This is a genomic window from Streptomyces gilvus (assembly GCF_022513565.1).
Taxonomy (GTDB): Bacteria; Actinomycetota; Actinomycetes; order Streptomycetales; family Streptomycetaceae; genus Streptomyces; species Streptomyces gilvus.
Genome location: NZ_JAKWBE010000033.1, coordinates 1 through 55,832, shown reverse-complemented (window position 1 = coordinate 55,832; position 55,832 = coordinate 1). Strand labels below are relative to the sequence as shown.

The 55,832-nt window shown below is 70.0% G+C and carries 52 protein-coding genes and 4 pseudogenes (1 of these 56 running past the window's edge); 26 read left to right on the top strand and 30 right to left on the bottom strand.

The annotated features are described in order from the left end of the window. Positions 1–250 carry the 3' portion of an ArsR/SmtB family transcription factor gene (locus MKW14_RS34630; protein WP_240869847.1) on the top strand. Its footprint begins 146 nt before the window's first position, so only the last 250 of its 396 coding nucleotides appear in the window; the start codon falls outside the window, past its left edge; its stop codon occupies positions 248–250. 593 nt (positions 251–843) lie between these two features. Continuing rightward, positions 844–1,581, top strand: coding sequence for a phosphotransferase (locus MKW14_RS34625; RefSeq protein WP_240869846.1), 738 nt, complete (start codon positions 844–846; stop codon positions 1,579–1,581). A gap of 317 nt (positions 1,582–1,898) precedes the next feature. Here the strand turns inward: MKW14_RS34625 and MKW14_RS34620 are convergent, their stop codons facing one another. Genes MKW14_RS34620 through MKW14_RS34605 form a run of 4 tightly spaced genes read right to left on the bottom strand, consistent with a single transcriptional unit; the run spans position 1,899 to position 4,418 of the window. Beyond that, positions 1,899–2,372, bottom strand: a complete 474-nt coding sequence (locus MKW14_RS34620; RefSeq protein WP_240869845.1) for a hypothetical protein — start codon at positions 2,370–2,372, stop codon at positions 1,899–1,901. A gap of 30 nt (positions 2,373–2,402) precedes the next feature. Next, positions 2,403–3,281: an alpha/beta fold hydrolase gene (locus MKW14_RS34615; RefSeq protein ID WP_240869844.1), complete on the bottom strand. Its 879-nt coding sequence runs from the start codon at positions 3,279–3,281 to the stop codon at positions 2,403–2,405. 31 nt (positions 3,282–3,312) lie between these two features. Further along, complete coding sequence (locus MKW14_RS34610) at positions 3,313–4,014, bottom strand: SDR family oxidoreductase (RefSeq protein WP_240869838.1); 702 nt, start codon at positions 4,012–4,014, stop codon at positions 3,313–3,315. Next, positions 4,011–4,418 (bottom strand): hypothetical protein, encoded by a 408-nt coding sequence (locus tag MKW14_RS34605; protein ID WP_240869836.1) that lies wholly within the window; start codon positions 4,416–4,418, stop codon positions 4,011–4,013. Before MKW14_RS34605 ends, MKW14_RS34610 begins: the two co-directional genes overlap by 4 nt. A gap of 328 nt (positions 4,419–4,746) precedes the next feature. On the opposite strand from MKW14_RS34605, the gene MKW14_RS34600 reads away from it, so the two are divergent. From MKW14_RS34600 to MKW14_RS34590, 3 genes are all read left to right on the top strand, one after another. Beyond that, positions 4,747–5,316 carry a TetR/AcrR family transcriptional regulator gene (locus MKW14_RS34600; protein WP_240869834.1) on the top strand — a complete coding sequence of 190 codons (570 nt, stop codon included), beginning with the start codon at positions 4,747–4,749 and terminating at the stop codon, positions 5,314–5,316. A gap of 161 nt (positions 5,317–5,477) precedes the next feature. Further along, positions 5,478–5,810 (top strand): TDT family transporter, encoded by a 333-nt coding sequence (locus MKW14_RS34595; protein ID WP_240869832.1) that lies wholly within the window; start codon positions 5,478–5,480, stop codon positions 5,808–5,810. A gap of 85 nt (positions 5,811–5,895) precedes the next feature. Further along, positions 5,896–6,093 carry a hypothetical protein gene (locus MKW14_RS34590; protein WP_240869829.1) on the top strand — a complete coding sequence of 66 codons (198 nt, stop codon included), beginning with the start codon at positions 5,896–5,898 and terminating at the stop codon, positions 6,091–6,093. A gap of 178 nt (positions 6,094–6,271) precedes the next feature. On the opposite strand, the gene MKW14_RS34585 is transcribed toward MKW14_RS34590, so the two are convergent. Together MKW14_RS34585 and MKW14_RS34580 are read right to left on the bottom strand one after the other, a co-directional pair. After that, on the bottom strand, positions 6,272–7,093 hold the full coding sequence (locus tag MKW14_RS34585) for an ABC-2 transporter permease (RefSeq protein ID WP_240869827.1): 822 nt from the start codon (positions 7,091–7,093) through the stop codon (positions 6,272–6,274). Positions 7,094–7,096: 3 nt separating this feature from the next. Then, complete coding sequence (locus MKW14_RS34580; RefSeq protein WP_240869825.1) at positions 7,097–8,026, bottom strand: ABC transporter ATP-binding protein; 930 nt, start codon at positions 8,024–8,026, stop codon at positions 7,097–7,099. A 214-nt stretch (positions 8,027–8,240) separates the two neighbouring features. On the opposite strand from MKW14_RS34580, the gene MKW14_RS34575 reads away from it, so the two are divergent. Further along, complete coding sequence (locus tag MKW14_RS34575; protein WP_240869823.1) at positions 8,241–9,482, top strand: sensor histidine kinase; 1,242 nt, start codon at positions 8,241–8,243, stop codon at positions 9,480–9,482. Beyond that, on the top strand, positions 9,479–10,156 hold the full coding sequence (locus MKW14_RS34570) for a response regulator (RefSeq protein WP_240869822.1): 678 nt from the start codon (positions 9,479–9,481) through the stop codon (positions 10,154–10,156). The genes MKW14_RS34575 and MKW14_RS34570 overlap by 4 nt, the downstream gene beginning before the upstream one ends. Here the strand turns inward: MKW14_RS34570 and MKW14_RS41820 are convergent. Further along, positions 10,139–10,756 (bottom strand): Rv1733c family protein, encoded by a 618-nt coding sequence (locus MKW14_RS41820; protein WP_441349316.1) that lies wholly within the window; start codon positions 10,754–10,756, stop codon positions 10,139–10,141. The genes MKW14_RS34570 and MKW14_RS41820 overlap by 18 nt on opposite strands. Before the next feature lie 245 nt (positions 10,757–11,001). On the opposite strand from MKW14_RS41820, the gene MKW14_RS34555 reads away from it, so the two are divergent. From MKW14_RS34555 to MKW14_RS34540, 4 genes are all read left to right on the top strand, one after another. Continuing rightward, positions 11,002–11,442 carry a pyridoxamine 5'-phosphate oxidase family protein gene (locus MKW14_RS34555; protein WP_240869819.1) on the top strand — a complete coding sequence of 147 codons (441 nt, stop codon included), beginning with the start codon at positions 11,002–11,004 and terminating at the stop codon, positions 11,440–11,442. Between the two features lie 177 nt (positions 11,443–11,619). After that, positions 11,620–13,881: a formate C-acetyltransferase gene (pflB, locus tag MKW14_RS34550; RefSeq protein WP_240869818.1), complete on the top strand. Its 2,262-nt coding sequence runs from the start codon at positions 11,620–11,622 to the stop codon at positions 13,879–13,881. Between the two features lie 11 nt (positions 13,882–13,892). Beyond that, positions 13,893–14,627: a pyruvate formate-lyase-activating protein gene (gene pflA, locus MKW14_RS34545; RefSeq protein WP_240869817.1), complete on the top strand. Its 735-nt coding sequence runs from the start codon at positions 13,893–13,895 to the stop codon at positions 14,625–14,627. A gap of 503 nt (positions 14,628–15,130) precedes the next feature. Next, entirely contained in the window at positions 15,131–15,820 is a 690-nt protein-coding gene (locus MKW14_RS34540; protein WP_240869816.1) for a response regulator, read from the top strand. 108 nt (positions 15,821–15,928) lie between these two features. Here the strand turns inward: MKW14_RS34540 and MKW14_RS34535 are convergent, their stop codons facing one another. From MKW14_RS34535 to MKW14_RS34510, 6 genes and pseudogenes are all read right to left on the bottom strand, one after another. After that, positions 15,929–16,609, bottom strand: coding sequence for a CBS domain-containing protein (locus MKW14_RS34535; protein ID WP_240869815.1), 681 nt, complete (start codon positions 16,607–16,609; stop codon positions 15,929–15,931). 27 nt (positions 16,610–16,636) lie between these two features. After that, positions 16,637–17,093 (bottom strand): annotated as a pseudogene (locus tag MKW14_RS34530) (cyclic nucleotide-binding domain-containing protein). A 216-nt stretch (positions 17,094–17,309) separates the two neighbouring features. Then, complete coding sequence (locus MKW14_RS34525; protein WP_240869813.1) at positions 17,310–18,227, bottom strand: serine/threonine dehydratase; 918 nt, start codon at positions 18,225–18,227, stop codon at positions 17,310–17,312. Between the two features lie 82 nt (positions 18,228–18,309). Next, a complete protein-coding gene (locus tag MKW14_RS34520; RefSeq protein ID WP_240869811.1) occupies positions 18,310–19,362 on the bottom strand; it encodes a carbon-nitrogen hydrolase family protein in 1,053 nt (350 codons plus the stop codon). A 392-nt stretch (positions 19,363–19,754) separates the two neighbouring features. Beyond that, positions 19,755–20,759 carry an alpha/beta hydrolase gene (locus MKW14_RS34515; protein WP_240869809.1) on the bottom strand — a complete coding sequence of 335 codons (1,005 nt, stop codon included), beginning with the start codon at positions 20,757–20,759 and terminating at the stop codon, positions 19,755–19,757. Positions 20,760–20,936: 177 nt separating this feature from the next. Further along, the gene (locus MKW14_RS34510; protein WP_240869808.1) at positions 20,937–21,857 is read right to left on the bottom strand and encodes an SDR family oxidoreductase; all 921 of its coding nucleotides are present in this window, start codon (positions 21,855–21,857) and stop codon (positions 20,937–20,939) included. A gap of 132 nt (positions 21,858–21,989) precedes the next feature. Between MKW14_RS34510 and MKW14_RS34505 the strand changes: the two genes are divergently transcribed. Beyond that, positions 21,990–22,610 carry a TetR family transcriptional regulator gene (locus MKW14_RS34505; protein ID WP_240869806.1) on the top strand — a complete coding sequence of 207 codons (621 nt, stop codon included), beginning with the start codon at positions 21,990–21,992 and terminating at the stop codon, positions 22,608–22,610. A gap of 203 nt (positions 22,611–22,813) precedes the next feature. Here the strand turns inward: MKW14_RS34505 and MKW14_RS34500 are convergent, their stop codons facing one another. From MKW14_RS34500 to MKW14_RS34490, 3 genes are all read right to left on the bottom strand, one after another. Beyond that, positions 22,814–23,335, bottom strand: coding sequence for an SsgA family sporulation/cell division regulator (locus MKW14_RS34500; RefSeq protein ID WP_240869804.1), 522 nt, complete (start codon positions 23,333–23,335; stop codon positions 22,814–22,816). A gap of 506 nt (positions 23,336–23,841) precedes the next feature. Then, on the bottom strand, positions 23,842–24,801 hold the full coding sequence (locus MKW14_RS34495; RefSeq protein ID WP_240869802.1) for a LysR family transcriptional regulator: 960 nt from the start codon (positions 24,799–24,801) through the stop codon (positions 23,842–23,844). A gap of 729 nt (positions 24,802–25,530) precedes the next feature. Then, a complete protein-coding gene (locus MKW14_RS34490) occupies positions 25,531–26,493 on the bottom strand; it encodes a zinc-dependent alcohol dehydrogenase family protein (RefSeq protein ID WP_240869800.1) in 963 nt (320 codons plus the stop codon). A 190-nt stretch (positions 26,494–26,683) separates the two neighbouring features. Between MKW14_RS34490 and MKW14_RS34485 the strand changes: the two genes are divergently transcribed. Continuing rightward, positions 26,684–27,310: a TetR/AcrR family transcriptional regulator gene (locus MKW14_RS34485; RefSeq protein WP_240869900.1), complete on the top strand. Its 627-nt coding sequence runs from the start codon at positions 26,684–26,686 to the stop codon at positions 27,308–27,310. Here MKW14_RS34485 and MKW14_RS34480 read toward each other — a convergent pair. The 7 genes and pseudogenes from MKW14_RS34480 to MKW14_RS34450 form a co-directional block, all read right to left on the bottom strand. Then, a pseudogene (locus tag MKW14_RS34480) lies at positions 27,269–27,712 on the bottom strand (WYL domain-containing protein); the annotation flags it as partial. The gene MKW14_RS34485 and the pseudogene MKW14_RS34480 overlap by 42 nt on opposite strands. 405 nt (positions 27,713–28,117) lie before the next feature. Beyond that, positions 28,118–28,237, bottom strand: a pseudogene (locus MKW14_RS34475) (IS5-like element IS4811 family transposase); the annotation flags it as partial. Positions 28,238–28,329: 92 nt separating this feature from the next. Further along, on the bottom strand, positions 28,330–28,965 hold the full coding sequence (locus tag MKW14_RS34470; protein WP_240869798.1) for a vitamin K epoxide reductase family protein: 636 nt from the start codon (positions 28,963–28,965) through the stop codon (positions 28,330–28,332). Then, a complete protein-coding gene (gene narI / locus MKW14_RS34465; RefSeq protein WP_240869797.1) occupies positions 28,962–29,738 on the bottom strand; it encodes a respiratory nitrate reductase subunit gamma in 777 nt (258 codons plus the stop codon). The genes MKW14_RS34470 and narI overlap by 4 nt, the downstream gene beginning before the upstream one ends. Next, positions 29,738–30,541 carry a nitrate reductase molybdenum cofactor assembly chaperone gene (narJ, locus tag MKW14_RS34460; RefSeq protein ID WP_240869791.1) on the bottom strand — a complete coding sequence of 268 codons (804 nt, stop codon included), beginning with the start codon at positions 30,539–30,541 and terminating at the stop codon, positions 29,738–29,740. The genes narI and narJ overlap by 1 nt, the downstream gene beginning before the upstream one ends. Then, complete coding sequence (gene narH / locus MKW14_RS34455; protein WP_240869789.1) at positions 30,538–32,073, bottom strand: nitrate reductase subunit beta; 1,536 nt, start codon at positions 32,071–32,073, stop codon at positions 30,538–30,540. Before narH ends, narJ begins: the two co-directional genes overlap by 4 nt. A gap of 1 nt (position 32,074) precedes the next feature. Beyond that, positions 32,075–35,773, bottom strand: a complete 3,699-nt coding sequence (locus MKW14_RS34450) for a nitrate reductase subunit alpha (RefSeq protein WP_240869787.1) — start codon at positions 35,771–35,773, stop codon at positions 32,075–32,077. A 136-nt stretch (positions 35,774–35,909) separates the two neighbouring features. On the opposite strand from MKW14_RS34450, the gene MKW14_RS41685 reads away from it, so the two are divergent. The 3 genes from MKW14_RS41685 to MKW14_RS34435 all read left to right on the top strand — a co-directional run bounded on the left by MKW14_RS41685 (position 35,910) and on the right by MKW14_RS34435 (position 38,550). Further along, complete coding sequence (locus MKW14_RS41685) at positions 35,910–36,491, top strand: NifU family protein (RefSeq protein WP_374116635.1); 582 nt, start codon at positions 35,910–35,912, stop codon at positions 36,489–36,491. Between the two features lie 206 nt (positions 36,492–36,697). Next, positions 36,698–37,984, top strand: coding sequence for an MFS transporter (locus MKW14_RS34440; protein WP_374116633.1), 1,287 nt, complete (start codon positions 36,698–36,700; stop codon positions 37,982–37,984). An 89-nt stretch (positions 37,985–38,073) separates the two neighbouring features. Then, on the top strand, positions 38,074–38,550 hold the full coding sequence (locus tag MKW14_RS34435; protein WP_240869783.1) for a hemerythrin domain-containing protein: 477 nt from the start codon (positions 38,074–38,076) through the stop codon (positions 38,548–38,550). Between the two features lie 127 nt (positions 38,551–38,677). Here MKW14_RS34435 and MKW14_RS34430 read toward each other — a convergent pair. From MKW14_RS34430 to MKW14_RS34415, 4 genes and pseudogenes are all read right to left on the bottom strand, one after another. Next, positions 38,678–38,953 (bottom strand): annotated as a pseudogene (locus tag MKW14_RS34430) (transposase); the annotation flags it as partial. A 426-nt stretch (positions 38,954–39,379) separates the two neighbouring features. Further along, the gene (locus MKW14_RS34425) at positions 39,380–40,180 is read right to left on the bottom strand and encodes a maleylpyruvate isomerase family mycothiol-dependent enzyme (protein ID WP_240869779.1); all 801 of its coding nucleotides are present in this window, start codon (positions 40,178–40,180) and stop codon (positions 39,380–39,382) included. Positions 40,181–40,496: 316 nt separating this feature from the next. Next, on the bottom strand, positions 40,497–42,233 hold the full coding sequence (locus tag MKW14_RS34420) for a sensor histidine kinase (protein ID WP_374116634.1): 1,737 nt from the start codon (positions 42,231–42,233) through the stop codon (positions 40,497–40,499). Beyond that, positions 42,163–42,570 (bottom strand): hypothetical protein, encoded by a 408-nt coding sequence (locus MKW14_RS34415; protein WP_240869773.1) that lies wholly within the window; start codon positions 42,568–42,570, stop codon positions 42,163–42,165. The genes MKW14_RS34420 and MKW14_RS34415 overlap by 71 nt, the downstream gene beginning before the upstream one ends. Before the next feature lie 384 nt (positions 42,571–42,954). On the opposite strand from MKW14_RS34415, the gene MKW14_RS34410 reads away from it, so the two are divergent. The 3 genes from MKW14_RS34410 to MKW14_RS34400 all read left to right on the top strand — a co-directional run bounded on the left by MKW14_RS34410 (position 42,955) and on the right by MKW14_RS34400 (position 45,750). Further along, entirely contained in the window at positions 42,955–43,863 is a 909-nt protein-coding gene (locus MKW14_RS34410) for a squalene/phytoene synthase family protein (protein ID WP_240869772.1), read from the top strand. Positions 43,864–44,324: 461 nt separating this feature from the next. Then, positions 44,325–44,720, top strand: a complete 396-nt coding sequence (locus MKW14_RS34405) for a MerR family transcriptional regulator (RefSeq protein WP_240869771.1) — start codon at positions 44,325–44,327, stop codon at positions 44,718–44,720. 106 nt (positions 44,721–44,826) lie between these two features. Next, complete coding sequence (locus MKW14_RS34400; protein ID WP_240869769.1) at positions 44,827–45,750, top strand: NADP-dependent oxidoreductase; 924 nt, start codon at positions 44,827–44,829, stop codon at positions 45,748–45,750. An 83-nt stretch (positions 45,751–45,833) separates the two neighbouring features. Here the strand turns inward: MKW14_RS34400 and MKW14_RS34395 are convergent, their stop codons facing one another. Together MKW14_RS34395 and MKW14_RS34390 are read right to left on the bottom strand one after the other, a co-directional pair. Next, a complete protein-coding gene (locus tag MKW14_RS34395; RefSeq protein ID WP_240869767.1) occupies positions 45,834–46,364 on the bottom strand; it encodes a transposase in 531 nt (176 codons plus the stop codon). Positions 46,365–46,806: 442 nt separating this feature from the next. Continuing rightward, positions 46,807–48,009: a lipase family protein gene (locus tag MKW14_RS34390; RefSeq protein WP_240869766.1), complete on the bottom strand. Its 1,203-nt coding sequence runs from the start codon at positions 48,007–48,009 to the stop codon at positions 46,807–46,809. A 141-nt stretch (positions 48,010–48,150) separates the two neighbouring features. Here MKW14_RS34390 and MKW14_RS34385 point away from each other — a divergent pair, with 141 nt between their 5' ends. Genes MKW14_RS34385 through MKW14_RS34365 form a run of 5 tightly spaced genes read left to right on the top strand, consistent with a single transcriptional unit; the run spans position 48,151 to position 51,892 of the window. Further along, positions 48,151–49,095 carry an ABC transporter ATP-binding protein gene (locus MKW14_RS34385; protein ID WP_240869765.1) on the top strand — a complete coding sequence of 315 codons (945 nt, stop codon included), beginning with the start codon at positions 48,151–48,153 and terminating at the stop codon, positions 49,093–49,095. Continuing rightward, entirely contained in the window at positions 49,076–50,026 is a 951-nt protein-coding gene (locus MKW14_RS34380; RefSeq protein WP_240869764.1) for an ABC transporter permease subunit, read from the top strand. The genes MKW14_RS34385 and MKW14_RS34380 overlap by 20 nt, the downstream gene beginning before the upstream one ends. After that, positions 50,026–50,712, top strand: a complete 687-nt coding sequence (locus MKW14_RS34375; protein WP_240869763.1) for a histidine kinase — start codon at positions 50,026–50,028, stop codon at positions 50,710–50,712. Before MKW14_RS34380 ends, MKW14_RS34375 begins: the two co-directional genes overlap by 1 nt. Before the next feature lie 14 nt (positions 50,713–50,726). After that, positions 50,727–51,185, top strand: coding sequence for a sensor histidine kinase (locus MKW14_RS34370; protein WP_240869762.1), 459 nt, complete (start codon positions 50,727–50,729; stop codon positions 51,183–51,185). Further along, the gene (locus tag MKW14_RS34365; protein ID WP_240869761.1) at positions 51,185–51,892 is read left to right on the top strand and encodes a response regulator; all 708 of its coding nucleotides are present in this window, start codon (positions 51,185–51,187) and stop codon (positions 51,890–51,892) included. The genes MKW14_RS34370 and MKW14_RS34365 overlap by 1 nt, the downstream gene beginning before the upstream one ends. A 244-nt stretch (positions 51,893–52,136) precedes the next feature. Here MKW14_RS34365 and MKW14_RS34360 read toward each other — a convergent pair whose 3' ends face one another. Next, on the bottom strand, positions 52,137–52,946 hold the full coding sequence (locus MKW14_RS34360) for a class I SAM-dependent methyltransferase (RefSeq protein ID WP_240869760.1): 810 nt from the start codon (positions 52,944–52,946) through the stop codon (positions 52,137–52,139). Positions 52,947–53,099: 153 nt separating this feature from the next. Here MKW14_RS34360 and MKW14_RS34355 point away from each other — a divergent pair, with 153 nt between their 5' ends. Then, on the top strand, positions 53,100–53,453 hold the full coding sequence (locus MKW14_RS34355) for a Ku family protein (RefSeq protein ID WP_240869759.1): 354 nt from the start codon (positions 53,100–53,102) through the stop codon (positions 53,451–53,453). A 587-nt stretch (positions 53,454–54,040) separates the two neighbouring features. Further along, positions 54,041–55,069 (top strand): LacI family DNA-binding transcriptional regulator, encoded by a 1,029-nt coding sequence (locus MKW14_RS34350; RefSeq protein WP_240869758.1) that lies wholly within the window; start codon positions 54,041–54,043, stop codon positions 55,067–55,069. The last annotated feature ends 763 nt before the right edge of the window (positions 55,070–55,832 follow it).

Here is a 55,832-nt window from a genome sequence, read left to right as displayed (position 1 = left end):
TCCGGCGACCGAGCTGGCGGAGGAGGTCGGCATGGAACAGTCCGCCTGCTCCCACCAACTACGCCTGCTGCGCAACCTCGGCCTGGTCGTCGGCACCCGCAACGGCCGCTCCGTGGTGTACTCGCTGTACGACAACCACGTCGCCGAACTCCTCGACCAGGCCCTCTACCACGTCGAACACCTTCGCCTCGGCCTGAGCGACACCGCCGCCGCCACAGAGCCGGAGCCCGCTGCCCTACCTGGCGCCTGATCACTTCTGCCGCGGGTCAGTCCCGTTGGTTCAACACTCCGGTCAGTTCGCGGTCGGCAGCACGGGCCGCATCCAGCTCCTCGTGCCCCTTGGCAACGATCACGAGTTGGACGGTGCCAGGGTGCGCGATGAGCTGGGCGGGGTCGAACGAGTTGGGCGTGCCGAGGACGGACAGCGCGAGGGTCGCGTCGGCCTGTGGAACCCGCCTCCGACGAACTGGCCGCCTCGGCACGGGCGTTGCGCGCGGAGCTGGACGAGACGAATCTCGATGGCAGCTCGATGCTGTACGCGCCTTCGCCGGCTGCCTCAACACGGCTGCCCCGGATCGGGCCAGAGTGGGGATCCGGCTCCGCGATCGCCGCCAGTCAGGTCCGCCTCGAACGGTGTGTAGCCGCCGCTGTGTTCGGCCATGAGCCGCTCGTCGACGTAGACCTGCGCGGCATGGGTGACGGAGCCGAACGCAGGATCACGCGTTCACCGCTCCAGCCGCGCGGTACGCGCACGTCGCCTGCACGTCCGCTCTGGCTTCGGCCAGCTGCTCGGAACTGACAAGTCATTGACAATTCGAGGTAACGATCGGGCAGGGTGGAGGCATGCCTGAGTCGTCCTTGCCTGGAGGTTTCGTCAATACCGTCGTTCGTGTCGGGGACACGGTGCGTCGTCCAGCCTCTGCTCGCACGAAGTTCGTGGGTGATCTGCTGGGGTTGCTCGAAGCCGGTGGCTGGAGTGGAGCTCCGCGGTACCTCGGCGTGGACGGGGAGGGCCGTGAGGTGCTCAGTTACCTTGCTGGTCATGTGGCGTGGGAGCCGCGGCAGCCTGTTGCCGTGTCGTCGGACGAGAGTCTGGTGGCGGTCGCCCGGCTGGTGCGCGAGTTCCACGACCTGACGGCCGGCACTGCACTGGCTGGAGAGCACGAGGTCGTGTGTCACAACGACCTGTCGCCCAAAAACACGGTCTATCGGCTGGTCAGTGGCGAGCTTCGGCCGGTGGCGTTCATCGACTGGGACTTGGCGGCGCCGGGTGGCCGGATCCATGACGTTGCTCATGTCTGCTGGCAGTACCTCGGTCTCGGAACTGCCGTGGTCGACGTCGGGGAGGCGGCCCGGCGCATGAGGCTGATTGTTGACAGTTACGAACTGTCGGACCGGCAACGTCTTGTGTCATCGGTCTTGTGGTGGCAGGACCGGTGCTGGCGTGGCATCGAGGCCCAGGCCGACGCGGGCGACGTCGCCATGGTCCGACTCCGTGATGCCGGGGTGGTGGGGGAGGTTCAGAGGGCGTATCAGTGGGTTTCCGATCAACGGGGTGCTTTGGAAGGCGCACTGCGGTGAGTGCGTGGCGGTAGTCAGTCCTGGCTGTGGAGCGGCTTCCTGCCAAGGTCGGTCAGGGCGATGAAGGCACGTTCGTTGCCCAGATGCTTCGGTGTCGGACGGGCAGGAGCGGGGATGCCTGCCAGGCGCTCTGTGAGCGCCATGAGCGCTTCGCGGTCGCCTTCGAGGGTTTCACGTTCGTCGTCGGTGAGGTTGAGTTGTTCGAGATCTGGTCGATGCCGTCTCTCACGGCCAGGAGCTGTCCGCGGCTGGACTGCTTGGGGACGTAGAACGGACAGCGCCCGGCGCCGAAGCCGTCCTCACCCTCCGCACCGTCATCAGCAACGGCGAGTTCCCCGACTGCTGGATCTTCCACGCGCGGAAAGAGCACGAACGACTCCATCCCTTACCCGACCAGCACATATACGCACCTCAAGCCTGACGAGGGAACTGCCGCACTCCACCGCGTGGCGCTCCTTGTCGGCGCGGACCTTGTCCGCGGGTCGCGGGGCCGGAGCGTCCGCGAGCGCCATCGGTTCCTGAACCGGAGCCAGGTCGACCGGCCCCCGCCCGTGAACGACGGCCGCCTCAAGCGGCATCGTGTCCACCGAGATGTCACGGCCGTGAACCGCATAGCCGCGCGCCCCGTTCAAGAGCACCACCGTGCCCGCAGTCCGCACACACAAAGTAGTGCCCCCGGTCACGCAACCCGGCGGGACGAAGCGGCCGGACTGCCTGCCGTATGACAGGCAGTCCACCATGACATCACGCATCCAGGCAGGAACGTCCACCTCGATCTGGATCTCCGTCATGCCCCGCCCCTTGGGGCGTCAAGAAGGCGCTCACGCCGCCGCGTTGAGGAGGCCGGCCAGCACGTCGGGTCGTTCCAGGGCGATGAAGTGGCCTGCCTTCGGGACCTGTGTGAAGTCGGCGGCCGGCAGCAGGTGTCGGTTGGCGTCCCGGTCCGAGGGGCGGGACCAGTCCTTCTCCCCGTAGACGAAGTGGACGGGCGCCTTGACGTCGCGGTAGCGCGAGCGGGCCGCGATGAGGCTGGGCAAGGCCTGGTAGACGGCGCGGGCGACGGTCGGATAGCCGGGGCGGGTGCCCACCTGGAGGAGTTCGGCCACGTAGTCCTCCCGCAGCGCGCTCTTGTCGCCGAGACCGCCCTGAAGGATCTTGGTGAGGGCGGGCCTGGGTTCCACCCCGGCGATCACCGGGCCCACGCCGGGGGCGAGGACACCGCTGACCACCACGCGGGCGAGGAGGCTGGAGCGGGCGATCCCGCCCCGGAAGTCGTACGTGTTCACCGGGACGACGCGCCGTACCCGTGCCGGGAGGTCAGCAGCGGCGGTCAGGGCGAGCACCGCTCCCATGGACTCGCCGACCAACGTCACGTCGTGCAGGTCGAGTTCGGTCAGCAGCCGCTTGACGCCCGCGCGCATGGCCGGCTCGTCGTACGAAGCGCCGGGGACGATCTCGGAGTAGCCCATCCCCGGCAGATCAAGGGCGTACACGGTGTAGTGGTCCGCGATCAGGGGGATGAGGAGGCGGAAGTGCTCGGCCTGGGTGCGCACGGTGTGCAGCAGGACCAGGGGGGCGCCGGTACCGGCCTCCAGGTAGCGCAGGGTGCCCTCATGGCCGTCGCGTCCCGCCTGCGGGGCGAGGGTGTGGATGGTGGTTCCGGGGATGCGGATGGTGGGACGGGGGTCCTGGGTGGGCATGTCGCCGGCTCCTTGAGCGGAAAAGGGGGTGCTACTTGGCCAGTTGGGGATACAGCGCCGCGAGGTCGGCGGCGAGGCCTGCCTTGACCTGGCGGGAGATGTCGTCGGCGAGGACCTCGTGGGCGCCGGTCTCGACGCCGTCGAGGGCGAGCCGGGCGACGTCTCGGGGGTCGGACTTGGGGGCGTCGACGCCGGCGGTGAGGTCGGTGTCGACGTAGCCGACGTGCAGGCCGGTCACGGCGATGCCTCGCGGCTGCAGTTCCAGGCGCAGGGAGTTGGTCTGTGACCACAGGGCGGCCTTGGATGCGCTGTAGGAGCCGCCGAGGGCGATCCAGGAGAGCACGGAGTGCACGTTGAGGAGGTGGCCGCCGCCGTTGCGTTCGATGACCGGTGCGAAGGCGCGGGTGAGGAGGAGGGGGCCGTAGAAGTTGGTCTCGAACTCCCGGCGTACGTCGTCGAGCGGGGAGTCGAGGAAGGATGCGCCGACCGAGGCGCCGGCGTTGTTGATCAGCACGGTCACGTCCTGCGCCTGCGCGGCGGCCGCCGCCACGGAGCTCGGGTCGGTGACTTCCAGAGCCACCGGGACGGCGTCGGGGTGGGTCACCGAGCGCGGGTCGCGGGCGGTGGCGTAGACCTTGCCGGCACCGCGTGCGTACAGCTCCTCCACCAGGGCCTTGCCGATGCCTCGGCTGCCGCCGGTGACGAAGACGTTCGCGTTCTTCAAAGTGGTCATGACTGCCTCCACGGAATGAGAAACCGATCGGTTTCCAGTACGGTAAACCGATCGGTTTCCCAGCGCAAGCCCGGCAGGCTGCCGGCTTCAGCGCCGCGTTCCGTATCCGTGGATCCCTGGGACGACGAGTTCTCCACCTGTCTGTCCGGCCTGGTCGATGTCGGCGTAGTCCAGGCTGAGTTGGAGCTTGAGGTCCACCTTCCGACCGTGTCGTAGAGCCACTCCGGAACGGTGTCGGGCGTCAGGTGGAGGCGGATGGCCGGAGGCAGGGGGATGCCCTCGGCGCCGGAGAGGGTGCCCGTCAGGCTCTCGACGTACATCGTGATGCGGTCGCCTCGCAGCGTGGACGTCGAGCCGGGCGCTCCGTCAATGTGCTGGATCTGCGGGCCGACGGGTACGGCCATCTTCAGGTCGTGGATGGTGACGGCAGCCGCGGAGGCTCACGACAACAGCCGTGCCGCGACGTCGAGCAACCAGGCGCGCCATCGGCCCGCGCGGGCTTGGACTTCTCCGGGTCGCTCCGGGGGGGGGGTGGCTGTGGTGGACTGGTCCTGGAAGCGCGATGGGGCGCCGATGTCCGGTCGCCCCCGTCAAGGCGCTTGCCCGGCCTCCGACACTTCCTGGCGGCCGGGTTTCGAAGTCGCTGCGGTTCATCACCGTCGAGGATCACCACGGCACAGGCTTGCAAACCGATCGGTTTTCAATGGTGCGGAATCGAGTTAACCTCGCAATATGACCACCGAGGCGAAGTCAAGCTCCCGAGAGCGGTTGCTGGAGGCAGCGGCCACGCTCACTTACCGAGACGGTGTCCACATCGGCGTCGACGCGCTGTGCAAGGCGGCGGGAGTGTCGAAGCGCTCCATGTACCAGCTGTTCGAGAGCAAGGACGAGCTGCTGGCGGCGAGCCTGGAGGAGCAGGCTGCCTCCTATGTGGCGGCCCTCCTCCCCCCGGCGGACGACGACCGTCCACCCCGCGAACGGATTCTGCACGTCTTCGAACGGGCGGAATCCGTGGCGGGTGCACCCGACTTCCACGGCTGCCGCTACCTCGCCGTACAGATCGAGCTCAAGGACCAGAGTCACCCCGCGAGCCGGGTGGCCCACCGGGTCAAGGGGGAACTGACGGCGTTCTTCCGCGCCGAGGCCGAGCGGGGCGGGGCGAGCGCCCCGGACCTGCTGGCCCGGCAGCTCAGTCTGGTCTTCGACGGCGCCAGCGCCCGTGCGGGAATCAAGGCCGACACGGCGGGAGGGCTTGTCGTCCCCACGGTGACCACGCTGCTCGCTGCGGCGGGTATGCGCTGACGTATCGCTCCTTCGGAGGCCCTCGGTGGCCATACCGACGAACAGGCCAACCAGGCCGCCCGCACGGTCACCCGGGCCCTCCAGGAGGCCGGATACCGTGCGCTCAACCCGTCCGTCGGCTTCCCGCAGGAGCCGACGGCAGCTTCGACACCGTCACCGCCGTGCTGGCCGGCTACGGCACCCTCATGGTCCTGGCCCAGTTGCGCATGCCGCCCGTCTTCGTGCGCCTGCCCTTCATGCCCAGCACCTGGGCCTTCACCTTCTCGTGGGCCGCCGTCGCCAGCGTCACCCTGCGCTGGAACGAGCACGGCCACCCCTCCGGCCACCTGACCTACACGTACCTGCTGCTCGCAGCAATCACCCTGCTCATCGGCGGGATCGCCATGCGCACCCTGGTCGCCCTGGTCCGGGGGCAGCTTCTACCCAAGTCGGGTCCGCCTGTCCCGGTTCAAAGTGAGGCCGTGGGCGGCCGGGCTGGCGGTAGCCGGGTCTGAGCGTACGACCCAGATACCCGAGGATCGCTGTCGCTGTGACGACTGCGGCCGGCGTGAGCTGGACGACGGTGCTTGACCGGTCACCATGGAGCAGCGGCATGGCGGCGACTGCGCCGAGGGTCACCGCGGCGGCGATCGCGGTGGCCCGTCGGTTGCGCGTGAGCATCACCGTGGCCAGGGCGATCGCGAGGGGCAGCAGCAGGATCGCTGCGAGATCGACCAGGAGGTAGACGACGAGGATCCCGGTCAGGGCGCCGAGGGGTTTGCGGCGGCGCAGCAGTAGGGCGATCGTCGTTTCCGTCAGTGCCAGGATCTGGAAGATCGTGTGGGTCTGTCCGCGGCCCGTCGCGGCGTGGCCGGCGATCCACACCGCTCCGATCACCGCGGCGACAGCGGCTGGGGCGACGTCCCACAGGCGTTGCCGCGGCGGGGAACTGCTGTGTGTGTCCTCGGCGCGCATGTCAGGCGTCCTGACGGTGCAGGCGGATGGCGGCGAGGCCGAGGAACACGATCGGATACAGCAGCAGCACGATCAGGGATGCCGGTCGGGACAGGGCACCGGCTTGCAGGTGCAGTCCGGTCAGCTGGCCGGCCAGGTCGCCGGGGAGCCATGTGCCGATCCGCACGTTCCACGGTGCCGGCAACGCGGAGACGGCGCCGGGCACCAGGAACACCAGGCCGAACAGGCCTGCCACGCCGCCGGCGGTGCTGCGGGTCAGCGTCCCCAGCCCCAGCCCGGTCAGCGCGATCGCGGTGAGGTACACGCCCATCGCCAACAGGGCCCGGACGACACCGGGATGCCCAAGGGCCAGGCTGGTTCCCGTGGGGTCCAGCAGCGCCTGAGTGGGGAAGAACGTCGCGAACGACAAGGCGGTGCCGATCAGCAGCGCGATCGCGCCGATCACGAGGGCCTTGGCGGCCAGGACGGCCCGGCGTTGCGGGGCGGCGGCGAAGGTGGTGCGGATCAGTCCGGTGGAGTATTCCGAGCTGACCGCGAGGACGCCGAGGGTTGCGATGATCAGCTGGGCGATTTCGAAGCCGCGGAAGGTGGTGGCCATCGGGTCGAAGCCGGCGCGTTCGGCCGCGGTCAGATGCGGCCAGCGGCTCGCGGTGGATTTGGCGACCAGCGGTCCGATGCCTACGGCCAGGGCTGTCGCGCCGGTCAGCATGGCGTAGGTGGAGCGGGTGGCGCGCAGCTTGACGGTCTCGGCACTGATCAGGCCTTTGAACCAGGCGGCGGGGCCGACGGTGGCCAGGCGGGCGGTGGCGGTGAGCATGGACATGGTTCATCGCTCCCCAGTGAGTTCGGCGGCCAGGGCCCGGTGTTCGACGGCGTCGGCGGTGAGCTGCATGAACGCCTCCTCCAAGCTGGCCTGATCGGGGCGCAGTTCGTGCAGTTCCAGCCCAGCCTCGTGGGCCAGGTGGCCGATGCGGGCCGCGGTCAGGTCGGTGACCGCGAGCGTCCCGTCCCCTCTGGCTTCGACGGCTGCGCCGTCGGCGATCAGTACCCGGGCCAGGTCACCGCCGTACGGTGCGCGGACGATGACCCGGGCGGCGGAGCCGTCGGCGATGAAGTCCTGCGTGCTGGTGTCGGCGATGAGCCGGCCTCGGCCGATGACGATCAGGTGGTCGGCGGTCTGGCTCATCTCCGACAGGAGGTGGCTGGAGACCAGCACGGTGCGGCCTTCGGCGGCCAGATCACGCAGAAGGTCGCGCAACCAGCGCACGCCCTCGGGGTCCAGACCGTTGACCGGCTCGTCGAACATGAGCACTGACGGGTCGCCGAGCAACGCGCCGGCGATGCCGAGGCGTTGCTTCATCCCCAGGGAGTAACCGCCGACCCGGCGGCGCGCAACCGAGCCGAGGCCGACCTGTTCCAGCAGGGCATCGACCCGCGAGGGCGCGATGCCATTGGCGCATGCCAGGGCGCGCAGATGCGCGGTGCCGGTGCGCGCGGGGTGCACCGCGGTGGCGTCCAGCAACGCACCGACCTGGTGCATCGGCCGGACCAGGCCGCGGTAGCGGTGGCCGCCGATGGCGATGTCGCCGCGATCCGGGGTGTCCAGGCCGAGAATCATGCGCATGGTGGTGGACTTGCCCGAGCCGTTGGGGCCCAGGAAACCGGTGACACGTCCCGGCTCGACCGTGAAAGTCAGGCCTGATACCGCAACGGCCTCGCCGTAGCGTTTGGTGACGTCCGCGACTTCGATTTTCACGGGTCAGCTCCTCGTTGGTGAGCGGTTCGGATGGCCCGTCCAGGTTCACCCGAGGTGCCCGTCCAGATCGTCGGCCCAGGGCATCGGCCTTCGGCTACAGCCCTGGTCGGTGCCTCTTGTCGAGCTGTTGGCGGTTTGTCAGACCGGGGTATGACGGTGCGGGTGGGACCCTGGGCTGATGTGGCGCTGAGCTGGAAGGACTAGCGTGGCCCGGATGAGTGTGAGTGTGATGCCGGCCGCGGAGCTGCCGATGCTGCGCTCCCGCCGTGCTCGTGTCGGGGACGTACTGCTGGCGGTCGCGCTGGGGGCGTTGCTGGTCCGCTCGGCGCTGCTGCCGATGCCGCATCGGGCGATCACGGCACCGCCGTGGCTGGCGGTGATCACCGCCGTCGCCGCGGCAGCGGCGGTGGCATCGCGCCGGGTGGCTGCGTTGACCGCGCTGGTGGTCGCGGTGGTCGCGACGGTGGCCTGCCAGCTGATGGGCGTCGAGCGGGACTCGTTCCTGGCCGTCGCGCTGGTCGGTTACATCGTCGCCGCCACTCGGCCGCCGAAGGTGTCCGCGCCGGCGATGGCGTGCGCCGGAACGCTCGCGTTGATCGGCTTCGCGCTGACGCCGCTGCGGTTCGGTGACGCCCCGCCCGACTGGTGGCGCACCGCTGCCACTGCGGCGGCGGCGCTGGCGGTGCAGGCGGCAGGCTGGGCGCTCGGACTGGCCGTCTACCGGCAACGCCGCTACCTGGCGGCCGTGCGTCGCCAGGCGCAGGAGCAACTCCGCGCCGAGAAGGAGTCCTCCGGGCGGGCGCTGGCCGAGGAGCGGTTGCGCATCGCCCGGGAACTGCATGACATCGTCGCGCACGCCATCAGCGTGATCACGGTGCAGGCCGGCGTCGCCCGGCATGTCGCCGCCACCCGGCCGGACCAGGCGGGCCAGGCGCTGGCGGCGATCGAGACGACCGGCCGGCAAGGGCTGCACGACATGCGGCAGTTGCTGGGCGTGCTCCGGGACGCCTCCGCCGAGACCACCAGCGCCCCGGCCCCCGGGCTCTGCGACGTGGCGGCGCTGTGCGCCGGCACCCAGGCCGCAGGGATCGCGGTGGAGTTGTCGGTACGCGGGACGGTGCGACCGCTGCCGGCGGCCATCGAGCTGTCGGCCTACCGCATCGTGCAGGAAGCCCTCACCAACACCGTCAAACACGCGGCCACCGACCACGCCCGCGTCGCGCTTCAGTACGGCGCCGACGAGCTCACGGTCGAGGTCACCGACGACGGCGCCGGTACCGCAGCGAGCGAAACGACCCCCGGCGGCCACGGCATCGTCGGGATGCGGGAACGCGCCGCGCTGCACGGCGGCACCTGCACCGCCGGCCCCCTTCCCCTGAGGGGATTCCGGGTCGCGGCCCGTATCCCCGTTCCGGCCGGGGATCCCGCCGTCGGCGGCCCAGGACTGGCCGCATGAACAGCCCCGCGACGCGAACCCCCATCAGTGTGCTGATCGCTGACGACCAGGCCCTGGTCCGCGGTGCCTTCGGCGTCCTGGTCGACGCCGATCCCCGCATGCGAGTAGTCGCCGCCGCCGCTGACGGGGCCCAGGCCGTCACGCTGTGCGCCGAGCACTGCCCGCAGGTTGTGCTGATGGACGTGAGGATGCCCGAGCTTGACGGCGTCGAGGCGACTCGGCGGATCACCACCCGGGACCCAGCCGTCAAGATCCTCATGCTCACAACCTTCGACCTCGACGAATACGTGTTCGGTGCACTGCGCGCCGGAGCTTGCGGGTTCCTGCTCAAGGACACTCCGCCAGAGGAGCTTCTCAACGCGATCGCGGTGGTGGCGGACGGCGAGGCGCTGCTGTCACCCACCGTCACCCGCCGGCTGATCGAGGAGTTCACCCGCCGCCCCGAACCGGCCCGAGGACCGCTGCGGAGCCTGGACGGCCTCACCGACCGCGAACGCGACGTGCTGCTGCTGATCGGACGAGGCCTGTCCAACGCCGAGATCGCCGACCGACTGCATCTGGCCGCGCCCACCGTCAAGACGCATATCAGTCGGCTGCTGGCCAAACTCCAGGCCCGTGACCGGGCTCAGCTGGTCATCGCCGCCTACGAGAGCGGACTACTCGACAGCGCGTGAATCGACGCCGCTCGACGCGGTGCCACAGGCTGCCGGAACGCGGCCGCTCCCCGCCATTCTGAGCGGCCGAGAACTCAGTCGTAGGCCCGGGTAACGGGCCGGGTTTGGGCCCTCGTGGGTCAGCTGGTCTTGTGCCCCCACTGTGGGCCGACCAGGTTCCACTCCCTGTCCCACTGCGCGATGCGCCGTCGGTCGAGGTAGCACCGCCCGCTGCTTCCGGCGCCGAACCACCACGGCGCTCAGAGCAAGGGCAGCCACGGTCCCCAGGAGCCCCGCCTCAACGGCAGCCCTGGTAGGCGTCGGCGGCTGGGTACTCAACTTTCCCTGAGCGTCGAGCCAGATCCTGACCGTGGAGCCGGCCTTCCGTCCGGTGGACACGAGCGTCATGCCCTGGTGCGCGGAGCCGTCCGATGATGTCCGGCGAACGTGCGCCGACGCCGGATCTCTGCCCCTTCCCGCGGCCGGCGTACGTGGGACCTCGTTGAGCAGTACGGTGCGGACGGGGATCCGCTCGGCGCGCTGCTGGGTGAAGACCTGGTCGGCTGCGTGGGCGGTCACCAGGCCGACGATCGTGCCGCCCACCGCTACGAGGGCCCACACGGTCAGCAGGAGCCATGCCTCAAGGACGTCGTCGTGCCGCCGGATCTCCGCGTCGCGGCGGCCCACTTCGGCTGGGTACCCGTCGTACGCCTGCTGCCGGATCCGGAGGATCCAGGCCTGCTGGTCACTGTCCGGCTGTCGGGGGCGGGCCGGCGGCACACTGCGGGGCACCGTCCCGACCTGTACCCGGCGATCTGGCACAGGCACAGCAGCAGGTGTCCACCGGGTGAAGGACGGGCTGAGTCATGTACTCGAACGATGGTTTCCGCGAACTCGACCGTCAGGAGTGCTTGGGCTTGCCGGCCACGGCGCCTGTCGGCCGAATCGTCTACACGCGCCAGGCCCTGCCCGCGGTCGCGCCGGTCAACTTCGCACTGGACAGTGACGGGGTGGTGCTGCTGCGCGCCTCGGCGGCCTCGGGGCTGGCCCGTGCTGTCGATGGCGCGGTCGTCGCCTTCGAGGCGGACGCGGTTGATGCAGTCGCGTGCTCGGGCTGGAGCGTCGTCGTCACCGGTCGGGCCGTGGTCGTGACCGACGCGGCCGAGCAGGAACGTCTGGACCGGATCGGCCCGGACTCCTGGGTCCCCTCACCCCAAGAGGTCTTCGTGCGTATTGAGCCGGAACTGGTCACCGGGCGTGAACTCGTCCGCGGCCGCACGATGTACGGCTTGCACCTCTCCGTCTGAGCGCCGGTGACGGCTGCCAAGGCCGGGGACCGATCGGCCCCATGGCGTTGGGGCCGGACGGCGCGGCAACGGGTTCTCGCGGGCCCTGCTGCGGGTGGTGACGAGAGACGAGCATCGACAGCGGAGCCGCCCGTGGGACCGTCCGTGAGCGGTGTCGTGAACGATGCGGAGGCAGTGATGACCGTGGCAACCCGTCCAGACGTGGACGCGCCCGCTGAGGCTTGGCGTGGATTCGCCGGCCGACGCTGGCGCGACCGGATCGACGTACGCGACTTCATCCAGGCCAACTTCACGCCGTACGTGGGCGGTTCCGAGTTCCTGGCCGGCGCGACCGAGCGCACGCTCGCCGTCTGGCGCAGGGTCAGCGCTTTGTTCCCCGAGGAGCGCCGAAGGGGCATCCTCGACGTGGATGCCGCCACTCCTTCCACGATCACCTCGCACGCCCCCGGGTACATCGACCGGGAGCGTGAGCTGATCGTCGGGCTGCAGACCGACAGCCCCTTGAAGCGGGCGATCATGCCCAACGGCGGGCTGCGCATGGTCGAGAACGGGCTGCAGGCGTACGGCTACGAACCCGACCCGTTCGTGAGGAAGGTCTTCGGCGCCTACCGCAAGACCCACAACGACGGCGTCTTCGACGCCTACACCCCCGCGATGCGGGCCGCCCGCAAGGCTGGGATCATCACCGGGCTGCCGGACGCCTACGGCCGCGGCCGGATCATCGGCGACTACCGGCGCGTCGCGCTGTACGGCACCACCAGGCTGGTCGAGGCCAAGCGGGCCGAGCGGGCCCTGCTGGACGCGCGACCCTCCTCCCCGGACGTCATCCGCGACCGGGAGGAACTGGCCGAGCAGATCCGGGCGCTCGGGGAACTGGCCGAGATGGCCGCCTCTTACGGCTGCGACGTCACCCGCCCCGCCGCCACCGCGCACGAGGCGGTGCAGTGGCTCTACTTCGGCTTCCTGGCGGCGGTGAAGGAGCAGAACGGCGCCGCGATGTCACTGGGGCGCACCTCGACCTTCCTGGACGTCTACCTCCAGCGCGACCTGGACGAGGGCCGCATCGACGAGGCCCGAGCCCAGGAGCTGATCGACGACTTCGTCATCAAACTGCGGATCGTCCGGTTCCTGCGCACACCCGAGTACGACGCGCTCTTCTCCGGCGACCCGACCTGGGTGACGGAGTCCATCGGCGGCATCGGCGCCGACGGCCGCCCACTGGTCACCCGCACCTCCTTCCGTTTCCTGCAGACGTTGTACAACCTCGGTCCGGCCCCGGAGCCGAACCTCACGGTGCTGTGGTCGCCACGGCTGCCGGAGGGCTTCAAGCGGTTCTGCGCGCAGGTGTCCATCGACACCAGCTCCATCCAGTACGAGTCCGACGAGCTGATGCGCCCGCGCACCGGCGACGACACCGCGATCGCCTGCTGTGTGTCCGCCATGGCCGTCGGCAAGCAGATGCAGTTCTTCGGCGCCCGCGTCAACCTCGCCAAGGCCCTGCTGTACGCGATCAACGGCGGCCGGGACGAGCTGACCGGCGAGCAGGTCGCCCCGGAGATGCCCCCGCTGACCGGCGAGTACCTGGACTACGAGGAGCTGTCGGCCGCGTACGACCGGACGCTCGACTGGCTGGCCGAGACATACGTCGACGCGCTCAACGTCATCCACTACATGCACGACAAGTACGCCTACGAGCGCCTCGAGATGGCCCTGCACGACTACCCCGTGCACCGGTTCATGGCCTGCGGTATCGCGGGCCTTTCGGTGGCCACCGACAGCCTGTCCGCCGTCAAGTACGCCCGGGTGAAGGTGATCCGGGACCAGAGCGGACTCGCGGTGGACTACGAGACCGAGGGCGAGTTCCCGCCGTACGGCAACAACGACGACCGCGCCGACGGCCTCGCCGTCGACCTGGTGGAATCCTTCATGGCCAAGGTGCGCAAACACCCCACCTACCGGGACGCCGAGCACACCCAGTCCGTCCTGACCATCACCTCGAACGTGGTCTACGGCAAGCACACCGGCAACACCCCCGACGGCCGCCGCGCCGGAGCCCCCTTCGCGCCCGGCGCCAACCCGATGAACGGCCGAGACCGGCACGGTGTCGTCGCATCGGCCCTGTCGGTGGCGAAGCTGCCGTACGAGGAGGCACGGGACGGCGTCTCCCTCACCACGACGATCACCCCCGAAGGTCTGGGCCACGACCCCGGCGAGCGCGCGGGCAACCTGGTCGGCATCCTCGACGGGTACATGACCTTCGGCGGCTTCCACATGAACGTCAACGTGCTGAACCGGTCGACGCTCGAGGACGCCATGGAGCACCCGGAGAAGTACCCGGAGCTGACCATCCGGGTCTCCGGATACGCGGTCAACTTCGTCCGGCTGACGCGCGAACAGCAGCTCGACGTGATCAGCCGCACCTTCCACGGGTCGCTGTGAACACCACGACGATGCCGGCGACGACCGGCAGGATCCACTCCTGGGACCTGTCCACCGGCGTGGACGGTCCCGGGACCCGGTTCGTGCTGTTCGTCAGCGGATGCCCGTTGCGCTGCCTGTACTGCGCCAACCCCGACACCTGGCACCTGCGGGACGGGAGGGAGACCTCGGTGGACGAGGTGATGGCGGAGATCGAGAAGTACCGGGGTTTCGTGGCCGCGGCCGGGGGAGGGGTGACGGTCACGGGCGGTGAGCCGCTGCTCCAGCCGGCCTTCACCGGCTGCGTGCTGCGACGCTGCAAGGAGGCCGGACTGCACACGGCGTTGGACACCTCCGGCTTCCTGGGCGCCCGTGCCTCCGACGAACTCCTCGCCGACACCGACCTGGTGCTGCTGGACATCAAGTGCTTCGACGTCACCACCTACCGCGAACTGACCGGCGGCCGACTTGCCCCGACCCTCAGCTTCGCCACCCGCCTCGACCGCCTCGGCGTCCCCGTCCACATCCGCTACGTCCTCGTCCCCGGCTGGACCGACGACCCGTCCGCCGTGGACGGCCTCGGCGCCTTCCTGGCCGGGCTGGGCAACGTCGACCGGGTGGATGTCCTGCCTTTCCACAAGCTCGGCGCCCACAAGTACGACGCTCTCGGAATCGACTTCCCGCTGCGGGACACCCCCGTCCCGGCTCCGGAGCTGACGGAACGGGTGCGTGAACAATTCCGGGAGCACGGCCTGCGGACGCTGTGAGCCGGGCCGCTCGTGTCGGGACTGGGCGCGTGGAACTGCCCACGTCCGCACCGGGCGGCCGCCCAACAGCGCCGATATCCCTGCGCCGCGTAGGTCCCGCCATCCACTGTCCGACCGCCCAGCCGGGCCACCCAGCTCTCACGCAGGGACCAGCGGCCTGTGCAGCCTCAAGCACCGCATGCGGACCCTGAATTCGTAAATGTGAAGGAGGCCCACTGTGCCCTGCAACGTGACCGCAGGGACAGACGGCTCGCCCGCGAGCATTACCGCCCCGAATGGACGGCCCGGGAAGCCCTGCTCCGCGACATCAGGTCCCGGGAGCGGGGCCGAAGGGCCTTTGCTGCCGGGTGCCACCAGGGTGCCTGACCCCGGATTGCGGATCTCCGAGGAAACAGGGCCGACCGGCCCTGGCCCTTCCGCCAGGATCCGACCAAGATCTCCCACGGACCTCGATACGGTCGACAAGCGGACATCGAAGAGAAACGCGGAACCAGGGAGCAGTGATGGCGGACAGCGAGCAGCCCGGCCCCGACAGCCCGATCCGGGTCTTCCTGCTGGACGACCACGAGGTGGTACGACGCGGGGTGCGCGACCTGCTGAACGACGAGCCGGACATCGAGGTGATCGGTGAGGCCGGCACCGTCGAGCAGGCGCTGGTGCGCGTCCCCGCGCTGCGTCCGCAGGTGGCGGTCCTCGACGTCCGTCTGCCCGATGGTGACGGCGTGACCGTGTGCCGGGAGCTGCGCTCGAAGATGCCCGAGCTCGCCTGTCTGATGCTGACCTCCTTCGACGACGAGGAGGCCCTGCTGGACTCGATCATGGCGGGAGCTTCCGGGTACGTCCTCAAGCAGATCCAGGGCTCGGACCTGGTGTCCGCCGTACGCACCGTCGCCGCCGGCCAGTCCCTGCTGGACCCGAGCGCCACCACCAAGCTGATGGCCCGATTGCGCGGCGGTCAGCAGCAGGAGGAGCCGGACGGGCTGCAGGGCCTGACCGAGCGGGAGCGCGAGATCCTCGCCCTGATCGGCGAGGGTCTCACCAACCGCCAGATCGGCCGGCGGCTGTACCTGGCCGAGAAGACGGTGAAGAACCACATCTCCCGCCTGCTCGCCAAGCTCGGCGTGGAGCGCCGTATCCAAGCAGCCGTCATCGCCACCCAGGTCCAGGACCGGCAGAAGCAGGCAGGGCACTGAGGCCCCCGGACGGGCAACGAACTCCAACGCCGACCGCCCGCACCGCCTGGCCTGTACCGCTTGGATCCGGGGTGCGGGTCAGGCCTATTGACCTGCTGGGTTCTCGGCCTACGCCGGTGATGGGCGGCCGGCAACCGAGTACGGTGTGGTGACGGTGAGCTCGAACTCTACGTCCACCACACCCTCGACGGCCCGCACCAGGCGCGCGGCCACCGGCACGAGGGACGCGTCCCGGGCGTGGCCGCTGAGCTTCACCACGCCGTCCCGCACCTCCACCCGGATGGTCGACACCAGCGCGGGGAAGAGATGCGCCACGACCTCCCGACAGACCTCCTCCCCGATCTCCTCGTCGCTGCGCAGGAACACCTTCAGCAGGTCGGCGCGGCTGACGATGCCCTCGAGGAGGCCCACGTCGTCGACGACGGGGAGCCGTTTGACCTTGGCGTGCGCCATGATCCGCGCGGCTTGTGCGAGCGTCGCGTTTGCGCGGACGGTGACGGCGTGGGAGGTCATCAGGTCCTCCGCGGTGAGCCCGCCGGCCTTCGCCAGGTCGTCGAGGCGGCGCAGTTGGGTGTACCGGTCCGGGTCGCTGTCGCGGAACTCCTCCTTCGGTAGCAGGTCGGCCTCGGAGACGACGCCGACCACGCGGCTCTCGCCCTCGAGGACGGGCAGGGCGCTGACCTTCCAGTCCTGCATCAGCCGCACGGTCTCCTTGAACGTGGCCCGCCGGCCGACGGCGGCGACCGTGTGGGACATGACGTCACTGACGATGTGCGGGGTGCCGTACATGCTGACTCCTTCGTCGCTTCGGCCCGCTCACACGACGCTGCCGGCGTCATAGGGGGCGTAGAGGTCCAGCAGCCGGGTCCTGGCGGAGCGCAGGCGGTGGGCGAGTACCTCGCCGACCCACTGGGTGACGGCCCTACCGAGGCGCCGGGTCGTCCTGGCACAGGAAGCGGACGGCCGTGGCGTCGAACTCGTAGGCCCGCACCGGCGTCGTCGCCGTGGCGCCCAGGTGCCATACGTTCGGTGGGAACAGCCAGGACCAGCCGACGAGTTCGTTGTGACCGAGGGTCTCGATGACGGCGGTGCGCCGGCCGGGGACGTGTGTGTCGAGTTCGATCGAGCCGGTGCGGATGATCCAGAACCGGTCCGCGCGGGCGCCTTCGTCGACGATGCGCGTTCCCTGCGGGAAGAACACCTCCCGGGCCAGACGCATGAGGCGCTGCCGGTGCTCGGTGGGCAGTGCGCGCAGCATGGTGGGCGTGTTCATGGCCTGCCTCCCGGACGGGGCGTGGGGAACTGGCACTTTCAGCCTGTGTCGGTGACCGGGAGTATGCGAGGGGCCATCCGGCCCGGAGCACGGACCAGCCGTCCCGAGGCGGAGATTGCTCCGGCCGGCGGGCAGGGCAATCCAGCAGCAATACCGGCGACTCCCCAGGCCAACCCAATCTCTCGGTACGGCAACTACTCCTCAGGAGTCAATAGTTCACGAGAGTACTGTGTTGGCTCCTGAGACGACGACGGTGGCCCCGTCCGGGAAGTGTTCGGGGTGGGCGAGCAGCGCGGCGAGAGCCGTGGCTCCGCCGGGTTCGGCCACGATGCGTAGCCGCTGCCAGAGGAGTGCGCGGGCGGCGGCGATATCCTCGTCTGCGACGGTGAGGGTCTTCATGCCGAGCGAGAGGCCGACAGCGGTGGCTATGCGGCCCGCCCGGCGGGCACCCAAGCTGTCCAAGGCGATCCCGCCGACTTCCACGTCCACTGGTTTCCCTGCCTCCAGCGCCGCTGTGAGCGAGGGCGCTGAGGACGGTTCGGCTGCAGTCACGCGGTTGCGTCCGTCCAGCGCCAGGGCGACCCCTGCGTACAGGCCCCCTCCACCGCACCCGACCAGGACGGGCTGCCCCTCCGGTACCTGCTCGGCGAGCTCCAGGCCGAGCGTGCCCTGCCCTGCCACCGTCTGCGGGTCGTCGTAGGCGTCGATGTGGAAGGCGCCCTCGTTGCGGGCATGGTCCTGGCTGGCTGCCAGTGCGTCGGCGTAGAAGCCTTCGACGCGGCGCAGGCGTGCGCCGAAAGATTCGATGACGTCGGTCTTTGCCTTGGGCGAGAAGTCGGGGACGAACACGGTGGCGGGCAGGCCCGCTTCGCGCGCCGCCCAGGCCACGGCCGCCCCGTGGTTGCCTCCCGACGCGCAGCAGACGCCGGGCGTCGGGGCGCCGGATTCCGCGGCGCGCAGGAGGGCGAGCGCGTTGGATGCGCCGCGGACTTTGAAGGAGCCGGTGTGCTGGAGGAATTCCAGCTTCAAAATGACGGGGACGGGCGCCTCCAACTCCCCGGCCGCCACCTGTATCACGGGTGTGCGGCGCACTACGCCGCGGATCCGTCTGGCCGCATCCGCGATGTCGTTCAAGGAGGGGATGGGGACGGGCTGTGCATTCATGGGCGGTGTCCAAGGGAGCCGGGATACCTCTGATCGAGGATGGACATATCGGTCACCTGTCGTCAGGCGTAGCAGGCGACGAGGTGAATGTGTTGGGCAGGTCGGCCGAGGGGGATGCGCTCACACTGTCGTTGGTCTGTACGGCGCGGCGGGCTGTGGTGTCAACGTGGAGGCGGAAGATGTCGGGCCGCGCATAGTGGCCGACGGGGTCGAAGTCGTAGCGGGCCCGTGGGATCAGTGCCATGTCGAGGTCCGAGGTCAGCAGGACCTCCTGATCCAGGACGGGCCCGGCGAGCACCTCGCCCAGCGGGCCGATGATGCTGCTGCCGCCCCGGGAGATGAGTTGCTCCGGGTCGTCGCCGTACGGCGTGGGGTGGTTCGGGGGGAAGTCCTTCGTGCGCAGGCATTGGTTCGCCGCCAGCACGAAGCATCTGCCTTCCATGGCGATGTGGCGCATGGTCGCGTGGTGGTTTCCCCTGCTGTCCGCTGTCGGCGCACAGTACAGTTCAATGCCTTGCGCATACATGGCCATCCGCGTTGCGGGCATGAGGTTTTCCCAGCAGATCACGGCCCCGAGTCGGCCGAGCTTCGTAGGATGCACCTCAAGGGTTGAGCCGTCGCCGAACCCCCAGATCATCCGCTCGGCGCCGGTAGGCATGAGCTTGCGCCGCTTGCCGAGGAAGGCGCCCGTGTCGGAGAAGAACAGGACCGTGCAGTAGAGCGTGCCGTATTCCCGTTCGACGACGCCGATGACCAGGTGGGTGCGGGCCCCGGCCGCCAGTTCGCCCAGGCGGTCCGTGACAGGGCCGGGCACCTCCACGGCGCCGTTCCAATACCGGGCGAACTCGTCTCGTCCGGCAGGGGTTCGGTCGCCCACTACTCCCCCGAACGCCGATCCCTTGGGGTACCCGCCGATGAATGCCTCAGGGAACACCACGAGATCCAGGTTCCGCTCGGCCGCCTCGGCCAGCCAGCGTTCCACCACACGCAACGTGGCCACCGGATCGAACGGAACCGGGGCGGCCTGCACCACGCCTGCCCGAACGACACTCGCCGGGCCGGTACCTGCGCCCGGACTGTTGTACGTGCTCTCGTCACTGGTCATGCAGCCCTCGTCGGAGAGTAGCGCGGATGCGGATTGTTCGGCGGGTGTGGTGCCGGGTTTTCGCAGGTAGCGTCCGTTGCTGGGTCGAACTGCCTCAACGCTGCTTGGGCCAGCCGGTGGTCCGCCGTCAGGCGTCCAGTGTGTCGGATGCCGGGGACGCCTGGTTCGGACCGGTCGCGGGGGTGCCTCGGCGCAGTCCAGTCAGGCGGGTCACGGTGGCCAGGGCGGAGGCCGCGAGGACGACGGCGAGTCCGGAGCGGTAGTTCGCCAGGTCGACGTGATGTTGAGCGCGCGCCGGAAATGCAGTCGCACGTTTCGGATGCGCCTCCGAGCCGTGCAGGGTGGCAATCGGCTCGGCGGCGCCGGTGGGATACCGGACCGGCGGCACGCCGTCAGACCTGTGTGTACGAAGCAGTCGGCGTTGCCGGGGCCTTCGTGAGGTGCCGGGCGAGGTAGCTGTTACAGGTGTGGCGGAAGCTTTCCGCGAGCTGGGACTGCGGGGCGAACAGGTCGAACGCGTGGTAGGCGCCGGGGTAGAGGTGCAGCTCGACGTCGACGCCGTGGGCGCGCAGGCGCGTGGCGTAGTCGAGGTTCTCGTCGCGGAAGACGTCGAGTTCGCCGACGCCGATGAAGGTCGGGGGCAGGCCGGCGAGGTCGCTGGCCCGGGCGGCGGCGGCGTAGGGGGTGACGTCCACGGTGCTGGCGCGGTCGCCGAGGATCGCCTGCCAGGCAAGGAGGTTGGTCGAGCGGTCCCAGATGCCGATGTCGGTGATCTCCCGGCTGGAGTCGGTCGTGTTGCGGTCGTCGAGCATCGGGTACTGCAGCATCTGGAACAGGGGGGTCGCTGCGCCGCGGTCGCGGATCAGGAGGGCGGTGGCGGCGGCGATGCCTCCGCCTCCGCTCTGGCCGGCCAGGCCGATGCGGGTGGGGTCGAGGCCGAGATCGGCGGCGTTGTGGATGATCCACTGGTAGGCGGTGTATCCGTCCTCGGCGGCACCGGGAGCGGGGGTTTCCGGTGCCAGTCGGTAGTCGACGGCAGCGACGGCGCAGCCCAGTGCCGCGGCCAGCGGCTTGAGCCAGGGTGCGTCCTGGGCGGCGAAGCCGAGCACCTGTCCACCGCCGTGGAACCACACGATGACCGGCAGCGGTCCGGGCGCGTTCTGCGGACGTAGCAGGAGGACCGGGACGTCCGGGCCTTCGGCGCGTGGCACCTGGATCTCGTGGGCGGTGACGGTGGGCTCGTCGGGGATGGTGGCGGCGATCGTTTCGGCGAGCGCGCGGACAGCCTGGCGGGTAGCGGGGATGTCGGTCAGGTCGAACACGCCATTCGGGTCGATCGGCATGGCCTCAAGGGCTGCGGCGAGTTCGCTGTCGATCGCGGGGCGGGAGCGGGGCATGGTTCTTCTCTTCCTGGGGTGGGGTCTGGGTCAGGGCACGGGACGTTGTCAGGTCGTCGGTCCGGCGAGGTCTTCGCCGCACCTCAGGTCTTCGGGCCAGGCCCGGACGGCTGGGTGAGCAGCCGGGGAGGGCCTGAACGGGGTGCGGGGATGAGGCGGGGTGGAGAGGGAGTGGGCTCAGCCTGCGGTGGTCGCCGGGGCCTCGAAGTAGTGGCCCTGACGGAGGTCGTCGAGGAGGCCGGGCTGGACGGGCTTCCAGCCCAGGAGGTCCTGGGTCAGCGTGCTCGAGGACGGGTTGTCGGCCGTGACGAGGCCGCTGAGGAAGCCGAAGTGGGCGTCGGCCTCGGTCGGCGGGATGCTGACCACGGGCAGGTTCAGTCCTTGGCCGAGGGCCTCGGCGATCTCACGGAAGGCGATCCCCTGGTCGTCGACGGCGTGCAGCCGGGAGCCCGCCGGCGCGGACTCCAGCGCCAGCCGGAACAGGCGTGCCGCGTCGAGGGTGTGCACGGCGGGCCAGCGGCTGGCCCCGTCGCCGACGTAGGCGGCGACGCCCTTGGAGCGGGCGATGGAGATCAGGGTCGGGATGAAGCCGTTGTGGTCCAGCGTGCTGTGCACGGTCGGGGCAAGCCGGACGACGGACGAGCGGATGCCGCGCTGGGCGAGTGCGACCACCGCGTTCTCGGCGTCGATCCGCGGCCCTGCGTCGAGGGCGTCGGCTTCGGTGGCGGCGTGGTCCAGCCCCGCGAAGGCGAGCAGCATGGTTCCCGACGTGGCCACCAGCGGCTTGCCGGTGCCGGTGAGCGCGTTTCCGAGCGTCTCGATGGCGCGCAGGTCCGCTGCGACCGCGCTGTCCGGGTCGCCGGCGAACATCGCGTCGTGCTTGAAGGCCAGGTGGATGACGCCGTCGGCCGCGGCGGCCGCGGTGAGGCTGTCGGGATCGTCGAGGTCGCCTCGGTGCACGTCGGCTCCGACGGCTGTCAGCGCGGCAGCGGACCTGTCCGAGCGGGCCAGGCCGACAACCTGGTGGCCCGCTTGAAGGAGTTCGGGAACGACGGCGGAGCCGACGTGTCCGGAGGCTCCGGTGACGAATACGCGCATGGTGTGCCCTTCCTGTTGCGGGCTCCCGACGAGGGGAGACCCTGATGTCAGTTCGTGACATCAGGGTAGCACTGATGTCAGATCCTGTCATCGCGTGATGTCAGATTCTGTCATCGGGGGTAGGATCGGAGCATGAGCCGATGGGAACCCGACGCACGAGGCCGCCTGGAGAAGGCGGCGCTGGAGCTCTACAACCACCAGGGCTTCGACGCCACCACCGTCGCGGAGATCGCCACCCGCGCCGGGGTCACCGAACGAACCTTCTACCGGCACTTCGCCGACAAACGGGAAGTCCTCTTCCCGGCCGACAATCCCCTCCCCGACATCCTGGCGGGCGCCACGGCCGCCGCCCCCCTCCCGCTCGCGCCGCTGGAGGTGATCACTCGCGCCCTGGTGGAAGCCGCTCCCGTCTTCGAAGAACGCGAAGACCTGGCACCGCAACGCCAGGCCGTCATCGCCGCCAACCCCGAACTCCAGGAACGCGAACTGGCCAAACTCGCCGCACTCGCCTCCACGCTCGCCCACACGCTGCGCCAACGCGGTCTGGAGAACACCACCGCCGCACTCGCCGCGGAAATCGGGATCGCCGCGTTCAAGGTCGCCTACGAACGCTGGGTCAACGACCCCGACCGGCACCCCCTCGCCCAGCACATCCGGGAAACCCTGGACACCGCCAGGCATCTCATCGCGCCACCGGACCAAGCCACCGCGACCGACGACGTGAGCCGCACAGGACAGGAGAGCGTGGCGTGAATCAGGACGGGACCGCATGCCGCCTTGAAACGCCGATCCATGACGAACCTCTCGGTGACCGGCAATGAGGCGAGGAAATGGGCCGGTCGGGCGGGCCTGGCGCTCTCCCGGTTCGTCCGGTAGCGGCCCGGCATCGAGCTCGCGTTCATCGACCGGACTGTATCGGGCACCCCGGGACCCCGGGCCGTATGCGGCCCGGCTGGTCATCCGACGTCCTGGACGAGGCGAGAGACGAGGCGGTCGAGGTCGAGGTGACGGTGCTCCGTACCAAGGGGCACGGCCTGGCATGTCCGCTTGAGGAAAACGGCGATCACCCGGGCCGGGGCCTCCAGCGCGACGTACACATGGTCAGCTTTCAGAGCGATCTGCACGGTGTCCACGCCGCCGTGGCTGCAGGGGCCGATCTCCACGTCGCCGGCACCGACCGGTTCGAGCAGCCCGCCGATGAGCAGAGTGCGGGCGAAGACCCAGTCCACGGTGTCGTCGTCCACGCGGAAAGTGATATGCACGGCGTAAGGGTCGGCGCTCTTGTAGCAGAGGCTTCCCGGAAACAGAACAGTCCGCTCGTCCGCGAGGACGAGTCTCCACGGCACGGGGTCGGAGCTGATCACCACCGGTTCCCCTGGTGTATCCGTCCCCTCTCGCGATTGCGGAATCAGCTTGTGCTGGTCCTGTGACGGATGACCCACCGCCTCATCGCGCGGGCCGGTCGAATTCTGGCTCATTAGGTGTCCCCTGCTCGAGCGGCCCCTGGCTGCGAGGAATACGGCCCCTGCTCGTGAGGGCTGCCGGGTATCTGTCCGGAAGTCGCGACCAAGTTGAGAAGGATCAATTCCGCTTGTTGAGGAGAGTGCGGTTGTTGTCCCGCACCGAGGCGCTGACGCAGGCCGCGCGCCACCGCAATGGGGCGGCCGGCACAAAGACGGTCAGCCCCCCGGGGGAGGTGGATGCCCTGATCACGTGAGTGGCGGACCGACGATCGCATCGCGTCTCGGGTCCGGATGAAGTCGGTCGGGCCGGTGGATGACGCCGAGTGTCCGCCGTCTGCCGCAACCAGTGCGAGCCGGTCAGATGGCGGCTTGGCGGCCGCTGAGGCCCATCCCGCTGGTCGTCGTTTCCCGCCGCCTGGCTGCACGTCATGTATCGCTCGTCGGACGGCTATTTGGTGGGGTCACCACCGTGGTGGGGACAAGTCTGTTCAATTCGATACGGCCGAACAACAACTAATCGTTCATGTATCGATTAGGGGCGCTAATGGTGATAACTCGCGGTTGGAGACGGCCACCGCTACGAAGGCGCGGATGGTGGCGTTCTCCGCCGCGGTCTGCCAGATCGGCACCGCGACCATGGGAGCTATATCACGGACCGGCACCACAACCAGGCCGGGGAACGGGACCCTCTCCAGGGCGCTGGCGATGGACAAGTGCACGCAACGGCCGCGTGCGACCAGGGCGAGAGAGTCTTCTAAAGACACCTCGGTCTTGGCCGTCAGCTGGAAGACGTTATCGACCGTGTGCCTCATCGGCCGGCCCGACGGGGCGACCACGGGTACCCAAGCCTCCGTCACGTCAGACAGCCCGGATCCGCCGAACTTCAGCAGTTCGTAGTCCGCGATGTCGTCCAGGCTTACTGATTCGTGCCGGGTGAGCGGGTGGCCCGCGGGGACTACAACCGCCCGTTGCTCCGCACGCAGCACCGGCCCCACGCTCACCCCCGCCTTGCGGAGCAGGTGCCCATCACCGTCCGGCGACCAGGTCAGTAACACCTCGGGCCCGCTGGGAAGTGCGGCCGGCCCGATACCCCGGGCCACCAAGTTGATCACGACACACTGGGGGTAACGCGCTTCGAACGCGGACACAAGGCGGGTGACGAACGTGATGCCGATGCTGGGAAGGTAGCCGACCCGCAGTTGACTGCCGATTCCCCTGGCCTCGACCCGGCAGGCGGCCAGAGTCTGAAGGAGCCGCTCATGCGCGGGCCGGACACCGGCCAGGAAGCGTTCGCCCAGTGGGGTAATGCGTACCGCCCGGCTGGTACGTTCGAACAGGGCGGCTCCCACCTCACGCTCAAGCGCTTTGATCGTCTGGCTGACTCTTCCCTGGGTCACGCGCAGCCGAGCCGCCGCCCGGCCGAAGTGCAGTTCCTCGGCGAGGACCAGGAACGTCTCGACGTCGCGTAGCTCCACCAGCATTCCCGTCGCACATCATGGCTTACTGGGTACGGCATCGACGCGGAGTGTCGGACGCTTACTCCGCCTCACTGCTTGTGGCCCACCCTGGACATGCTTCGCCTCATCGGAGGAGGCGGTCGTGTCATGGGAAGGAAGACGTCCCGCCGTGGCACAAACACCTTGAATTGACCGGAACCAAGCTACTGTGTCGGTTGCCGCCTAGCATCAGGCACAAGGTAAATATCTGGAAATACGAGGCGGCGGCCCTCAGCAGTGTCCCCCGGGGGCCGGTAAGCAGCAGCGGACCGACGATGGCGAACGAGGCTCGTGCCGGCCGGTCTGTGACGCCGCTGCTGTCATCTGAGATCTGAGAAATGTCTTGCGGCCTCGGACAGCGGAAGAATGGGCCACCGACCACCTACGCAGACGTCGGCCGGTCATACCCGACCCACGCGGAACCGGTCGGACGCGTCGAATCCAAAGAGGCCGTCCACCGCCGACGGCTGCCTCCTCTCCGCGGTGGGGTCGCCTGGCCGCAGTCGTCAGCACTCGAGTGATCGCCGCACAGCGGCCGAAGTCGGCGTCGAGATGCGGTCCGTACGCCTCGGGCCGGAGGCCGAGTTCGCGGATGGAGTACTCGCCACGGCGGCGGATGCGCTCGGTCAGGTACGGCGAGGGAGACGTGGGCCGGGTCTTCGGAGGCGACGACCTGGCCCTCCTGCTGGAGATGCCGGACGATTTCGGCGATGTCTACGGTGTCAGCACGATCCTGCCGAACACCTCGCCGGTGTCCATCTTCTGGTGCGCCAGGACGGCTTGCTCCAACGGCAGCACGTCGTGCACCACTGTCTGCAGTTCGCCACGACTCGCGGCAGCAAACTGCTCGGTCTTCACGGCACGTCGATCGGGTTCGCTCACGGTGTCGGCGCTGAAGGTGGCAAACGACATCGACTTCTGGAACGCCACCATCATGTTCATGCCGAAGTCGGCCGGCGGCGGTCCTCCGACCACGCCGACGGCCACCATGCGACCGTTCGGGTTGAGCTTGTCGAGGAACGACGGCATGTCCGGACCGGCGACGATGTCGATGATGACGTCATAGCCCGCGGGAGCGTCCTCGCCACCCTCCCCGGAGCGGCCCAGCACATGGGTCGCGCCGAGCTTGCGCAGGCGATCACCGCGCTCGGTCGACGACGTTGTGACCGCTACCGCACCGGCACCACCACGAGCCGCGAGCTGGACCGTCATGATCCCGATGCTGCCGGCCGCACCCCGCACCAGAACCGACTCGCCGGCCGCGAAGTGGGCATGGGAAAGGCCGAAGTGGGCCACCATTCCGGAGGTCCCGAGCGTCACCGCCTCTACAGCGGACAGTTCCGCGGGCAGCGGAACGATCTCCTCGACCGGGGCGATCGCCTGTTCCGCGTAGCCGCCGCCCACGCCGGTGTACGCCCACACGCGCCGACCGATCCATGACGTGTCGACGCCGTTCCCGACTGCTGTCACCGTGCCCGCCACCTCGTTACCCGGGACATGGCCCTCCTTGAAGCCGTAGGCAGCGAGAGCACCGCTGCGAAGCATGACGTCGACACCGCCGACGCCGATCGCCTCGGCGGCGATCAGCACCTGCCCATCGGCGGGAATCGGGGCCGGTAGGTCGATGACCGCCAGACCTTCGGGGCCTCCGAACGTCTGGATCGCAACTGCCTTCAATGTCGTCTCCTGGTTCTGGGATCGATCGGGACCGAACCGTCCGCCACCCCTGGATGCGGCGGACGTCGGGGGCGGCCCGTCGTGGACTCGCTGAGGGCGACGTCCCAGGGACCGCACGTGAGGAAGCGCAAAGCTTCCGCGCCTTCGGACGCTAACGGACGCCACCGTCCGTTTGGGTAAAGTGAGAGTGGTGACCGACCTTTTGCCTCACACACTGCGCTCCGACGCCTTGGACAACCGTGAACGCATCCTCGACGCGGCACGCGCGTTGTTCGCCAGCGAGGGTCTGAACGTGCCGATGCGCGAGATCGCCCGGCACGCCCGAGTGGGCCCAGCCACCCTCTACCGCCGTTTCCCGACCAAACAGGCGCTGGTCACCGAAGCTTTCACCGAACAGATGCGGGCGTGCCACACCATCGTCGACGAGGGACTTGCCGACCCGGATCCGTGGCGCGGCTTCCGGCAGGTGATCGAGAGAACCTGCGAACTGCACGCACACAACAGGGGTTTCACCGAAGCCTTCATGTCGACCTTCCCCGACGCGATGGACTTCGCCGCCGAACGCGAGTACACGCTGAACGCGATCGCCAAGCTGGCCCATCGCGCCAAGGACACCGGCCACCTGCGCCCCGACTTCGTCCTGGACGACCTGATCCTCATGCTCATGGCCAACAGGGGCATCCACGCCACATCGACGACCGTCAGGGTCGCGGCTTCCCGGCGCTTCGCCGCGCTGGTGATCCAGGCATTCCAGACCTCACCCACGCACGCGCCGCTACCACCGGTGGCACGGCTGGCAACCGCCGCACACGCGTAGTTCATCGGGGCGCTCGATGACGAACGGCCGGTCGAGTGAGACGAGTATCCGAGGCAACCAGTCGAGCTGCTGCCGCCCGTAGCTCGAAGCGCAGCCAGTGCTCGCCCGTCGGGTCCTGGCCTGCCGCGGGCTCGTGCTCCTCCAGGCTCGTGACCCTGGCGGGGAGGTGCGCCCGGATCTGCTCAACTGTCCCGTGAATCCGCAGGGCACCTCATGCCGGTACTCGGCCGTGGCGAATCCTGACAACACCCGCTGTGCCGGACCGGGACCCGCCGGCGCTTCGAACGAGCCGGGCAGGCTCCGCGCGTCTGCGATGCGATCGAGCCGGAAGGTTCGGTCCTCACCGATCCGAACGTCCGAGCCCGTGACGTACCACCGGCCCGCATGGACGACGATCCAGTAGTGCGTGTTACCGAACCCCGAACCGATAGCTCAATGGCTTGGTGGACGAACACGACGGCTGCGGGGCCGTTCAGCGATGTGTCGTGTGACCGTCCGGCAATCAGCGCGCGACGCTGCGCATCAGTCCCTCAAGGTCACTTTCGCCGGCCGGTGTTTGTGCCCCGTTCTGCAGGCCCCCGCTGATCAGGTGCTGAGCGGCCGGCAGACTGAGCGTGGAAGCCCAGGCGTCGTTCTCACGGAGGAGTCCTTCCGTGAAGTCATCGGCGGGCAGCGAGTGCTTGGCTGCTTCGATGACACCGTCGGGCAGCGCGGCGATGTTGTTGGCGATACGGTCGACGTAGTCGTCGAGCTGGTCGGCCGGCAGGGCTCGGTTGATCCATCCGTAGGACGCTGCGGTCGCGGCATACGGCGGGGCAGCACGACCAAGCCGGAGGCGTCCATGGGACGGCTGATGGGCTTGATCGTGAGGTTGAGGTGCTGATTTGCCCAGCCGACGAGCTTCCCGGCGTAGACGGAGTCGGCCCATGATCCCGGCGGCTGCCCAGCGAGCCATGAACCCCCAGACCGTGCGCAAGGGCGGGAAATCCGCAGGGCGGCGCCGCTTGCGCGGCATTCGGCTACATCAGGCTGCTCCAGTACGGCCAGAACCGGGTGAGCACGAGCAGGGCGATCACGCCGTACCAGGCGCCGAGCAGCAACCAGTGCGTGTCCCGCGGCAGTTCGAGGACGCCGTGGGGGACCGGGACGATCCCGTGGTTGACGCAGTGCAGGGTCACGCACCAGAAGAGGGCGATGGTGACGACCCAGACGACGGCGCAGTAGGGACAGATCCTGTTCAGCTCGTACAGCGACTGGACGATCAGCCAGTGCACGAACACGACCCCCGCCAGCGCCCCCGCGGCCAGCGCGAGCCACAGCCGCCGGTGCAGGCGTGTCCCGGTGAGCAGGGCGGCACCCAGAACGGCCACGGCGGCGAACGCGCCCAGACCGAGCAGCATGTTGGGGAAGCCGAACACGCTCCCCTCAGAGCTGGACATGACGCTTCCGCAGCTCACCACCGGGCTGATGTTGCACGGCGGTCGGTAGGAGGGGTTCTTGAGCAGCCGCCAGTCGTCCACGGCGAGCTGGAAGGAGGCCAGCCAGCCGAGGACGCCGGCAACGAGCATCACCACGCCGGTGCCGCGGCTCGCGCCCGAGCCCGGCCGGAGCCGCGTGACCGTGGCATCCGGCGTGCGGGCCGGTGGGTGGATCATGCGGCGCGCCGCCCGGAGCGGGCCGTCCGGCTGTCGAGTCGCACGCCCGAGTGAGCTGGTGGCACGGCCCGCCTCCGGTAGACCAGGTACGGCCGGGCCAGGTATCCGACCGGGACGCTCCATACATGGACGAGCCGGGTGAACGGCCAGACCGCGAAGAGCAGGCAGGCGCTCAGAGCATGGAGCTGGAACAACAGCGGCGCACCGGCGATCGACTCGGGCCTCGGCCGGAGGGTGAAGATGCCACGGAACCAGACCGAGATGGTCTCCCGGTAGTCGTAGCCGGGGCCGAAGACGTTGTGCGCGGCCGTGGCGGAGATGCCCAGCAGGACGGTCGCGGCCAGCAGCGGGAAGAGCAGCTTGTCACTGCGGTCGGTGCCGAGCCGGATCCGCCGGGTCAGCAGCCGCCGGGCGCACAGCATGCCGAGCCCGGTGACCATGGCGCCGCCCGCCACGGAACCCGCCCATACGGCCGTGGTGTGGTACGCGTGCTCGCTGATGCCGGCCGTCTCGGTCCACGAGGCGGGCACGGCGAGCCCCACGACGTGCCCGGCGATCACCATGAAGGCGCCGAGGTGGAACAGCGGGCTGCCCCACCGCAGCCAGCGGTTCTCCAGCAGTTGGCTGGTGTGGGAGGTCCAGCCGAACTGGTCCTGCCGGTAGCGCCACACGTGGCCGACGGCGAACACGGCCAGGCAGATGTAGGGGAACGCGACCCACAGGAGCAGGTCGGCGCCGCTCGCTGCGGTGAGGGGGGAGTCTGCGGCGCTCATCAAAGGCCTTCCGGGGTCGAGAGGGGCGGCATGAGGGTGGGCGGTGCCTGTTCGGGCGGGACGAAGGTGCCCGAGGGCGCGAACTCGCCCGCGCCGTACGGGTCGAGGCCGACGTCTTCGTTGGGCGGACCCTGGGCGGCCAGTTCGGCCACGGCCGCAAGGTCCGCCTCGGTGGGCGGTGGCAGCAGGGTGAGCAGCGCGGCCAGGACGTGCCGATAGGGGGACTCGGCGGCGGTCAGCGCATGGTGGATCAGCTCCAGGCCGCGCCGGTGCTGGCGCAGCGGCGCCTCGCCCGTGCCGGGCCCGGCGAGAGCGGCGAACTCCAGGACGACCGGCAGGTGGTCGGGCAGTTCGCCGCCGTCGACCTCCCAGCCGGCGGCCCGGTACCGCTGCGCCAGGGTGAGCAGGGCCATGCCTCGGCGGCGGGTGTCTCCGTGCAGGTAGTAGGTGAGATAGAGGCTGCTCTTGCGGCGCAGGTCGAACATCTCGACGTAGTGCCGCTCCAGCGCCTGAGGCTCCTGGCCGGCGAACCATGCGGTGAAGGCTCCCAGGTGTTCGGCGGCGGGCGAGGGCGGCAGCGCCTCGACGGTGGCGCTGAACTCCGGCCGGGCGGCGGCGAGTTCGCTGTCCGGGTACTGCAGCAGCAGCGAGTACAGCCGCAGCAGCAGGCCCCGCGCCGCGGCCTCCTCGGGCGTGGGCCGCGCCGGGCGGCGTACGGCCGCCCGCAGGCGGGTGCGGACGATGGCGGGAACCGATGGGGGTCCCCCCAGACGTCCAGCACTGGGGGAGGGCAGCGGGCTCACAGGTGGCCTCCGGCTGGGGCTTCGGGGTTGCGGCGGCGCAGGGTGGGGATGCCGAGCATGACCTTGCGCTCGGCCGGCTCACCGGAGGTCTCCACCGGGCAGCGGTTCTCCATCGCGCTCAGCGCGGCGGCGTCCTCCTTGTGGGCGGCCGGAACGACGTAGCGGTCCTTGTACTTGGCCACCGCCAGCAGCCGGTGCAGGTCCTCCGCGTCCCGGGCGGTCAGGCCGACGGCCTTGATCGCGGCCTCGTCGCCTGCCTCGCCCAGGATCCTCTCGCGCATGTGGGAACGCAGGGCGGTCAGTTTCATCAGCACCCCGGCGACCACGTCGGTGTCTCCCGCGGTGAACAGCTCGGCCAGGTACTCCAGCGGGATGCGCAGCCGCGTGACGGCGGCGAACACGTGGTCCGGGTCGTCCTGGTCGCCGCCCGCGGAGGTGACGGCGTCGAGGACAGGGGAGAGGGGCGGCACGTACCAGACCATGGGCAGCGTGCGGTACTCCGGGTGCAGCGGGAGGGCGACCTTGTAGCGCATGACCAGGTCGTACACCGGGGAGCGGCGGGCGGCTTCCAGCCAGTCCTCGGGGATGCCGGCCGTACGGGCCGCCGCGATGACCTCGGAGTCGAACGGGTCGAGGAAGACGGTGCGCTGGGCGTCCAGCAGGTCCTGCTCGTCGGCGGTGGCCGCGGCCTCGCCCACCTTGTCGGCGTCGTAGAGCAGCAGGCCGAGGTAGCGCAGCCGGCCCACGCAGGTCTCCGAGCAGACGGTCGGCTGCCCGGCCTCGATGCGCGGGAAGCAGAAGGTGCACTTCTCCGCCTTGCCGGTGGCGTGGTTGACGTACACCTTCTTGTACGGGCACGCCGTCACGCACATGCGCCAGCCGCGGCAGCGGTCCTGGTCGACCAGGACGATGCCGTCCTCCACCCGTTTGTACATCGCGCCGGACGGACAGGCCGACACACAGGCCGGGTTGAGGCAGTGCTCGCACAGGCGGGGCAGGTGGAAGAGGAAGGTCTGCTCGAACTCGAACTTGACCCTCTGGGCCCACTCGCCGCTCAGGTTCGGGTCGCCGCCGGCGTGCTCGGGCGCGCCGCCCAGGCCGTCTTCCCAGTTCGCGCCCCACGTGATGGCGGTGGGCTTGCCGGTGAGGACCGAACGAGGGCGGGCGACCGGCATGTCCGGACCGGCGGGCGCGCTGACCAGGTTGTCGTAGTCGTAGGTGACCGGCTCGTAGTAGTCCTCGAGGGACGGCAGGTCCGGGTTGGAGAAGAGGGACAGCAGTCGCTTGACCCGGCCGCCGGAGCGCAGCACCAGGCGGCCCTTGCGGTCCAGGGTCCAGCCGCCCTTCCACTTCTGCTGGTCCTCGTAGCGGCGCGGGTAGCCGACGCCCGGCTTGGTCTCGACGTTGTTGAACCAGGCGTACTCCACACCGGTGCGGTTGGTCCACGTCTGCTTGCAGGTGACCGAGCAGGTGTGGCAGCCGATGCACTTGTCGAGGTTCATCACCATCGCCACTTGTGCCATCACTCGCATGTCAGTACTCCACTTGCTGGCTGCGGCGGCGGATGACGGTGACCTCGTCGCGCTGGTTGCCGGTCGGGCCGTAGTAGTTGAAGGCGTAGGTGAACTGGGCGTAGCCGCCGGCGAGATGGGTCGGCTTGAGCAGCAGCCTCGTCAGGGAGTTGTGGATGCCGCCGCGCTTGCCGCTGACCTCGGTCTTCGGCACGTTCACGGTGCGGTCCTGGGCGTGGTACATGTACACCGTGCCCTCCGGCATGCGGTGGGTGACCACGGCACGGGCGGCGACGACACCGTTGCGGTTGTACGCCTCGATCCACTCGTTGTCCTTCACGCCGATCTTCTCGGCGTCCTCCACGGACATCCAGATCGTCGGGCCGCCGCGGGACAGGTCGAGCATGTACTTGTTGTCCTGGTAGTTGGAGTGGATGGACCACTTCGAGTGCGGGGTCAGGTAGCGGACCGTCACCTCGGCGCGGCCGTCCTCGTGAAGGTGCTCGTCGCCGTAGTGCCGGATCGCGTTGAGCGGCGGCCGGTAGACGGGGAGCTGTTCACCGATTTCGGCGATCCAGTCGTGCTGGAGGAAGAAGTGCTGGCGCCCGGTGAGGGTGTGCCAGGGCTTGAAGTGCTCGACGTTGATCACGAAGGGGGAGTAGCGGCGCCCGCCCGTCTCCGAGCCCGACCACTCGTAGGAGGTCATCACGGAGCGCGGCTGGGCGCGGGTGTCGGCGAAGGTGATCCGCTCGGCCTCGCGCTCGGCGGCCAGCTCCACCAGGCCCTCGCTGCCGGTCTGCCGCTCCAGCTCCCGGAAACCCTCGGTGGCCAGGCGCCCGTTGGTGGTGCCGGACAGGGCGAGGATCGCCTCGCACATGTCGGTGGCGGTGGCAAGCGACGGCCGCCCCTCGGCGATCCCGTCGCGGACGGTTCCGCAGCGGTGGCGCAGGTCGTCGATCTCCCGGTCGGGGTGGACGGTGACGCCCTTGGTGGTGGTGCCCAGGGTGTCGAGCAGCGGGCCGATGGCGCGCACCTTCTCGGCTACGGCCGCGTAGTCGCGTTCGACGGTGACGAGCTTGGGCATGGTCCGTCCGGGGATCGGCTCGCACTCGCCTGTCTTCCAGTCCCGTACGGCACCTGCGGGCTGGGCGAGTTCGTCCGGGGTGTCGTGGGTGAGCGGCACGGCCAGGACGTCGGTGCGCGTCCCCAGGTGCTCGCGGGCGAGTTCGCTGAACCGGTCGGCGATGGTGAGGAAGGTGTCGTAGTCGGTGCGGGCCTGCCAGGGCGGGGCGATGGCGGGGGTGAAGGCGTGTACGAAGGGGTGCATGTCCGTGCTGGACAGGTCGTCCTTCTCGTACCAGGTCGCGGCCGGCAGGACGACGTCGGACAGCAGGCTGGTGGAGGTCATCCTGAAGTCCATGGTGACCAGCAGGTCGAGCTTGCCCTCGGGCGCCTCCTCCCGCCACACCACGTCCTTCGGCCGGTGCTCGGGCGGGGTCTGTTCGGAGCGGACGGCCGCGTCCGTGCCGAGCAGGTGGCGCAGGAAGTACTCGTTGCCCTTGCCGGAGGAGCCCAGCAGGTTCGCCCGCCACACGGTCAGCACGCGGGGGAAGTTGGCCGGATCGTCCGGGTCCTCGACGGCGAACCGCAGCCGCCCGGACTTCAGTTCGTCGACGATGTGCTCGGCGACCGGCCGGCCCGCGGCGTCCGCCTCGTCGGCCAGGTCGAGGGGGTTGCGGTTGAAGCCGGGGTGACCGGGCGTCCAGCCGAGGCGTACGGCCTGCGCCAGGCAGTCGGCGAACCCCTTGCCCTGGAACCGTCCCTCCCCGAGCGGGGAGGCGAGTTCCTCGGGTCCGAACGCCTCGTAGCGCCACTGGCCGGAGTTGAGGTACCAGTAGGAGGTGCCCGCCATGTGCCGGGTGGGGCGCTGCCAGTCGAAGGCGAACGCCAGGTGCTGGAAGCCGGTCAGCGGACGGACCTTCTCCTGGCCCACGTAGTGCGCCCAGCCGCCGCCGTTGACGCCCTGGCAGCCGGTCATCGTGGTCAGCGCGAGGAACGCCCGGTAGATGGTGTCGGAATGGAACCAGTGGTTCGTGCCCGCGCCCATGGCGATCATCGACCGGCCGTTCGTGCGCTCGGCGTTGCGGGCGAACTCCCGGGCGATCCGGGCCGCCTGCTGGGCCGGCACCGACGTGATGGTCTCCTGCCAGGCCGGCGTGCAGGGCTGGGAGGTGTCGTCGTACGCGAGCGGCCACACGCCCGGCAGACCGGGCCGTGCCACCCCGTACTGGGCGAGCATCAGGTCGAAGACCGTAGTGACCAGGCGGCCACCGATCCTGCGGACCGGGACGCCGCGGACCATCGTCGAGCCGCCCTCGGTGGTGCCCTCGTCGAACCGGGGCAGGGCCACCCGCGCCGTGTCCTCGGCCGACTCCAGCAGGCTCAGCTCGGGCACCACGTCGCCCAGGTCGAGGTTCCAGCGGCCTTGTTCGGCTTGCCCCCAGCGGAAGCCGAGCGAGCCGTTCGGCACGACCGGTTCGCCGGTGGCCGAGTCGAGGAGGACCGTCTTGGACTCCGCGTGTTCTGTGTCGTGTCCGAGATCGGCGGCGGTCAGGAAACCGTCCGGGACGAGACCGTGTTCATGCTCGCGCAGAGTCACCAGGAAGGGAGCGTCGGTGAACTTCCGCAGGTAGTCCTGGAAGTACGGGACTTCGCGGTCCACAAGGAACTCGCGCAGGATCACGTGGCCCATGGCCATCGCCAGGGCACCGTCGGTGCCGGGGTGCGGGGCCATCCACTCGTCGGCGAACTTGACGTTGTCCGCGTAGTCGGGGCTGACTGCGACGACCTTCGTGCCGTTGTAGCGGGCCTCGGTCAGGAAGTGGGCGTCCGGGGTGCGGGTGACGGGGATGTTGGAGCCCCACATCACCAGGTAGCCGGCGTTCCACCAGTCGGCCGCCTCGGGGACGTCGGTCTGGTCGCCGAAGACCTGCGGCGAGGCGACGGGGAGATCGGCGTACCAGTCGTAGAACGACAGCAGGGTGCCGCCGATCAGCGACATGAAGCGGGAGCCCGCCGCGAAGGACGCCATCGACATCGCCGGGATGGGGGAGAAGCCCGCCACGCGGTCGGGGCCGTAGGCCTTGATGGTGTGGACGTGGGCGGCGGCGATCAGTTCGGCGACCTCGTCCCAGTCGGCGCGCACCAGGCCACCCTTGCCGCGGGCCCGCTTGTACGCCCGGGCCTTCGCAGGGTCGGAGGTGATCTCCGCCCACGCGGCCACCGGGTCCCCGAGCCTGCGCCGGGCCTCGCGCCACAGCTTCAGCAGCATGCCCCGTACGTAGGGGTAGCGGACCCGGCTGGGGGAGTAGGTGTACCAGGAGAACGACGCCCCGCGCGGGCAGCCGCGCGGCTCGTACTCGGGGCAGTCGGCGCCGATCGACGGGTAGTCGGTGGCCTGGTGCTCCCAGGTGATGATGCCGTCCTTGACGTACACCATCCACGAACAGGATCCGGTGCAGTTGACGCCGTGGGTGGAGCGCACCACCTTGTCGTGCGCCCAGCGGTCCCGGTAGAAGCCCTCCCACGTCGGGTCGGCCTGGCCGAACACGGCACGTCCGTCGGCCGAGACCTCACGGCGGCTCAGCAGTCTGCGCGTGGCCAGCGGCCAGCTTGGTTCGACGCGCGACTGTCCTGGTCGTGCCTTCTGATCGTTCTCCATGGTCGTGAACGCTAGGTTTCGGCAAGGGGCGGGACCTTGGGCCGAATGGCCCTCGCTGCCCGTCCCACCGGCCCCGTTCACGTTCGCCCCGGGGGGACCTTGTGGCCCTGTTACGTGAACAGGTCCGCGCTGAGGTATCGCTCACCGAAGCGGCGGGCCGTGGACTGGGCCTCGGACGGAGGGGAACGCGGCAGACGGTGTCGCAGACGGACGTGTCGAGGACATCGGGCGTGAACCCGGCGCCGAGGACCGGTCGCTCGGGCTCGTCGCACAGGTCCTCGCGCGCGCTCTGCCGACCTGCTTCGTGGTCACGATGACGGACGAACTGGCCCGACGCCAGGGAAACTTGGACCTTGACGCACTCGCACAGGCCCTCGGCGTACTCGGCGTACCGGCATTCGCCGTCATCGCCCACCGGGGCCTCGGCATCGCCGAGTTGCGGGAACAACGCGCCGTGTGGCCGGACTGGTCCACCCCGGCGCCGGCGCCGGCACCGCCCACCGAGCCGGCAGAGCGGGACGCCTGGGTGGAGTCGGTCCTGGCCTCGCGGACTACCGGGCACCCGAACGGCACCGGATCACCCAGCGTGTCGACGGTCACCGTCCGGCTCGGCGGTTCCTGCCACCGCTGCCCCGCTGCCTGGATCACGCTGCACCAGCGCCTGGAGCGCCGGCTGCGCCGCCGACACCCCGGTCTGCGCGAGGTCAGGCACGTGTGACGACAGTGCCGGCACGCGGAGAGGGCCGATCGGCCCTGACGGCCCGCCCAGTGATCGGCCCGTACGGCCCCGGCGCGAGGACCGGTCGGATGAGCACGTGGCACCGACGGCCCCATGCACATGCGCCCCGCATCACGAAACCTGGACACGGGCCGCCGCGCCGTCAGAGCGAGGTGGCCGGAACACTGTGATCAGGGAGGGACACGATGGTGCTCCAACGGTCTGGGAGAAGCGACACAACACCATCGGCACACGAGCCGGTGCCGGGCCGGGCCTGGACGATGCTGGCGCTGGCCACGGTCGGCTTCGCCGTCAACTTCTGGGCCTGGGCGCTGCTCAGCCCGCTCGGCCCGCGCTTCAAGGACAGCCTGGACCTGAACTCGTTCCAGCAGTCGCTGCTGGTGGCGGTGCCGGTCGTGGTCGGCTCTCTGGGCCGCATCCCGATCGGCGCTCTGACCGACCGGTTCGGCGGACGGGTGATGTTCCCCATCGTGTCGGCGGCCACCATCGTGCCGGTGCTCTACCTGGGCCTGGCCGGGCACTCCTCCCTCGCCGCACTGCTGGCCGGCGGGTTCTTCCTCGGCATCGGCGGCACCGCGTTCGCCGTGGGCGTCCCCTTCGTCAACGCCTGGTTCCCGCCCGAGCGGCGAGGCCTGGCCATCGGCATCTTCGGTGCGGGCATGGGCGGCACCGCAATCAGCGCCCTGACCACGGTGAAGCTGGTCAACGCGCACAGCATGTCGACCCCGTTCCTGATCACTGCCGCGGTGCTGGCCGTGTACGCCGTGGCCGCCGCACTGGTGCTGCGTGACGCACCCGGGCGGACCGTGCCGACCGAGCCGCTGGCCCGCCGACTGGGCGCCACCTTGAAGCTCGGGATCACCTGGCAGGCATCCGCGCTGTACGCGGTCGCGTTCGGCGGTTACGTCGCCTTCTCCGTCTACCTGCCCACCTACCTCAAGACCGGCTACGGCCTCACCCAGGCCGACGCCGCCAACCGCATGGCCGGGTTCGTGCTCCTCGCCGTGGCGATGCGCCCGATCGGCGGCTGGCTGTCCGACCGTCTGGGCCCGGCCAGGGTCCTGACCGCGGCGCTGTCCGTGGTCGTTGCCGCAGCGGTGGTGCAGTCCTTCACCCCGGACCTCGCGCCGGTGGGCACCATAGCCTTCCTGGCCATGGCCGCGGCCCTCGGCGCGGGCAGCGGAGCGACCTTCGCCCTGGTGGCCCTGCTGACCCCGGCCAACAAGGTCGGCTCGGTCACTGGCGTGGTCGGCGCCGCAGGCGGTCTGGGCGGCTTCGTGCCGCCGCTGCTCATGGGCTCGCTGTATGGCGCATACGGGACGTACGCGGCCGGTCTCGCCCTGCTCGCCGTCGTGGCCGCCGCCGCGCTGTCCTACACCCTCGCCGGTGTCCGCGCCGCAGCCGAAGGCAGCGAGGGCAAGCAGCGCACGGGCCGCCCGCGGGGGCACCGCACCGCACGAACCACCGCATGAGGAGAGAACGCGAACGCGATTCGAGTAGTAAGGCCCCGTTACTGGCGGGTTAAGAGATACAGGAAGATTGAACACGAAGGAGAAGTTCGGTGTGCGAGTACTGCGGCTGCCAGTCGCTGACCACCATCGAAGAACTGACCCGGGAACACGACGAGGTCGTTCGCCTCATCGGCCACCTCCGCACCGCTCACCAAGACGGCCGTGTGGCCCGGATGGCGGAGACCGCCCGGGAGATCGCCACGGTCCTCGACCCGCACACCCAGGTCGAGGAGCACGGACTGTTCCCCGCTCTCGCAGCCGACTTCCCCGACCAGATCGCCGCTCTGGAGGCCGAGCACCGCCGTGTCGAAGCGGTGCTGGCCGAGGCCGCCGACGGTGTGACGCCTTCGGACCCGACCTGGCCGGACCGGCTGATGGATGCGATGGCCATGCTGCGCGACCACATCCTCAAGGAGCAGGACGGCGTCTTCCCGGCCGCACTGGCGAACCTCAGCATCGAGGAGTGGGAAGCGGTCGAGGCCACACGCGCCAAGGCAGGCAGCACCCTGTCCCGGCCGGCCGCCTGAAGGTCCCGCCCGCTCGCCCCTGGCAGAACACCACTCCCGCAAGCCGCGTGCCCCCGCTCACCCGAGCGGGGGCACGCCGCTGTGCATTGGCGGGCATGGGTGAGCAGGGTCGGGGTAACCGGCCCGACCAGTCCAGCGCGCCGGCGGCATGGAGCTCGGCCAGGAGTGACTCGTGCAGACAGACGCCTGCCTCGTCCCAGTCGCGCAGGCGCCGCCAGCACGTCATCCCCGAGCCGAGGCCCGGTTCCTGGTGTCCCCGTGCTCGTGTGAGACGTCACTTGTACGCAGACACCTGGGGCAGGAACTTCCACGGAATGCCGGTGCAGAGCACGAACAGGATGCCGGACAGCACCTTACGGTCATCCAGATGCGTGCGGCCCGGATGATCCGCACGGCGCTGCACGACCGGAAGTCGAGAGCGACCAAAGCGGACCCCAGTCCTGCGTTGCCGTAGAAACGCGACAACAGGGCCTACTGGACGGCACGTTGGCTTCGGCCCCCTTCGAGCTCCCATGAGGCCCTGCTCTCACACACGGCAGCCGCCGCAGTCACCCGCCGTCGACGGCGGCATGCAGGGCCTGCGGCCGAGGCCGGTGGGCCAGTGAGCATCCCGATCGACTGACCTCTCAACGAGATCGGGACGACGGCAGTCGCGTCGCTTCTCGTGATCGCTGGGACGGACAAATGCACACCGCCATCCAGGTAGACGGTCGGCTTGGTGACGCCCCGAGGCCGCCTCGCGGGTTTGAGCCCGGTGCCGCGACTGACGAACCTGGCGCAGAATCGTGTCCTGCCGGCTCAAGGCGCGGCCAACCGCCCACGCTACGTCCTACTTCTCCTCCGGCTCCCAGGCGCGGAGCAGGTCGAGCAGCCCTGCGTCTCCGTCAACGTGCAAGGAGTCGGCCTGGATCCGGTCGTACAGGTAGAGGACCAGCTCACTGGCCGTGCCGTGGACGGAGGCGCCGGCTGCGTCCGAGTCCTCGCCGGTCGCGGCGGTGGGCGCGGGGATGCGGGTGGTGCGTGCGCCGTCGCCGTCGACGGTGAGGCGCCAGGAGCGGCCCTCGGCGGCGTGGAAGTCGAAGGCCGTGGGCTTGTGCGGCCAGGCACTCGGCGTTGCGCAGACGGTGAACAGGAACTCCTCCACACCGTCGAGTGCCGGCTCGACCGGCAGCGGCTGCGGGGCGCCCCCGGCGAGCTGGGCGTCGTAGGTGTGCACCGCGGTCTCCTGGACCCGGTGCCGGGCGGTGCCGCCGGCGGTCTGCGGTGACTGCGACGCGGGCCACCACGTCCAGCAACCGCTCTCGGGTCCCGCCGCGCGCAGGGCGCCCAGCAGAAGCTGCGTCGACGCGTCCAGCCAGGCCAGCAGGGCCTCACGCTCCTGCGGCACTTCCAGCGCGGCGCGCGCGGCGACGGCCTCGGCCGGGGGCGCGTCGGCGGGCCCCGCGCCGACGATGGCGGCCCAGAAGCGGTCTCCCCCGCCCAGGTGCTTCACCAGATCGAACAGCGTCCACCCAGGGCAGGTCGGCACCTGTGCGTCGAGACCGGGCGCGGCGGCGACCACGGCGCGGAAGGCGGTCGACCGTTCATCGATCAGTCGCAACAGGTCGGGGAACTCAAGATTCTTTTCCACGCCGGATGTCTATCACCGTGCTCCGCTGATCGGACAGCGACTTTCACAGCCACCGCCGGTTGGCCCTTGCGGACGTTCTCGCCTCCCACCGCTCGGATGACAAGCTGCGCACTGCTGCGAGGACCCTGGTGGTGGCGGTACGCCAGGCGTCGTGCCTGTGGGCGCTCTGGCCTCGCCGAGGGGCCAGGCACCTCGGCGACGTGACGTCCACCCGGTGCGTGCGCTCATGCTGCCGCTCGATGTGATGGACGCGCAGGTCACGACGGCGGGGCAGGACCGGTCGGGTCGGCTGTCGGCCAGACATAGGCCGGGGGTGTCACGTGGCAACGCGCAGGGGGGCGGTCCATTCCACGACGGTGCCGCTCGGCTCGTTCGGGCGGAGGATGAACGTGCCGCCCAGTTCTTCGGCGCGCTTGTGGAGGTTGGCCAGGCCGCTGCGCCGGGAGACGGTCGGGTCGACGCCGCGGCCGTTGTCCGCCACCTTCAGCCGCAGCGCGGTGTCGGTGGCCTCCACGCTGACGTCGACGGCCGTGGCCTGGGCGTGCCGGGCTGTGTTGGACAGGGTCTCGCCGAGGACGGCGAGCAGGTGCTCCGCGTGGTCGGCCGGGACGTTGGTGTCCAGCAGGCCGGTCATGCGTAGCGCGGGTGCGAAGCCCAGGGTTTCGGAGGCTCGTTCCATGGCTGTCACCAGCCGGGCTCGCAGTCCTTCGCTTCGAGATCGTTCCTGCTGGCGCAGCGAGTAGATGGTGGAGCGGATGACCTTGATGGTGTCGTCCAGGTCGTCCACGACCCGCTGGACCCGCTCGCCCAGCTGTGGTCTGTCGGAGAGACGGCCGAGCGTGGACTGCAAGGTCAACGCGCCGGCGAACAACCGCTGGATGACCAGGTCGTGCAGGTCGCGGGCGATCCGGTCGCGGTCGTTGAGCACGAGCATGCGCTCGGCGTCCTGTCGGTGCTCGGCGACCTCGAGCGCCAGTGCCGCTTGGTTGCCGTATCCGATCACCATGTCGATGACTGCGTCGGGGAAGGGCGAGCCGCCCGGCACGTTGGCCACTTGCAGCACCCCGCGCACGTGGTCGCGGGTGCCGAGGGGGACGAAGAACGCCGGGCCCAGCTCTACGATCGCGGCGCTGCCGCCGGCGGCCCGTGGATCGGCGCTGACCGCGTCGCTGGTGATGGTCTCCCCGGAGGCGAAGACCTTCGTGGCCACCGCCGCGGGGCCCAGAACCAGACCGCGCACGTCCTCCGCGCGAGTGCCGGAGGCGGCCTCGACGACCAGTTCGCCGCTGTCGCCGACCGGGACGGCCAGGGTGACCAGGTCCGCGGCGGCCATCTCACGGACCGTTGCGGTGCAGGACTCCAGTACCGTGGCAGGTTCGGTGCCGGACAGCAGGCTGCGGGTCAGCTCGTTGCTGGCCGCCAGCCATCGCTGCCGGCGGCGGGCGTCGTCGTACAGCCGGGCATTGTCGATCGCCACACCTGCCGCCGCGGCCAAGGTGCGCAGCACCGCTTCGTCGTCGGCGTCGAACTCCGCTGCGCCCTGCTTGTCGGTGAGGTACAGGTTGCCGAAGACCTGCTCACGCACCCGGACCGGGGCGCCAAGGAAACTGGTCATCGGCGGGTGCCCGGCGGGAAAGCCCGAGGACGAGGGATGCTGGGCCAGGTCGGCCAGGCGCAGCGGCTCCGGGTGGCGGATCAGCAGCCCCAGGATGCCCTCGCCGCGCGGATAGTGGCCGATGCGCGCGATGGTCTCCTCGTCGATGCCGACGGTGAGGAACTGCTTGATCGTGCCGTCCTCGCCCAGCACGCCGAGCGCCCCGTACTTCGCGTCGACCAGGCTCACGGCGGACTCCACGATGCGCTGCAGCACCACTTCCAGCTCCAGATCGGAGCCGATCGCAAGGACCGCGTCCAGCAGGGTGTGCACACGGTCGCGCGCCGACCGCACCTGCGCCACCTGCTGCTGCAGGCCCTCCAACAGCTCATCCAGCCGCAACTGAGGCAAAGCCCGGGCCGTCCCGGCATCCCGGGGCCCCTGGCCGCACTCGTCCACCACAGCTGCTCCCCTTTTCCGTCGCGACGACGTCCACCAGGATGCCCGAGGCACGGATCTGGATCGACGGCGCCCCGAAGAGCAGTAGGACAGCGGATGGCGGCGGGTGGCGGGCAGGTCGGAGCAGGAACCAGTTCAAGAACGGGCGGGCGATGTTGGCGTGTGCGGCCGCCTTGTTCGCGACTTCGTGCTCCAGCCGGCCGGGGATGCGTTCGAGGTCCTTGTTTCGCTCGTCCAAGATGCCGGTGTGGACGAGGAGTTGGCGGATGTGGCGCTGGTTCCGGCTGGGCGGCAGCTCGTCTGGCAACTCGTGGCTGCGCGTATGGCCTTCGGCCACGAGCCGGGCGAGGAGCTTGGTGCTCGGGCTCTCCTTGAGCCACTGGATGGCGGGGAACGGTGAGGGAGCGTCCGCCGGCGCGGCTGCGAGCGGTTCAGCTGTGGGGCGACCGTGCCGTCGGGGCCGGCCGGCAGGGCGTTGACCCGTTCGGCGAGGACACGGTGAGCGCATCGGCCGCGGCTGTCGGGGTCGCCGGCCCGACCATACTGCTTGCAGGTGTAGGTCCTTCCAGTGCATCAGCCCGACCGGATCGGTTCAGGAGGTCCGGGAAGGGCGCGGACGCCGTTGCTGGAGGCCACTACCTGCCGTGCGCCGGCGCGATCGAGGTCCGTGACACCGGCTGGGCGGGCTGGCCGGCAGGCGTGTCCTGCCTACGATCGGTCCATGAGCGCATGGAATGAGAGTTTGGACGCCGCGGGGATTCGCGAGCCGGGCCTTCGGCGGGACTACGGCGCCCAGCGCGAATCCGTCGCGCGTTTCAGGCGTGCCGCGTACCTTGCGGCTCGTCTGCTGCTGCCGAGGGCGGTGCTGCCTCATGTGGTGGCGGCGACGGCAGTGATGCATCACGGGGACAATCTGCTGGACACCGGCCCGAAGCCGCAGCGAGTCGCGGCGTGGGCATCGTGGGATCAGGAGGTGCGCAAGGCGCTGGACAGCGGGGTGAGTGGCGATCCGCTGATCCGTACTCTGCTGCACACCACGGCGGCGTACCCGCGGCTGCGGGAGGTCGTGGAGGAGTACCTGTCCACTGCCACCGCCGAGTTGGAGTTCGCCGGCTTCGCCACCGAGGCCGACTATCAGGCCTACGTCGACGCCTACTCGCTGCCCGCCTTCATGCTGGTCGCCTCCCTGCTGGGCCCAGACGACGACGCCGGGCACTTCCGCGCCGGGTGCCGGATATTCATCGACGGCAGCCAGCGGCTGGACTTCGTCAACGACCTCGCCGAGGACCTGGCGGAAGGGCGTCTGGGCATCCCGACGCAGACGCTGGAACGCTTCTCCGTAACGGAGAAGGACCTCGCAGACAGACACCAATCGCCGGGCGTACGGGAGCTGGTGAAGCACCAAATCGAAATGGCCCGCGCTTCGCTGCTTGCCGCCAAGTCGCTGCCCGCCCTGACCGCGAACCCCAACGGGGTGTTGATGGAAGCGGTCGTCAACATCGAGTTGCTCACGGCCAACGCGGCTCTCGCGCGGGGCGCCCAACTGCTGCACAGCTCTGCGTCACCGCCGGTTGGGGGCTCGCTACGAGTGATGCTGGCTGCTCGCCGCAGAGCTCGCAAGCGGCCCTGAACTGCCCGGCGTCGGCCCGGCCGCAGCTTGTCGGCCCACAGCCCTTGAAGCAGGCAGGGGGATTGCGGGCGAAGGTGAAACGCCTGGTGGAGCGGGGGTGGGCTTGGCAGGTGCGGGCCGGCGTGTTCACCCCGCTCGTACCGGCCGGCTGAAGGTGTCTGGGCGGTGTCCGGCCAGGCGTCTGATCATGAGCGTGGTCATCGGCCGCAGCACCATGGCCTGGTGTATGGCGGGCAGCGTCTCGGCATCGCGTACCAGGTGGCGAGCGCGTCAGCCGGCTCGGTGCTGTCTTCCACCCGTCTGCGCGTGTCGGCGTGCTGAGAAAGAGTGTTCGGGCGTGCACGGAGGAACGTGCTCGGGCGTGGGTCCGGGACGATGGCCTTGCGGGCGTGGGGTGTCCGCGGGCGTCCGTGACTGGTCGGCCGTCTGGACTTGGAGTACGCGGGCGTAGGCTTTCGGGGATGCGGATAGGGGAGTTGTCCAAGCGTACGGGCGCAAGTCCGCGCTCGCTGCGGTATTACGAGGAGCAGGGCCTGCTGACCAGCTCACGCTCCGGCGCGGGGCAGCGTCACTATTCCGATGCTGCGGTCCAGCGCGTGTCGCTCATCCGGCAACTGTTCGACGCGGGTATGTCCAGCCGGGTGATCGCGACTGTGCTGCCGTGTGTGGACGTCCCGGGTGACCTGGGGGTGGCCGAGGAGACGTTCGCGGCGATGATGCGTGAGCGCGACCGGATCGACGCCGACATCGCACACCTGATCGAGACCCGGGATGCTCTCGACGTGCTGATCAGGGCCAACAGCCAGCACCGGGTGGAGCTGTCCACGGCCCCGGAACCGGTGGCGCGGTCGGCCTGATGCTGTGATCTAAGTCTCAGCCGGTTGCCCCTCACATCAATGTCAGAGGTGAGGATGGCGACAACGCCCGGAATCACCGGGCCGGTTGGACGAGAGGCGGCGGAAGATGGGGCAGGCGTGGGGTTTTTGCAGGTATGGCGGCCCTGAGGTGCAGGAGTCCTTCGATCGTCCCGATCCCGTCCCCGGTCGCGGCGAGGTCCTGATCCGGGTCGAGGTCGCCGGGGTGAATCCCCTCGACCACGTTCTGCGCTCGGGTCTGGTCGCCGGGCTCGACGGAGGGCGTCCGTTTCCCCGCGTGCTGGGCATGGAGGCAGCCGGAACGGTTCTCGCGCGGGGTGAGGACGTCGAGGGGCTCGAGGTGGGTGACGCGGTCTTCGGCTTCGCGCTCACCGGTGGCGGCACCTACGCCGAGACGACGGTGCTGTCCGCGCCGAGCACCGCGCGCATCCCGGCGGGTCTGTCCGCGACCGTGGCGGCGACGCTGCCAGTGGCCGGGACGACCGCGGTGGACGTGCTCGACCAGCTCGGCCTCCCGGCCGGTGCCGCGGTCCTGGTCAACGGGGTCGGGGGCGGGGTCGGCCTCGCCGTCGCCCGGCTGGCTGTCGGGCGCGAGCTTCGTGTGATCGGCGCCGGGAGTACCGCCAAACGCGAGCACGCCGAGGCCATCGGGGTGCGGTTCATCGATTACACGGCCGGGGATGTCGTCTGCGCGGCACGCGAGCTGGTTCCGGACGGCTTCGACGGGATCGTCGACCTGGTCGGAGGCGCTTCGCTGCGGGCGGTCGCTCCGCTGGCCCGGGATCCCCGTAACGTCATCGCTGTGGGTGATACGTCTGTGCCCGATCTCGGCGGGCGTTTCGTCGAGCGTCGCGTCGACCGCGAGAACCTGGAGCGCTCTGCCCGGCTGGCCCTCGACGGAGTCCTCGCACCCGTGATCACCGCGGTCTATCCGCTCTCCGAAGCCCCGGCCGCCCTCGCCACCGTCGAGAGCGGTCACAGCTCGGGCAAGGTTGTCATCAAGGTGGCATGAGGAGCGCCCGGCCGCCGACGCTGTCGACCGTCCATTGCCGATGGACGGGGACCCGTGGTCAGCGCGTCATCAACTGAGCATGTTCACCTGCAGGGTTGAGCACGTTCAGGCGTACGCCGACAGCGCCGGAGCACCACGAAGCCGGTGGTGTCGTCGGAGCGTTTGACGATGTCGAGGGCGAGCTGGAGCTTCTCGGCCGCCCCGTCGACGAGCCGGCCCGCATGGCCGCCGTCGGCCCGGACCAGGCGGACGGAGAAGTACGGCATGCGCAGCCGCTCGAGCAGCGTCACGGCCCCATCCCCATCCTGCACGCTCGCCATGGTCACCATCACCACCAGCACGAGGCCGAGGCAGTCGACCACCAGGTGCCGCTTGCGGCCGTCACCTTCTTCTCGCAGTCCCAGCCGGACGTCGAGCGGGGGAACGTTCGCCGCGGCCCGCAGTGACTGCGAGTCCACGATCGCCGCCGTCGGGTTCACCGCGCGGCCCTCCTTCTGCCGGACACGCTCACGCAGCCGGTCGTGGAGTTCGGTGAGCGGGCCCTGGATCTGGCGGCGGGCGAAGGCGTGCACCCGCTTGAAGGGTGGGAAGTCGCGGGGGGGGGGTTCGCCCACTTGACGTGGTTGTCCACGACGTAGCGGACGGTATCGATCAGCTGCCGGTGGCCATACCCCTGCGGGCGGCCGCCCCGCCCTTCCAGTCAGGCCGGAGGGGGCAGCAAGGCCCGGACGATCTGCCATTTTTGCCTCCGTCATGTCCGAGCCGTAGCAAGGGGCGCCCCCTGCTGCCGGCCCAGCAAGCGGCCCAAGGGACCCGCCGGCAAGTCCGGCACCTGTGCCAGCCGCTGGAACCCGCCCGAGCCGATCTTGTTGGATGCCCTCAGCGGCCGAGCGAGCCGATGAAGCGGTCCAGCCGAGTGACGACTTGACCCCTCCTCCGGGCTGGGCGGCGTCGCCGAGCTCCGCGGCGGCGCCGACCGGGCCGTCGCCCACCGCCTGCGCGGTCTGGATGGCGGCCGCTCGCCGCCGCGTGATCGCTGCAGCGACAGGGTTTCCGTCAGCGGCAGTTGTCGGGTGCCGGTGTGCCGCGGAAGCGGGCGGCGATCCAGGCGTTGAGGTCGGAGGCGGCCGAGGGTACGACATTGTGGTAGGCGTCGGGATAGGTCCGGTAGTCGATGGTGTCGCCGCCGCGGCACATGTGGTGGACGGCGGTGGCGGTGAGGGCGGCGGGGATGTTGGGGTCGCGTGCGCCCTGCATGATGAGGACGGGCACGGTGGTGGGGAGCACGCCGACGCTGTTGCGGGCGAAGCCGGTGGACCAGGGCGGGGTGGTGCGGGGGTCCTTGGTGAAGACGGCCCGCGCCGAGAGGCCTGTATAGGCCCCGAGGACGTTGTCGTCGCAGCCCTTCTCGAGGAGGCCGAGGCCGGCCCTGCCCACCGGGGTCATGATGCCGGCGAGCCGGGCGGACGGGTCGGTCGCGCTGTAGCCGGCGGCGGCTTCGATCACCCGGCCGATGCCGGAGTCGATCGTGGTGAAGTGACGTGCCAGGGCGACCAGGTCGATGGGCGGTGCGGCTGCGGCGACTCCGAGGAGCCGCAGTTCGGGCGCGTAGGAGCGGGCGAGCTCGCCGGTGAAGAGCGCCGCGTGCGCGCCTTGTGAGTGGCCGAAGGCCACGAAGGACTTGCCGAGGCCGGCGCCCGGCAGTTGCCGCGCGGCCCGGACCGCGTCCAGGACGGAACGGGCCTCGCTCGGGCCGACCGCGTAGGGATGCGGGCCGGGGGTGCCGAGTCCCTCGTAGTCCGTGGCGACGATGGCGTTGCCTGCGGCGAGCAGTGCGGGGCCGTCCTCGATGCCGTTGAGCGGATGCGCGTCGGTGGAGGGTGCGCACGAGTCGCCCAGCCCGGTGGTGCCGTGTGCCCAGGCGACGACGGGACGGCCGCCGGGCGGGGCGCTCGGGTCGGTCGCCGGGATGAACACCGACCCGGACACGGCGATGTCCTTGCCGGCCGTGCTTCGTGAGTGGTAAAGGATGCGCCAGTCGCGGGCCCCGGCCGGGGCGGGGACCGGTTCGCTGCGGATCAGGGCCCCGGCCGGGCGTGCCGGCAGCGGCTCGGGCGGGCGGTAGAACGACCAGGCGGGCCGGGGGTTCGGCTGGGCCTCGCTCACGTCGGGGTCGGGCGCGGTCTTCCCGGCGGCCGCGGAGCAGGCGCTCAGCAGAACGGCGCAGGTGGCGGCCAGGAGCATCGTGGTGGGTTTCATGCCCACGACGCTAGGGAGCGCCCGGCTGCGGGTCGTCGTGCTCGCGGCGCATCCGGGGTCGTCGATTCGACGAGTTGGGCGCGGCGGAGGTTCGGCGCCGGGGATGAGGACGCGGCGGGTGGCGCTGTCTACCGTCGTGGCATGGAAGTCATCCGATGCGAGGGACTGACCAAGCGGTACGGGACCACGGTGGCCGTCGACGGCCTCGGGTTGGTGGTCGAGGGGGGCCAGGTGTTCGGTTTCCTCGGCCCGAACGGGTCGGGCAAGACTACGACGATGCGGATGCTGCTCGGCCTGATCAGGCCGAGTGCGGGGCGGGCCTGGGTGAACGAGCGGCCGTTGCCGGACCCGGACGGCCTGTCCAGGGTCGGGGCGATCATCGAGGAGCCCGCGTTCCATCCGTGGTTGACGGGGAGGCAGAATCTCGAAGTGCTGGCGCTGCACGGGCCGCCGCTGTCGGCCGCCAGCGCTGTGGACGCCGCGCTGGAGCGGGTTTCCCTCACCGGCGTCGCGGACCGCAAGGTCAAGGCGTACTCCCAGGGCATGCGGCAGCGGCTGGGGCTGGCGGCGGCGCTGCTGCGCGACCCGGTGCTGCTGCTCCTCGACGAGCCGACCAATGGCATGGACCCGGCCGGGATCCGGGAGTTCCGCGCCCTGCTGCGCTCGCTGGCCGCCGACGGTATGACGGTGTTCCTGTCCAGCCATCTGCTGGCCGAGGTCGAGCAGGTCTGCGACCGGGTCGCGGTGGTGAACGCGGGCCGTCTCGTCGAGCACGGCCGGGTGAGCGAAGTGGCCGCCGCACGGCCCGTGGTACGGGTCGTGCTGGACGAGAGCGAGCAGGACGCGGCACGGATGCTGCTCGCCCGGTGGCCGGTCCGTACCGAAGGCCGGAACACGCTGGTGGTCGACGGGCCGGAGGGGCGTGAGGTGAACGCGGCGCTGGGGCGCGGCGGTGTGTGGGCCCGGCAGATCCGGGTCGAACATCTGGGCCTGGAAGAGGCGTTCTTGCGGTTGACCGATACGGGGTTGACCGACGGCGAGGGGAAGGAAGAGGGGGAGGAATCCGATGAGACTGCTCCGTGCTGAGCTGCGCAAGCTCAACCGGCCGCTGCTGTGGGGGGTGACGTTCGCGGCCGCACTGTTCACCGTACTGCTGGCCGTGGGCGGCACCGACAACGCCCGGCACGACGTCCTGACGTCGGTGCGGCGGATACCGTCGTGCGGCGCGCTCGGGATGCAGCCGGGGGCGGCCTGCACAGACGCCCGGGCGAAGGTGGGGATCGAGAACACGGAGGACTACGTGCAGAGCCTGGCGAACGAGGTGCACGTCGCCGCCCAGCTGGACCCGGTCGCGGCCGGCGCCGAGGCGGCGGGCCTGATGGCTTCCCTTCCCGGAGCGCTGGCGCTGGCGCTGCTGGCCGGCGGGCATATCGGCGGGGAGTGGTCGGGGCGCACGCTGAAGAACGTGCTCACCCAGGTAGGCCACCGGTGGCGGGTGCTCGCCGCGAAGCTGGTCAGCCTCTGGCTGGCCGGCGTCTGGCTGATCGCTGCGTGCTGGGCCGCGCTGGCCGTGGCGGGCCCCGTGCTGACCAGGACGCAGCACCTGGCGAACCCGCACCAGTCGCTGGCCGGGGCGGCGAGCTGGGCGGGCTCGCAGGCCGCGCGGTCGTTGCTGGTCCTGGCCGCTTTCGCGGCGGTCGGGGTGCTCGCGGCGGTTCTCACCCGCGGCACGATCGGCACCATGGCGACCGCCGCGGGTTTGTTCGTCGCGATGCTGGTGGCGGCCTCGCTGCCCGGCGTGGGCCGCTGGTCTCCCGCCACCTGGGTGCAGGGCTGGATGGGCTTCGCCGTCGGCCAGCGGTCGATCACCACGCTGCCGACCAACTTCTGGTCCCGGTTCATCAACGCCGACCAGACGCCGCCCGGTCATCTGCTCGGCCTCACCGGGCTGGCCGCGACCCTGCTCGTGTGCATGGCCGTGGCGGTGACCCTGTTCCGCCGCGCCGACGTGGCCTGATGGTGTCCTCATCCTCCGGCCGACGGGTGCTGCGCGAGCTGGCCACGGCACGGCGGGGCGACCTGCTCGTGGCGGCCGGTCTGTTCGGCTGGGCCGCGCCCGACGTGCCGTGGTGGTGGAAGCCGCCGACGCACGTGCCGGCCACCCCGGTCGTCCTCGGCTATCTGGCGCTGGCGCTGGCCATCTCGGTCCCGTTCCTGTGGCGGCGGCGGTTCCCGGTGACGGTGCTGCTGATCGCCCTCACGGTGCTCGTCATCCGTCACGTGCTGCGGCAGAACGAGGCAGCCGTGTCCGCGGCGGTGCTGGTGGCCGCGTACGGACTGGGCGCCTACGGCACCAGGGTCAGCCGATACGCCCGATGGCTCGGCTGGTCCGGCCTGGCCATCGGGGCGGCGGTCGCGGTGACATGGAACTCGTTCCGGATGGCCGGCGTCCCGTTCGCGCTGCTCGGAGCCGCGTTCCTGGTCGGTGACGCGGCCATGGCCCGGCGCGACGCGGTCACCTCCGCCATCGAGGCCGCCCATCTCGCCGAACGGGCGCGGATCGCCCGTGAGTTGCACGACGTGCTGGCCCACCAGCTGTCGGCGATCGCCCTGCAGGCAGGGGCCGCCCGGATCACCGGCGCGGAACCGGCAGAGGTGCTCGGCACGGCGAGCGGCTGTCCCGTGAGGCGCTCTCCGGGCTGAGCCAGCTGCTCGGCGTGCTGCGCCGGGAGGGCGGCGAGGACGCGGGGGAGGCGGGCCCGGCCCGACGGCCGGCCCCGACCCTGGCCGACCTCGGTACTCTGCTGGCCGCCTCCCGTGACGCCGGTGTCCCGGCGGACCTGGCGGTGGCCGGACGGGTGCGGGACCTCGACCCGGGCCTTGAGCTGTCGGCGTACCGCATCGTCCAGGAGGCGCTGACCAACGTGGCCAGGCATGCGCCGGGAGCCACGGCCCAGGTGACCCTGCGCTACCTGGACGGCCGCCTCGCCATGGAGATCGTCAACGGTTCGCCGGGACCGGGCCGCGTGACCGGCCGCCCCGAGCCGGGCGGCCGCGGGCTGCTCGGCATGCGCGAGCGAGCCGCGCTGTACGGCGGTGCTGTCCACGCCGCTGCCACGGCCGGCGGCTTCAAGGTCGCGGCCGTGCTCCCCTACGACCCCCCGGGCGGCGCCTGATGACGGGGACCGCCAAGCCCGTGACCGTACTGGTCGCCGACGACCAGGCACTGGTCCGTGCCGCCCTCGTGGCACTGCTCGACAGCCAGCCAGATCTCGCCGTGGTCGCCCAGGCCCCGAACGGCGCGGCCGCGGTGGAACTCGCCCGCGATCTCGCCCCCGACGTCCTGCTGATGGACATCAGGATGCCGGTGATGGACGGACTCGAGGCCACCCGCCGGATCGTTGGCGATTCACCCGAGACGGCCCCCCGGGTGGTCGTCCTCACCACCTATGACCTGGACGAGTACGTGTACGACGCACTGGGCGCCGGAGCTTACGGTTTCCTCCTCAAACACGCCTCGCCCGAGGAACTGCTCCTGGCGGTGCGCGTCGCTGCCGCCGGCAACGCCCTGATCTCCCCGGCTGTGACCAGGCGCCTGATCGAGGCGTTCACCGCCCGCGGGCCCGCCTCACCGCGGCCACCAGTTGCCCTGGGCCGGCTGACCACCCGCGAACGCGAGATCTTCGACCTCGTGGCCGGTGGCCTGACCAACACCGAAATCGCCCGCACACTCCTCATCGCCGAGACGACCGTCAAGACCCACCTCGGTCATGCCCTGGAGAAGCTCGGCCTGCGTGACCGGGTCCACGCGGTCGTGTACGCCTACGAGAACCACCTGATCACGCCGGGGGACAGGCCTGCCCGCCGACGGCCGGACACCTGACGGACTGCCGCCGCGCCGGCCCCGTACGTCGCACCCGGCCGGCATCCGGCGCCTGCCGCTCTTCCCCGCCGCCGGGGGACCGCCGGGCTGAACGGTGACCGCGGCGTACTCCCCGCGGCGGTGCGGCCGAGCAGACATCGGCGGTGACAGGTCGGGACATTGGTCCGTACACAGATGAGAGCGGCCGAACTTCAGATGGGCGCCCCGCCGGCTCGGCCTCCTGTCTGACCGCTGCCGACCTGGGTCAGCGACGCGCACGCGCGAGCAAGGCCGCATGCGGCAACGTCAGTAGACCGTCCTGGCCAGCAAACTCGGCGCTGAATAGATCGAAGTGACGCTTGATCTCGGCACGGATCCGAGGCGTCTGGCTCTGCACCAGCTGCCCGCCGAAGGCCACTCCACTCGCAGGTCCGCTCCACCACTCGTCGGCGCTCGCGCGGTGATCCCAGCGCAAGGTCTCGCACACCGCCGCACGCAGCCCTGCCGCATCCATCAGCCCCGCCAGGCCGCTCTCGTCGCGGGGAAAATCATCGTCGGGGGCCAGCCCTGCGGGCAGGTGGGGTGGACGCACCGCACCCGCGGCTTGGATCGCGCGGCCGATCAGAGTCTGTCCTGCGGCCGGCGGCACCGCCCATATCGTCAACGCGATCCAACCGTTGGGCCTCACGACACGGCGCAGTTCGGCCAAGGCAATCTTGGGCTGACCCACGTGGTTCAGCACGAAGTTGGCCACGACGGCGTCGAACTCTCCGTCGGTGAAGGGCAGCCGAGGAAGAGCGGCCACGCGCACGTCAGCCGCGGGTGCGGCCTGTTTGGCCAACTCGACCATGGTCGGCTCCGCATCCACGGCCGTCACCGTCGCGCCCCGGGCACATGCGGCAGCAGCGACCGTCCCCGGCCCAGTCCCTACATCCAGCATCCGCGAGCCTGGCCCTACCTCGGCGGCATCGAGCAACTGCGGCACCGGATAGGCGCACAGCTTGGCGAAGCTTCCGGCATAAGCGGCACCCTGACCCGCCCATATGAGCCGCTCACTCCTGTCGAACACCGTCATCGACACCGGCACCCTCCCAGACTTCAGTCAAGATCGGCATGTTGTCACGACCCTACTCACTGTCTGACCCGCGCGGACAGCTCAGAAATACGTGCTCACTCGAAGCCACTCGCGCTCTTCGAACCCCCGCTGATCTTCCCGCCGCCCGTCGACGTGGACGTGGACGAGGACGAGATCGAGGGCGCGCTGGCGCTGATGGACACGATGGCCCGCGGGGACCTGGAGGGGGAGGAGTTCCAGGACACCTGGACCGAGGCCCTGGCCCAGGTGATCGAGGCGAAGCGGGAGCGCCACCCGCTCCCCGAAGCCCCCGAGGAGCAGGAGCAGCCGGGGAAGGTGCTGGACCTGATGTCCGCCCTGCCGGAGTCGGTTGGCGTGGGGGCCTGTCGGGTGGCCGAGGAGTTCCTTGATCGCGAAGGGGTCGGCGCCTCGTCCGGGTTCAGGCCTCGGTCGGGGCGGGGCGCTTCACTCGTCTCCATGAGCCTTATCCGGTGGCCACTGCGGTAGCTGTTGTGCGTTGGGTCGCTGTTACCAGGCGTCATTGCGACCGGTGCTCGCAGCATGGCCTGGTGATCGGCGCGTTCGTCGTCCCCGCTGTCGCAGGCTCACTCTCGGTCCGTCCCTGCCGGTGGATGTGACCCTCGGGCCAGGGGACAGTGCTGGTCAGCTCCGGCCATCTCCGCTGGGGGCAGGGCAGCCCCGGGGGTGGACGGTGGGGTGGCTGGGCCGGGATTGACGGCTGCTCGGCTGCTTCAGCCGGATTCTCAGTCGGTGCCACCAAGGGCGCGGGTCGTCCGGTTCCACGGGTGCGTGCGGCAGCGCCGAATAGACGCCGGCCTGTGCCTGCCAGGTGCTGAATACGCCACGGAGCGTCGGGTGGGGTTCGTGCGGTAGGGGGCCCTTCAAAGAGGCCATTGCGATCTCCTTCGCTCCGTTACCGTTAACGTGACCGTTAACGTGATTCTTGCTCAGGGGAGCGGATTCCGTCAACGCCCGCCGGCGGACGGCTTACCGTCCGCCGGCGGCGCCGGCAGGCCGGTGGACCTGGTTGACTTGGGCACAGGGCGGTACAGGGACAGAAGTGAGCGGGCAACGTGGCGGGACAGCGGGAAACGAACGACCAGCGGGCACGGGGTGTGAGAAGCGCCAAGCGCGTCACGCTCCGTGACGTCGCTCAGGCGGCAGGCGTGTCCCATCAGACCGTCTCCCGGGCGATCAACGGCAAGGGGGAGATCGACCCGGGGACTCAGCAACGCGTGCTCGAAGTCGCCAGGCAGTTGCGGTATCGGCCCAGCCGGTTCGGCCGGGGCCTGGTCCGCCCGGACGTCGTGTCCGTCGGGCTCATCGTCCCCGATGTGGTCAACCCCTTCTTCCCGGAGTTCGTGGCGGGAGTGATTGCGGCCGCGGACGAACGCGACTGGCAGGTGCTCGTGGCCAGCACCGAGAACGACCGGTCCCGGGAGCTGGCCATGGTCCGCTCCCTCGGCCAGCAGGTTGACGCTCTGGTCGGCTACATCAGCCATTCCGATGCGCAGCTCGAGCCGTACGTGGGCACCGTGCCGCTGGTGGTGGTCGACCGCGCGCTGGACTCGTCGAACCACGCGTTGGTCCACATCGACACCGCGGCCGGGATCCGGGCCGGGCTGCAGCACCTCATCGACCGCGGGCACCGCCGGATCGGCCTGATCGACTGCGAGTGCGTGAACGCCCCTCTGGTCCGGCGCCGTACCTTCCTCGAAGTCGCCGGCGAGCATGGACTGCCCGTCGACGAGAACTGGATCGTCATGGCTGAGCAGTCCCCGGCCGGGGGCGCCGCCGCGTTCGAGGCGCTGTACACCGCGCGTGCGGACCTCACCGCCGTGGTCGCCTTCAACGACCTCGTTGCGATCGGCGCACTGCGGGCCGCCCGCGGGCTCGGCGTCCATGTACCGGACCACTGCGCACTGGTCGGCTACGACGGGCTGAGCGTCGTCGATCTGGTCGACCCGCCACTGACCACGCTTCACATCGACAAGCGGCGGCTGGGCGAACTGGCCATCCACCAGGTCGGCCAGCTCCTCGCAGGCGAACTGCCACCCCCCATCGTCTTGACACCGAGCCTGAAGGTCCGCGGCACGACGTGACCCGCCTTCGACCTCGATCCGTCAGCGGGGTGCGTTCGTTGAGTGGCTCGGTGGTCCGCCCGTGATGTCTCTGTGACAACGGGGGTGGACCGTCGCGTGACGCTACCGCTGCGCCGGGTTCCATGGGCCCTGGGTGGTGCGGCTCCCCCCTTTTTGGTCTTCGTCGGGGCGGGCCTGCCCGTCAGTGCAGAGAGGCGGACGATCCGGCCCTCCCGCGGGCCGGCCGCTCTGGAGAGCCTGTTCATGCTGACGGGCCAGAACGGAGACCGGACCTTTCCGGTGGCAAGCCGACATGGGGACCGCAGGCCGGGCCGGGCAGCGCTCGAGCGTGTTCCGAAAGCGAGTTGATGCAGGCGCGCAGCGACGATCCTCATCTCATATTCGCCGCCGGCACTGCCGCGACGTCGCTCTCGCGTCGCTGCGGGTTTGTCGGTGCGAGGTCTCAGTGCGTTGTGGCAAACCGGATCTTGTTCGAGCGGCAGCGGGTGGTCGTCTGGACTGAGGTTCGGGTGCGGTCGCGGGCATGAGCGAACGGGCCCCTTGGTAGTGACGCGGTTACGACACCAGCACGACCAAGGAAGCCCGTTGCCTGATCAGTTGAGCAGTACCACTGTTGCTGCGTCTACTGCGGTCACCCCTGGGTGTGACTGCTACGTGCACCGGTTCGGTTCGATCGCTGCGGGACGGCGGGCAGGCTGCTATCCGAGTGACATGACGGATGCGGAGTGGGCCGAGGTCCGCTCCGCGATGCCGGTACGGGCCT

What these genes read in the sequence shown, in the direction of transcription:
- MKW14_RS34615 (WP_240869844.1), bottom strand. Translation starts at nt 3,281, where the DNA reads ATGCCCACCCAGGACCCCCGTCCCACCATCCGCATCCCCGGAACCACC.
- MKW14_RS34380 (WP_240869764.1), top strand. Translation starts at nt 49,076, where the DNA reads ATGAGACTGCTCCGTGCTGAGCTGCGCAAGCTCAACCGGCCGCTGCTG.
- MKW14_RS34390 (WP_240869766.1), bottom strand. Translation starts at nt 48,009, where the DNA reads ATGAAACCCACCACGATGCTCCTGGCCGCCACCTGCGCCGTTCTGCTG.
- MKW14_RS34575 (WP_240869823.1), top strand. Translation starts at nt 8,241, where the DNA reads ATGAGTGTGAGTGTGATGCCGGCCGCGGAGCTGCCGATGCTGCGCTCC.
- MKW14_RS34605 (WP_240869836.1), bottom strand. Translation starts at nt 4,418, where the DNA reads ATGGCCGTACCCGTCGGCCCGCAGATCCAGCACATTGACGGAGCGCCC.
- MKW14_RS34385 (WP_240869765.1), top strand. Translation starts at nt 48,151, where the DNA reads ATGGAAGTCATCCGATGCGAGGGACTGACCAAGCGGTACGGGACCACG.
- narH (WP_240869789.1), bottom strand. Translation starts at nt 32,073, where the DNA reads ATGCGAGTGATGGCACAAGTGGCGATGGTGATGAACCTCGACAAGTGC.
- MKW14_RS34585 (WP_240869827.1), bottom strand. Translation starts at nt 7,093, where the DNA reads ATGTCCATGCTCACCGCCACCGCCCGCCTGGCCACCGTCGGCCCCGCC.
- narI (WP_240869797.1), bottom strand. Translation starts at nt 29,738, where the DNA reads ATGAGCGCCGCAGACTCCCCCCTCACCGCAGCGAGCGGCGCCGACCTG.
- MKW14_RS34405 (WP_240869771.1), top strand. Translation starts at nt 44,325, where the DNA reads ATGCGGATAGGGGAGTTGTCCAAGCGTACGGGCGCAAGTCCGCGCTCG.
- MKW14_RS34360 (WP_240869760.1), bottom strand. Translation starts at nt 52,946, where the DNA reads ATGACGGTGTTCGACAGGAGTGAGCGGCTCATATGGGCGGGTCAGGGT.
- MKW14_RS34540 (WP_240869816.1), top strand. Translation starts at nt 15,131, where the DNA reads ATGGCGGACAGCGAGCAGCCCGGCCCCGACAGCCCGATCCGGGTCTTC.
- MKW14_RS34610 (WP_240869838.1), bottom strand. Translation starts at nt 4,014, where the DNA reads ATGACCACTTTGAAGAACGCGAACGTCTTCGTCACCGGCGGCAGCCGA.
- MKW14_RS34500 (WP_240869804.1), bottom strand. Translation starts at nt 23,335, where the DNA reads ATGAGCCAGAATTCGACCGGCCCGCGCGATGAGGCGGTGGGTCATCCG.
- MKW14_RS34495 (WP_240869802.1), bottom strand. Translation starts at nt 24,801, where the DNA reads ATGCTGGTGGAGCTACGCGACGTCGAGACGTTCCTGGTCCTCGCCGAG.
- MKW14_RS34375 (WP_240869763.1), top strand. Translation starts at nt 50,026, where the DNA reads ATGGTGTCCTCATCCTCCGGCCGACGGGTGCTGCGCGAGCTGGCCACG.
- pflA (WP_240869817.1), top strand. Translation starts at nt 13,893, where the DNA reads ATGCCGGCGACGACCGGCAGGATCCACTCCTGGGACCTGTCCACCGGC.
- pflB (WP_240869818.1), top strand. Translation starts at nt 11,620, where the DNA reads ATGACCGTGGCAACCCGTCCAGACGTGGACGCGCCCGCTGAGGCTTGG.
- MKW14_RS34555 (WP_240869819.1), top strand. Translation starts at nt 11,002, where the DNA reads ATGTACTCGAACGATGGTTTCCGCGAACTCGACCGTCAGGAGTGCTTG.
- MKW14_RS34515 (WP_240869809.1), bottom strand. Translation starts at nt 20,759, where the DNA reads ATGCCCCGCTCCCGCCCCGCGATCGACAGCGAACTCGCCGCAGCCCTT.
- MKW14_RS34535 (WP_240869815.1), bottom strand. Translation starts at nt 16,609, where the DNA reads ATGTACGGCACCCCGCACATCGTCAGTGACGTCATGTCCCACACGGTC.
- MKW14_RS34400 (WP_240869769.1), top strand. Translation starts at nt 44,827, where the DNA reads ATGGGGCAGGCGTGGGGTTTTTGCAGGTATGGCGGCCCTGAGGTGCAG.
- MKW14_RS34570 (WP_240869822.1), top strand. Translation starts at nt 9,479, where the DNA reads ATGAACAGCCCCGCGACGCGAACCCCCATCAGTGTGCTGATCGCTGAC.
- MKW14_RS34510 (WP_240869808.1), bottom strand. Translation starts at nt 21,857, where the DNA reads ATGCGCGTATTCGTCACCGGAGCCTCCGGACACGTCGGCTCCGCCGTC.
- MKW14_RS34365 (WP_240869761.1), top strand. Translation starts at nt 51,185, where the DNA reads ATGACGGGGACCGCCAAGCCCGTGACCGTACTGGTCGCCGACGACCAG.
- MKW14_RS34410 (WP_240869772.1), top strand. Translation starts at nt 42,955, where the DNA reads ATGAGCGCATGGAATGAGAGTTTGGACGCCGCGGGGATTCGCGAGCCG.
- MKW14_RS34625 (WP_240869846.1), top strand. Translation starts at nt 844, where the DNA reads ATGCCTGAGTCGTCCTTGCCTGGAGGTTTCGTCAATACCGTCGTTCGT.
- MKW14_RS34440 (WP_374116633.1), top strand. Translation starts at nt 36,698, where the DNA reads ATGGTGCTCCAACGGTCTGGGAGAAGCGACACAACACCATCGGCACAC.
- MKW14_RS34620 (WP_240869845.1), bottom strand. Translation starts at nt 2,372, where the DNA reads ATGACGGAGATCCAGATCGAGGTGGACGTTCCTGCCTGGATGCGTGAT.
- MKW14_RS34450 (WP_240869787.1), bottom strand. Translation starts at nt 35,773, where the DNA reads ATGGAGAACGATCAGAAGGCACGACCAGGACAGTCGCGCGTCGAACCA.
- MKW14_RS34600 (WP_240869834.1), top strand. Translation starts at nt 4,747, where the DNA reads ATGACCACCGAGGCGAAGTCAAGCTCCCGAGAGCGGTTGCTGGAGGCA.
- MKW14_RS34520 (WP_240869811.1), bottom strand. Translation starts at nt 19,362, where the DNA reads ATGACCAGTGACGAGAGCACGTACAACAGTCCGGGCGCAGGTACCGGC.
- MKW14_RS34470 (WP_240869798.1), bottom strand. Translation starts at nt 28,965, where the DNA reads ATGATCCACCCACCGGCCCGCACGCCGGATGCCACGGTCACGCGGCTC.
- MKW14_RS34505 (WP_240869806.1), top strand. Translation starts at nt 21,990, where the DNA reads ATGAGCCGATGGGAACCCGACGCACGAGGCCGCCTGGAGAAGGCGGCG.
- MKW14_RS34590 (WP_240869829.1), top strand. Translation starts at nt 5,896, where the DNA reads ATGGAGCAGCGGCATGGCGGCGACTGCGCCGAGGGTCACCGCGGCGGC.